This is a genomic window from Salinimicrobium sp. CAU 1759 (assembly GCF_054482715.1).
The window spans coordinates 1-57,671 of the sequence record NZ_JBTLRK010000001.1 but is presented as its reverse complement, the minus strand read 5'-3'; the positions used below and the strand labels follow the sequence as shown (position 1 = coordinate 57,671).

General features: G+C 42.1%; 41 protein-coding genes and 1 rRNA gene (1 of these 42 running past the window's edge). 23 read left to right on the top strand and 19 right to left on the bottom strand.

Annotation, left to right across the window (positions count from 1 at the left end):
• Positions 1 to 1,717 carry the 3' portion of a peptide MFS transporter gene (locus ACXYMT_RS00210; protein ID WP_459057083.1) on the top strand. The gene continues 71 nt to the left of window position 1, outside the view, so only the last 1,717 of its 1,788 coding nucleotides appear in the window; its start codon lies off the left edge, out of view; its stop codon occupies positions 1,715 to 1,717.
• A 90-nt stretch (positions 1,718 to 1,807) separates the two neighbouring features.
• Positions 1,808 to 2,359, top strand: coding sequence for a thioredoxin family protein (locus ACXYMT_RS00205; protein ID WP_459057082.1), 552 nt, complete (start codon positions 1,808 to 1,810; stop codon positions 2,357 to 2,359).
• A 54-nt stretch (positions 2,360 to 2,413) separates the two neighbouring features.
• Here the strand turns inward: ACXYMT_RS00205 and ACXYMT_RS00200 are convergent, their stop codons facing one another.
• Genes ACXYMT_RS00200 through surE form a run of 5 tightly spaced genes read right to left on the bottom strand, consistent with a single transcriptional unit; the run spans position 2,414 to position 7,192 of the window.
• Positions 2,414 to 4,429: a ComEC/Rec2 family competence protein gene (locus ACXYMT_RS00200; protein WP_459057081.1), complete on the bottom strand. Its 2,016-nt coding sequence runs from the start codon at positions 4,427 to 4,429 to the stop codon at positions 2,414 to 2,416.
• 38 nt (positions 4,430 to 4,467) lie between these two features.
• Positions 4,468 to 5,019, bottom strand: coding sequence for a C40 family peptidase (locus ACXYMT_RS00195; RefSeq protein ID WP_459057080.1), 552 nt, complete (start codon positions 5,017 to 5,019; stop codon positions 4,468 to 4,470).
• On the bottom strand, positions 5,016 to 6,134 hold the full coding sequence (gene lpxB / locus ACXYMT_RS00190; protein WP_459057079.1) for a lipid-A-disaccharide synthase: 1,119 nt from the start codon (positions 6,132 to 6,134) through the stop codon (positions 5,016 to 5,018). Before lpxB ends, ACXYMT_RS00195 begins: the two co-directional genes overlap by 4 nt.
• A gap of 1 nt (position 6,135) precedes the next feature.
• Complete coding sequence (locus ACXYMT_RS00185) at positions 6,136 to 6,357, bottom strand: hypothetical protein (RefSeq protein ID WP_459057078.1); 222 nt, start codon at positions 6,355 to 6,357, stop codon at positions 6,136 to 6,138.
• A gap of 52 nt (positions 6,358 to 6,409) precedes the next feature.
• The gene (gene surE, locus ACXYMT_RS00180; RefSeq protein WP_459057077.1) at positions 6,410 to 7,192 is read right to left on the bottom strand and encodes a 5'/3'-nucleotidase SurE; all 783 of its coding nucleotides are present in this window, start codon (positions 7,190 to 7,192) and stop codon (positions 6,410 to 6,412) included.
• 146 nt (positions 7,193 to 7,338) lie between these two features.
• Between surE and ACXYMT_RS00175 the strand changes: the two genes are divergently transcribed.
• The gene (locus ACXYMT_RS00175; RefSeq protein WP_459057076.1) at positions 7,339 to 9,471 is read left to right on the top strand and encodes a carboxy terminal-processing peptidase; all 2,133 of its coding nucleotides are present in this window, start codon (positions 7,339 to 7,341) and stop codon (positions 9,469 to 9,471) included.
• A gap of 494 nt (positions 9,472 to 9,965) precedes the next feature.
• Here ACXYMT_RS00175 and rodA read toward each other — a convergent pair whose 3' ends face one another.
• The 6 genes from rodA to purH are packed head-to-tail and all read right to left on the bottom strand — an operon-like array spanning position 9,966 to position 17,063.
• Complete coding sequence (gene rodA, locus ACXYMT_RS00170) at positions 9,966 to 11,216, bottom strand: rod shape-determining protein RodA (RefSeq protein WP_459057075.1); 1,251 nt, start codon at positions 11,214 to 11,216, stop codon at positions 9,966 to 9,968.
• 9 nt (positions 11,217 to 11,225) lie between these two features.
• The gene (gene mrdA / locus ACXYMT_RS00165) at positions 11,226 to 13,136 is read right to left on the bottom strand and encodes a penicillin-binding protein 2 (RefSeq protein ID WP_459057074.1); all 1,911 of its coding nucleotides are present in this window, start codon (positions 13,134 to 13,136) and stop codon (positions 11,226 to 11,228) included.
• Positions 13,133 to 13,639, bottom strand: a complete 507-nt coding sequence (locus ACXYMT_RS00160; RefSeq protein WP_459057073.1) for a rod shape-determining protein MreD — start codon at positions 13,637 to 13,639, stop codon at positions 13,133 to 13,135. Before ACXYMT_RS00160 ends, mrdA begins: the two co-directional genes overlap by 4 nt.
• Positions 13,632 to 14,459 (bottom strand): rod shape-determining protein MreC, encoded by an 828-nt coding sequence (mreC, locus tag ACXYMT_RS00155; RefSeq protein WP_459057072.1) that lies wholly within the window; start codon positions 14,457 to 14,459, stop codon positions 13,632 to 13,634. Before mreC ends, ACXYMT_RS00160 begins: the two co-directional genes overlap by 8 nt.
• 9 nt (positions 14,460 to 14,468) lie before the next feature.
• Positions 14,469 to 15,497: a rod shape-determining protein gene (locus ACXYMT_RS00150; protein ID WP_097055686.1), complete on the bottom strand. Its 1,029-nt coding sequence runs from the start codon at positions 15,495 to 15,497 to the stop codon at positions 14,469 to 14,471.
• Positions 15,498 to 15,536: 39 nt separating this feature from the next.
• On the bottom strand, positions 15,537 to 17,063 hold the full coding sequence (purH, locus tag ACXYMT_RS00145; protein WP_459057071.1) for a bifunctional phosphoribosylaminoimidazolecarboxamide formyltransferase/IMP cyclohydrolase: 1,527 nt from the start codon (positions 17,061 to 17,063) through the stop codon (positions 15,537 to 15,539).
• Positions 17,064 to 17,210: 147 nt separating this feature from the next.
• Here purH and ACXYMT_RS00140 point away from each other — a divergent pair, with 147 nt between their 5' ends.
• Complete coding sequence (locus tag ACXYMT_RS00140) at positions 17,211 to 18,464, top strand: ABC transporter permease (protein ID WP_459057070.1); 1,254 nt, start codon at positions 17,211 to 17,213, stop codon at positions 18,462 to 18,464.
• A 198-nt stretch (positions 18,465 to 18,662) separates the two neighbouring features.
• On the opposite strand, the gene ACXYMT_RS00135 is transcribed toward ACXYMT_RS00140, so the two are convergent.
• Positions 18,663 to 19,118: a GAF domain-containing protein gene (locus ACXYMT_RS00135; protein WP_459057069.1), complete on the bottom strand. Its 456-nt coding sequence runs from the start codon at positions 19,116 to 19,118 to the stop codon at positions 18,663 to 18,665.
• 39 nt (positions 19,119 to 19,157) lie between these two features.
• Here ACXYMT_RS00135 and xrtF point away from each other — a divergent pair, with 39 nt between their 5' ends.
• On the top strand, positions 19,158 to 19,763 hold the full coding sequence (gene xrtF, locus ACXYMT_RS00130) for an exosortase family protein XrtF (protein WP_459057068.1): 606 nt from the start codon (positions 19,158 to 19,160) through the stop codon (positions 19,761 to 19,763).
• Entirely contained in the window at positions 19,747 to 20,187 is a 441-nt protein-coding gene (locus ACXYMT_RS00125) for an exosortase F system-associated membrane protein (RefSeq protein WP_459057067.1), read from the top strand. Before xrtF ends, ACXYMT_RS00125 begins: the two co-directional genes overlap by 17 nt.
• A gap of 4 nt (positions 20,188 to 20,191) precedes the next feature.
• Here ACXYMT_RS00125 and ACXYMT_RS00120 read toward each other — a convergent pair whose 3' ends face one another.
• Positions 20,192 to 21,139, bottom strand: a complete 948-nt coding sequence (locus ACXYMT_RS00120; protein ID WP_459057066.1) for an NmrA/HSCARG family protein — start codon at positions 21,137 to 21,139, stop codon at positions 20,192 to 20,194.
• A gap of 170 nt (positions 21,140 to 21,309) precedes the next feature.
• Between ACXYMT_RS00120 and ACXYMT_RS00115 the strand changes: the two genes are divergently transcribed.
• From ACXYMT_RS00115 to ACXYMT_RS00085, 7 genes are all read left to right on the top strand, one after another.
• Entirely contained in the window at positions 21,310 to 21,708 is a 399-nt protein-coding gene (locus ACXYMT_RS00115) for an HYC_CC_PP family protein (RefSeq protein WP_459057065.1), read from the top strand.
• 77 nt (positions 21,709 to 21,785) lie between these two features.
• Positions 21,786 to 25,616, top strand: a complete 3,831-nt coding sequence (locus ACXYMT_RS00110) for an efflux RND transporter permease subunit (RefSeq protein WP_459057064.1) — start codon at positions 21,786 to 21,788, stop codon at positions 25,614 to 25,616.
• On the top strand, positions 25,613 to 26,866 hold the full coding sequence (locus tag ACXYMT_RS00105) for a TolC family protein (RefSeq protein WP_459057063.1): 1,254 nt from the start codon (positions 25,613 to 25,615) through the stop codon (positions 26,864 to 26,866). Before ACXYMT_RS00110 ends, ACXYMT_RS00105 begins: the two co-directional genes overlap by 4 nt.
• Positions 26,850 to 28,607, top strand: a complete 1,758-nt coding sequence (locus ACXYMT_RS00100) for an efflux RND transporter periplasmic adaptor subunit (RefSeq protein WP_459057062.1) — start codon at positions 26,850 to 26,852, stop codon at positions 28,605 to 28,607. The genes ACXYMT_RS00105 and ACXYMT_RS00100 overlap by 17 nt, the downstream gene beginning before the upstream one ends.
• A 23-nt stretch (positions 28,608 to 28,630) precedes the next feature.
• The gene (locus tag ACXYMT_RS00095) at positions 28,631 to 29,233 is read left to right on the top strand and encodes a DUF3347 domain-containing protein (RefSeq protein ID WP_459057061.1); all 603 of its coding nucleotides are present in this window, start codon (positions 28,631 to 28,633) and stop codon (positions 29,231 to 29,233) included.
• 44 nt (positions 29,234 to 29,277) lie between these two features.
• Positions 29,278 to 29,796: a helix-turn-helix domain-containing protein gene (locus ACXYMT_RS00090; RefSeq protein WP_459057060.1), complete on the top strand. Its 519-nt coding sequence runs from the start codon at positions 29,278 to 29,280 to the stop codon at positions 29,794 to 29,796.
• Between the two features lie 79 nt (positions 29,797 to 29,875).
• Complete coding sequence (locus ACXYMT_RS00085) at positions 29,876 to 33,748, top strand: heavy metal translocating P-type ATPase (protein ID WP_459057059.1); 3,873 nt, start codon at positions 29,876 to 29,878, stop codon at positions 33,746 to 33,748.
• Positions 33,749 to 33,829: 81 nt separating this feature from the next.
• Here the strand turns inward: ACXYMT_RS00085 and ACXYMT_RS00080 are convergent, their stop codons facing one another.
• The 3 genes from ACXYMT_RS00080 to ACXYMT_RS00070 form a co-directional block, all read right to left on the bottom strand.
• Positions 33,830 to 34,438: a lipocalin-like domain-containing protein gene (locus tag ACXYMT_RS00080; protein ID WP_459057058.1), complete on the bottom strand. Its 609-nt coding sequence runs from the start codon at positions 34,436 to 34,438 to the stop codon at positions 33,830 to 33,832.
• A gap of 65 nt (positions 34,439 to 34,503) precedes the next feature.
• On the bottom strand, positions 34,504 to 35,343 hold the full coding sequence (locus ACXYMT_RS00075; RefSeq protein ID WP_459057057.1) for a DUF7282 domain-containing protein: 840 nt from the start codon (positions 35,341 to 35,343) through the stop codon (positions 34,504 to 34,506).
• Positions 35,344 to 35,555: 212 nt separating this feature from the next.
• Positions 35,556 to 38,048, bottom strand: a complete 2,493-nt coding sequence (locus ACXYMT_RS00070; RefSeq protein WP_459057056.1) for a zinc-dependent metalloprotease — start codon at positions 38,046 to 38,048, stop codon at positions 35,556 to 35,558.
• A 231-nt stretch (positions 38,049 to 38,279) separates the two neighbouring features.
• On the opposite strand from ACXYMT_RS00070, the gene ACXYMT_RS00065 reads away from it, so the two are divergent.
• Together ACXYMT_RS00065 and ACXYMT_RS00060 are read left to right on the top strand one after the other, a co-directional pair.
• A complete protein-coding gene (locus ACXYMT_RS00065) occupies positions 38,280 to 40,151 on the top strand; it encodes a T9SS type B sorting domain-containing protein (RefSeq protein WP_459057055.1) in 1,872 nt (623 codons plus the stop codon).
• Position 40,152: 1 nt separating this feature from the next.
• Positions 40,153 to 41,160 (top strand): PorP/SprF family type IX secretion system membrane protein, encoded by a 1,008-nt coding sequence (locus ACXYMT_RS00060; protein WP_459057054.1) that lies wholly within the window; start codon positions 40,153 to 40,155, stop codon positions 41,158 to 41,160.
• A 47-nt stretch (positions 41,161 to 41,207) separates the two neighbouring features.
• Here the strand turns inward: ACXYMT_RS00060 and lysS are convergent, their stop codons facing one another.
• A complete protein-coding gene (lysS, locus tag ACXYMT_RS00055) occupies positions 41,208 to 42,905 on the bottom strand; it encodes a lysine--tRNA ligase (RefSeq protein ID WP_459057053.1) in 1,698 nt (565 codons plus the stop codon).
• A 120-nt stretch (positions 42,906 to 43,025) separates the two neighbouring features.
• Here lysS and ACXYMT_RS00050 point away from each other — a divergent pair, with 120 nt between their 5' ends.
• Positions 43,026 to 43,187 (top strand): YqaE/Pmp3 family membrane protein, encoded by a 162-nt coding sequence (locus ACXYMT_RS00050; RefSeq protein WP_168138260.1) that lies wholly within the window; start codon positions 43,026 to 43,028, stop codon positions 43,185 to 43,187.
• An 11-nt stretch (positions 43,188 to 43,198) separates the two neighbouring features.
• Positions 43,199 to 43,897, top strand: coding sequence for a lipoyl(octanoyl) transferase LipB (gene lipB / locus ACXYMT_RS00045; protein WP_459057052.1), 699 nt, complete (start codon positions 43,199 to 43,201; stop codon positions 43,895 to 43,897).
• 92 nt (positions 43,898 to 43,989) lie between these two features.
• On the opposite strand, the gene ACXYMT_RS00040 is transcribed toward lipB, so the two are convergent.
• Both ACXYMT_RS00040 and ACXYMT_RS00035 read right to left on the bottom strand, forming a co-directional pair.
• Positions 43,990 to 46,407: a hypothetical protein gene (locus tag ACXYMT_RS00040; protein ID WP_459057051.1), complete on the bottom strand. Its 2,418-nt coding sequence runs from the start codon at positions 46,405 to 46,407 to the stop codon at positions 43,990 to 43,992.
• A 16-nt stretch (positions 46,408 to 46,423) separates the two neighbouring features.
• Complete coding sequence (locus ACXYMT_RS00035) at positions 46,424 to 47,023, bottom strand: ribonuclease HII (RefSeq protein ID WP_459057050.1); 600 nt, start codon at positions 47,021 to 47,023, stop codon at positions 46,424 to 46,426.
• A 337-nt stretch (positions 47,024 to 47,360) separates the two neighbouring features.
• Here ACXYMT_RS00035 and ACXYMT_RS00030 point away from each other — a divergent pair, with 337 nt between their 5' ends.
• The 6 genes from ACXYMT_RS00030 to ACXYMT_RS00005 all read left to right on the top strand — a co-directional run.
• The gene (locus tag ACXYMT_RS00030; protein WP_459057049.1) at positions 47,361 to 50,594 is read left to right on the top strand and encodes a SusC/RagA family TonB-linked outer membrane protein; all 3,234 of its coding nucleotides are present in this window, start codon (positions 47,361 to 47,363) and stop codon (positions 50,592 to 50,594) included.
• Between the two features lie 14 nt (positions 50,595 to 50,608).
• Positions 50,609 to 52,129, top strand: coding sequence for a RagB/SusD family nutrient uptake outer membrane protein (locus ACXYMT_RS00025; RefSeq protein WP_459057048.1), 1,521 nt, complete (start codon positions 50,609 to 50,611; stop codon positions 52,127 to 52,129).
• A gap of 31 nt (positions 52,130 to 52,160) precedes the next feature.
• Positions 52,161 to 52,889 carry a hypothetical protein gene (locus ACXYMT_RS00020; RefSeq protein ID WP_459057047.1) on the top strand — a complete coding sequence of 243 codons (729 nt, stop codon included), beginning with the start codon at positions 52,161 to 52,163 and terminating at the stop codon, positions 52,887 to 52,889.
• Between the two features lie 141 nt (positions 52,890 to 53,030).
• Positions 53,031 to 54,341 (top strand): aryl-sulfate sulfotransferase, encoded by a 1,311-nt coding sequence (locus ACXYMT_RS00015; protein WP_459057046.1) that lies wholly within the window; start codon positions 53,031 to 53,033, stop codon positions 54,339 to 54,341.
• A 144-nt stretch (positions 54,342 to 54,485) separates the two neighbouring features.
• Entirely contained in the window at positions 54,486 to 56,441 is a 1,956-nt protein-coding gene (locus ACXYMT_RS00010; RefSeq protein WP_459057045.1) for a putative porin, read from the top strand.
• A gap of 1,152 nt (positions 56,442 to 57,593) precedes the next feature.
• Positions 57,594 to 57,671 (top strand): 16S ribosomal RNA (locus ACXYMT_RS00005); the annotation flags it as partial.

Here is a 57,671-nt window from a genome sequence, read left to right as displayed (position 1 = left end):
TTTTGTTCTTTTCTTTACCGAAATGTGGGAGCGATTCTCGTTCTACGGAATGAGAGTACTGCTAATCAACTTCCTCACCATGGCAGTTGTAGGGGTTGACAACCCCGGCTGGGGTTGGAGCGCAGAGAACGCAGGAGCTCTTTTTGGGACCTATGCCGGATTATTATATTTAACACCAATAGCAGGGGGTATTATTGCAGATAAGATCACCGGCTATCGGTGGGCCGTGGTTATAGGTGCGGCAATAATGACCCTCGGGCACGCTTCCATGGCATTGGAAACAGAGTTTTCCCTTTACTTCGGTCTTGCCTTACTGGTAATAGGTACAGGTTTTTTTAAACCGAACATTACTTCTATTATTTCTGAAATGTATGACGGTAAACCCGATAAGAAGGATGGGGCTTATACTATTTTCTATATGGGTGTTAATGCCGGAGCCTTTTTTGGGATGATGCTTTGCGGCTATCTTGCCGAAAGAGTAGGATGGAGCTGGGGCTTTGGACTTGCCGGAATCTTCATGTTCCTTGGGACGCTGCAATTCTGGTTGGCAAAACCTCTTTTTGGAAATATAGGTGGAGTGCCCGATAAGGCTAAACTTGCTGAAGAAAAGGCCAGGGAAGAAGCAACAGGTGTAAAAGATCACTCCCATAACCCATTTACGCTTTTTGATAAGATCCTGGTTGTCGCAACTTCGGTCATAGGATTGCTCTATTTAATTAATGATCCGTCTTCAAAGATTGGTAATTTAAATCTCCTTCCGGCGGTAATGCCTTTTGATTTTCAGGGAGAACCGTTTTCGGGGCCTTTGGCTTTTGCATTAATTGGTCTTGTGCTATTTCTAATTTTAGTGATTAGCAGAATTGCGCGTTACACTAAGATTGTCCGTGATCGATTAATTGCTGTGATCATCTTTGCATTTTTCACAGTATTCTTTTGGATGTCTTTTGAGCAGGGAGCAACTTCTCTTATCATCTTTGCCCGTGACTCTGTAGACAGGATGCTGGTAGGAACCGGTGCGACTGTTTTTAATGTCTTCAACACGCTGCTTACGGTAGTGCCGCTCATGATCATCACCTGGGTGCTTTATCTATTATGGAAACAGACTTACAAGAGAGTTCTTGGCTCCAACATTGTTCTTGTTGTTTGCTTCGGAATTATCTGGGCTATTGTAATATGGATGTTGGTAAGAGAATTCCAGGGAAATGCTACCGAAATTACCGTTTCGTGGTTCAGTATCCTCAACTCGTTCTTTATAATCGTGTTTGCCTCCTTCTTTTCCAAATGGTGGGAGAGCAAGTATAATCCTTCTGCAGCATGGAAATATAGTTTCGGTTTGATCCTTCTTGGAGTTGGTTTTGGTTTATTGGCTTTTGGTTCCAGTGGTGTTGCCGAGGGCGCAAAAGTTAGTATGATCTGGCTCATCTTAGCATATCTCTTCCATACACTGGGAGAATTGTGTCTTTCTCCTTTAGGGCTGTCTTACGTTAGTAAACTAGTTCCTGCAAGGATGATCGCCTTCATGTTTGGAATGTGGTATCTCGCCATTGCAATTGGAAATAAGCTGGCAGGTTCGTTTGGAGGAATGATCGATGAAATCACGGAACAATACAGCCTTTCTACATTCTTCTTAATATTCACTGTAATACCAATTGGCGCCGGAGTACTGGTAGCTCTATTGAATCCGCTGCTTAAGAAGTTGATGCATGGAGTTAAATAATTAACTTTCAAAAATGTAATTTTACGCCCTCTTTTGAGGGCGTAATTTTTTTATATTAGGAACGACTATTGCGAAGGAGAAAGAAAAGACATGAAAAAACTCATACTTAGCCTTATAATCTTGTTGTTCGCGGCTCCCACTGTTATATCTCAGGAGATCAAGTGGATGAGCATGAATGAAGCACTTGAAGCTCAAAAGAAGCAGCCGAAAAAAATTTTTATGGATGCTTATACTACCTGGTGTGGCCCATGCAAATTACTTGATAAGAACACTTTTTCTAATGAAGATGTGAGAGAGTATATCAATAAGAACTATTATCCTGTCAAATTCAATGCTGAAGGTACAGAGGAGATAACTTATCGCGGAACAACATTTAAGAACCCGAATTTCGATCCTAACCGAAGAGGTCGAAACAGTCAGCATGACTTTGCACGGGCCATGAAGATCACCGGATACCCAAGCCTGGTGTTTTTTGATGAGAAAGGAAATCTCATAGGACCAATTCCGGGTTACAGAACGCCGCATCAGCTTGAATTATTTCTGAAGATGTTCGTAGGTGAAGATTATAAAGAGATCAATTCCCCTGAAGCCTTTAAAGCTTATTCTGAAACTTTTGAGAACGAATTTGTAGTCTCCAACTGACATTGGCTAATCCAAAAGTAGATCTCAACGGTTTTTAGGATTTTTGAGATCTTTTCAATCTAAATAGTATGCTCCATCTTCCCCTGTAAAGTGGAAAGGAATACTCTTTTCTACAGCAGTTTCTCGCCATCTTTTAACAGCTGAAGGATAATTACTGCCATCTGCAATTATTGCTGAAGGGTTCATCTGTTGTAAAACCCGGTCCAAATTCATTCGGGGAGAGCCGGTAATTAGCAATTGTGAGCCTTCTGGTAAGTGAGGTGGTAAAATACTGCTGCTGTCAATGAGTATCAAAAAATGCCCTTTTTGAGAGTAGACGTTTTTCATTGGTTGCTCTTTCAGTCTTGTTACATTTTTCCCAATTTTGAAGTTCCTGATCATTTTCAGCTCTTCTGCCGGAGGAGAAAGATTGTGGTAAAGCTGAAGCTTATTTTCTTGTAATTTTCCAATAATGCTGTTTCGGCTTTTGTGAAAAACTATTAGTTGTTCTTCATTTTGTGTCTTCTGAAAAATATAGACCAGCTGTAAAATTGCCACCGAAAAGAATACAGTCCTAAGTTTTTTGTAACTAAAATTCCTTGCCAACAGGAAGAGGAGGAATAACAGAATATACCATGCCCAAACTTCCGGAAGGGTGAACGGAATATCCTGAAAAAGAAACTGCTCTTTCCCGGCAATGAATTTAACCGTTCCATTTAGCAATTCTATTGAGCTCTCGTAAGCTCTGGCCAGGAATCGGGGCAGTATATCCAAAACGGCTAAAAAGATCAACAAAACTCCTCCAATGAGGATGACACCAAGGAAAGGAAGAATGAGCAGGTTTGTGAGGAAGAACAAACCGGGAAATTGATGAAAGTAATAGAGACTAAGGGGCAAAATACCGGCCTGGGCGGCAATGGTTACCGTTAGCAGATCCCAAAAATATTTGATGATCCTGTTGGAAGGAAGGTAGAGACCAGATAAGAGGGGCTGAAAAAAGACAATTGAAAGTACGGCCAGATAACTTAACTGGAATCCTACCTCAAAGACCCACTGCGGCCTTATGAGCAGCAGGAGTAGTAGTGAAAGGAAAATTGAATTGAGCGTACTAGTTCGCCTGTTGATCTCCAAACCAACTGCTATAAAGCTGAACATGGTAACAGCCCGCACTACAGATGGTGAGAGTCCCGCAAGAAATGCAAAGCCCCAGAGGAAAACTATGATTAAAAATGTCTTGATGAATTTGCCTTTTTTGAACCTCTTTAGAGGCTTGAGGAGCCAGTGAAGAAAAAGCAGAATTACCCCCACATGAAGCCCCGAAACAGCAAGGATATGGATAGCGCCGGCCGCTGCAAAGTTGTTATAGGTTTCGGTAGAGATATCCTGTTTCTGACCCAGCAGCAAAGCCTGCACCACAGCAAGTTCATCCTTGTCGAATCCGTTTGTTCTTAAAGATGAGGTGATCTGTCTTCGAATGTCGGCGGCTGCGGCTTGTATAGTATTATGTGGAGAGGATAGTTTGTAGAAAGCTGCATTTCTCAGATCCACCTGCCGCATTATGCCTTTTCGAGCCATAAATTCTTTATAGTCGAACTGGTGAGGATTTAACGGGCCTGAAAGCGCAAGAGGATGTCCTGCAATGATGAATTCCTCACCTTCCAAAAAGGGCTTTTCAAGGCTGTCTTTAGGAGAAAGGAGCAGGAGCTTTCCATTAGAAGCACTTTCGTTGACCCACTTTACTTCAGCTATGTATTTGTTGCTGTAAAGATCGGGCTTCAGGCTTTCTTTGATGCTGAGCTTCAGGAGTGGAATTTCTTCCGAAGAGATTCGTTTTATATAATGCTGCGGCTGATTTTGCGGAAGATGGAGACTTACAACGAAAATCCCAAGGCAAAAAAAGAGAAGAAAGGCACTGCTTCCAAAGATTTTGTCGGGGAAGAGCAATCTTCTTGCCCGAAAGTAAGACAGTAGAAAAAGCAATAGAATTGGAAGGAGGACGAAAAATGACATTTTTGGCGACCATTCCAGATAGAATCCGCTGCAAATACCCAGCAGGAGCACAAGTGTGAGTCTAATGATCGCTGTATTCAAACCGCTTCTTGTTCAGGAGTTTACCCGAAGATAGGGATTTATAGAATGCGCCGGGCCATCACAAAATGTTCGCGCCAGTAATTCTCATTTAGCGCCGAGATAATGACTCCGCGGGAGGTGCTGGAGTGAATAAAATAGATATTCTCTGCATCGAGTTCCACAACAAGGCCCACGTGATTGATGTTCTTCTTGCGCCTGTCGGTAATAAAGAATAGGAGATCTCCTGTTCTTACATTCGTAAGATCAAGTTCCTCTCCTAATTGGGCCATGTCTTTTGAAGAACGAGGCAGTGAGATATCATTTTGAAGAAAGCAGGTGTAGACCAGACCCGAACAATCCATACCGTCAGGCGTCATGCCGCCGTATTTATATTTGGTGCCAAGAAACTGGAGTGCGTGGTCAATGATGTTGTTAGTTCCCACTTCAAGATCTTCAATGTCTTCATCGATGAGATCTATGAAATCTGGTAGTTCGGCATAACCGGCCGAATTTTCCTGAGCTCTTTCTTTAGGAGATTCAACTCTTTTACTGGCGCCACAGGAAGTCAATGAGATTGACAGGAGGAGGAGAGCAAAGTATTTGATCTTCATGAAGCTGAAATCTTTTGATAGATAAGCTGAGCAGTTTTTTCACTGGCACCTTTACCACCCAGTTTTTGCTCCAGCTCATAATAATCTGAAAAGATCTTCTTCCTGTTTTCCTTGTCTAGGATCTTTGAAAGTTCTTTTATCAGATTTTGTCGGTTAAAATTACTTTGGATAAGTTCTTTTACCACCTCTCTTTGCATGATAAGATTTACCAGTGAAATATAGTCAAGGTTAATAACCCTTTTTGCGATTTGATAGGAGATGAAATTACCTTTATAACAAACTACTTCAGGTACTTTAAGTAAAGCAGTTTCCAGGGTTGCAGTGCCGGAGGTAACGAGAGCCGCCGTTGATATTTCCAGGAGGTCATAAGTTCGGTTCATCACCAGATGAACATTACTTTTCTTGATAAACCGCCGGTAAAAATCTTCTTCCTGACTAGGTGCACCGGCGATCACGAATTGATAATCTTTAAAATCTTTGGTCACGCTTAACATGATCTCCAGCATTTTGGAGATTTCCTGTTTTCGGCTTCCGGGCAGAAGTGCAATTACGGGGCGGTCGTCCAGCCCATTTTCTGCTTTTAATCTATTTATGTTGGCAGGTGGCCTTTTCGCAATCTCATCCAGAAGCGGATGTCCCACAAAATTGACCTTAAAATTGTGCTTTTGCTCATAGAAATCCTTTTCAAAAGGCAGGATCACATACATTTCATCAATATCCCGCTGAATATCTTTAATGCGATTTTCTTTCCAGGCCCAAATTTGTGGTGAAATATAAAAGTGAGTTTTGTAGCCTTCCTTACGTGCCCATTTTGCAATTCGCAGGTTGAACCCCGGATAATCTACAAAAATGATCACGTGAGGCTCCCATTTTTTAATGTCTTCTTTGCAGAAAGAGATATTCTGCAAAATCGTACGCAGGTTCATGATCACTTCAGCAAAGCCCATAAAGGCCAGATCGCGATAATGTTTTACGGGTGTACCACCTTCCTGCTCCATAAGGTCTCCCCCCCAAAACCTGAATTCTGCATTGGGATCGGTGTTTTTAAGGGCTTTCATGAGGTTTGCCGCATGAAGGTCACCAGAAGCCTCACCTGCAATAATGTAATATTTCATATTAGCTAAGCTTAATAATGGCAATCACGAGGGCTGCTAAAATTGATGCCATTAAAACACCTCGTGCCCTATAGTTCTTCTCCTTCTTTAAAAAGTAGAAGAAAGGAATGAAATTTAAAATGGCTCCGGCTGTAATAAGAGTTCCTATAAAACCTCCACGCATTGACTCTTTAAGAGTATCCAGGATAGATAATTCAGAAAAAATCAGAATGTAAATCAGCATTCCAGTGAGGTTTGCTGCTATACCTGTCAAAAAGCCGATAAATATCTCTTTTTTAATCATTCAAATCCCAGGTGTTTAGATCTCTAAGGAATTGGTGGGCGGTAAGGTCAAACTGCACAGGTACTACAGAAACATAGCCTTGAGAAAGGGCAAATTCGTCACTGTCTTCCCCTTCATCTTCATTTATGAATTTCCCCGAAAGCCAGTAATAATCCCGGCCCTGCGGATTGGTTCTTTTGTCAAATTCCTCTTCCCATCGTGCATTTGCCTGCCTGCACACTTTTATACCTTTTATCTCCGACTCCTTCAACTTTGGAAGGTTCACATTAAGCACCACTCCTTTTGGTAGTCCATGCTTTAATACCTGCCGGGTTATGCGTTTCACGAATTTTTTGCAAGGCTCGAAATCTGCATTCAGGGAATAGTCCAGTAAGGAAAAGCCAATTGCAGGGATCCCCTCAATTCCGGCTTCCACTGCGGCGCTCATAGTACCCGAATAGATCACGTTAATAGAAGAATTAGAGCCGTGATTTATGCCACTCACACAAAGATCGGGCTTGCGGTGCAGGATCTCCTGTGTTGCAATTTTCACACAGTCGGCCGGAGTTCCCGAGCAGCTAAATTCCTTATGTTTATAGGTTTCCTTTACGGTGATTTGGTCGCAAAAAAGGGTGTCACTAATAGTAATGGCATGTCCCATTCCGCTTTGAGGACTATCGGGTGCAACCACGATAACATCTCCCAGCTGTTTCATGACATCAATAAGTGCTCGAATTCCCGGGGCGGTTATTCCGTCATCATTTGTTACTAAGATCAGCGGTTTTTCCTGAGGCATTTATGAAAATTTTATGGCTGCTAAATTAAATTAATTTCCTGAGGAAAGACTTATATTCGTAATTTAACAAAAACCCGTAAAACTATAGAAGTTGGCATAGTTTTTACTGTAGTAGAGGTATACAAATGATGAAAATTCAAACTATAATGAAAAGGAATTATAAACTACTGGTGCTGGTATTGCTTTTTGCTGCTGCCTCCTGCAGCTTTACCACCAAGACCTTTAACGACCCCAATAAAGATAAGACCTTAATTGAGCTGATCTCTTATGTTCTTAAAAACGGGCATTATGATGCCAAGGAGGTGGACGATTCCTTTTCTTCTGAAGTATATAAGGATTATCTGGAAGCCCTTGATCCTTTGAAGAGATATTTTTATGCTAGTGATATAGAGGAATTCAAGCAATATGAAACTTTGCTGGATGACCAGATCAAAAATTCTGAGATCAGTTTCTTTGATCTTACTCATACAAGATTGATGCAGCGTATGAATGAAGCTGAAGGAATGTACAGGGAAATCCTGGATAAGCCTTTTGACTTTAGTAAGAAAGAGAAATTGGATACAGATTATAGCAAACGTGGTTATGTAAACTCTGAAGCAGAGATGAAGCAGAGATGGAGAAAACAACTTAAATTCTCTGCCATTTCTAATTTCTACGACAAGAAAAAGGAGCAGGAGAGAGAACTAGAAAATAATCCGGATTATGTTGCCAAAACAGATGCTGAGCTGGAGGTGGAAGCCCGTGAGTTGACCAGGAACTCTCTCGAAGAGTACTTTGATTTTAGTGATGATCTCGAAAGAAAAGACTGGTTTTCGGTTTATGTAAATGCAATAGTGGAAGAATTTGATCCACACACTTTCTATTTTGCCCCACAGGATAAAGATCGTTTTGATATGGCAATGAGCGGGAAGCTAGAAGGTATTGGTGCCCGGCTTCAGAAGAAAAATGATAATGTGAAGATCGTCGAAGTTATCTCTGGAGGACCTGCATGGAGAGGAGAAGAGGTAGAAGTAGGTGATGAGATCATCAAGGTTAAACAAGAAGATGAAAAAGAGCCGGTAAGTGTGGTAGGGATGCGTTTGGATGATGCAGTTAATCTTATCAAAGGGCCAAAAGGTTCTAAAGTAACGCTCACTCTTAAAAAAGTTGACGGAACAATTGAGGAAGTAGATATAATTCGTGATGTTGTAGAAATTGAGGAAACTTACGCAAAGGCCGCTAAAGTAGAAAAGGATGGCAGGATTTACGGGGTTATTAACCTTCCGAAGTTTTATTTCGACATGGAAGATTATTCCGAAAGAAATGCAGCTTCCGATGTGAAGAAGGAGATAATCAGACTTAAGAAAGAAGGAATGGACGGTTTGGTGCTCGACCTTAGAAACAATGGGGGAGGATCTCTTAAAACTGTTGTAGATATTGCCGGATTGTTCATAAAAGAAGGGCCCATCGTACAGGTGAAATCAAAACTTGAAGGCCAGGAAGTATTAAAAGACAATGATCCATCGATCCTTTGGGATGGACCGCTCGTGATCCTGGTAAATGAACTTTCTGCCTCAGCTTCCGAAATTCTTGCAGCCGCAATGCAGGATTACAAAAGAGCGGTAATTATAGGTAGTAAACAAACCTATGGAAAGGGTACTGTGCAGAACGTACTTGACCTTAACCGTTGGGTAAGGAATAGTGACCTCGGAGACCTGGGAGCTTTAAAGATCACTACCCAGAAGTTCTACAGGGTAAATGGTGGTTCTACACAACTTGAAGGAGTTAAAAGTGATGTAGTGGTACCAGATCGTTATTCTTTCATTGATATTGGAGAAAAGGATCAAAAGAACCCACTGCCATGGGACCAGATTGAGGCAGCGTCTTTTAAAGAATGGGATGGATATATTGACTTTGAAGAAACCTTGGCAAATAGCCAAAAAAGAATGGCAAAGAACGAACATATCGATCTTATTAAAGAAAATGCAGAATGGATTAGAGATCAACGTAACAGCACCACATTCCCCCTTAACTATGAAGACTACAGCAGGGAAATGGAGCTTAACGAGGAGCAGGCAAAAAGGTTTGATAAGATCTCCGAATATCAATCGAACCTTAGCTTTGAATCTCTTCCATATGAGAAAGAATTATTCAGTGTAGACACCGTACTTGCTGAAAAGCGACAAAGATGGCATAAGAACCTGAGCAGCGATATTTATATGGAAGAGGCTGTGCATGTACTGGAAGACATGAAGATGAACAACATCAAAAAATCAGGTCTTGCTGATATTAAGAAATAAGAAAAAGAAAAATAGGTTACCAAAAAGGGCTTTTTAAGGCCCTTTTTTTTGTACTTGTATTCGAGTAGTGAGTTTGATGGAATTAAGTATTGAGTACAGTGTATTTAGAAAGTTAAGAGTGAATTCTGTAGGTTGATTGAGAGGCTCATTTCACCCCCGGCCCTCCCGGAGGGAGGGAGTTTCTTGGAAGAAATAGAACGATAGAGAAGCGAAATATTTGCAGGATAATGTTGTTATCAGGAAAGGAGTTTCAGCGGTCTGGTTTTTAGTGGTTCCTTTAGAAGAGAGGTAACAGATTTTAAGAAAGTTCTTTATGGGGAAGCATTTTTAGATGTGTTCACTCGCCCAACCCGGAAAGGTATCCCGTTCATGCCTTCCAATTGGAAAAAGGAATAAAAGCTGTTCAAAACGAGAGCTCCAAAGAAGCGGCATATATCCTTTCGGTAAATTTTTTGCGATCAGAGATCTCACATCTCATATCCCAATTTTTCTCCCTACCAGAAAGACATTCTATCTGAATCCAGCTTAACAAAAATAAACAGGAGAATAGTGAATCCCCATAGCCCTGAACCTCCATAGCTAAAGAAAGGCAGTGGGATCCCTACGGTTGGAAAAATACCAATAACCATCCCTATATTCACAAAGAAGTGGACGAAGAGAATTCCTGCCACACTATAGCCGTAAACGCGGTTGAACTGCGACTTCTGCCGCTCGGCAAGGTGAATGATACGCAGCATTAGGAAAATAAAGAGAAATACAACTACGGAACTTCCCACAAAGCCCCATTCCTCACCCACAGTGCTAAAAATGTAATCTGTATGCTGCTCGGGAACAAAATTCCCTTTGGTTTGGGTGCCTTCGGTCCAGCCCTTTCCAAACCAGCTTCCGCTTCCAATAGCAATTTCACTCTGGTTGGTATTATAACCAATTCCGCGATTGTCCACTTCCTTTCCTAAAACAATATTGAATCTATCGCGATGACGTTGCTCAAAAACATTCTCAAAAATGTAATCCACGGAAAAGGAAAGGGCTACTGCTAGTATTAAAATGCTGAGGTAGGCAATGGCGCCAGGCCTTTTCTTCTTGCGGAAGAAATAGAAAAAGATCACCAGTATAGTTGCCCCAATCGAAACCCATACGGGGCTCCAAACCAATGTAAGTACGAACACAAGAACTCCTACCGTGGCGGCTATAAGATAAACCCCCGATAATCCTTCCCTGTAAAGTGGAAAGAAAAAAGCAGCATAGACCATCGCACTACCTGCATCTGGTTGGGGCAAAATGATCAAGGCCGGAAGCGCAATAATTATAAAGGCCTTGAATTGGTCGGCCAGATTGCGCATGTTGGTTTGTATGTCACTAATGTACTTTGCCAGGGCCAGGGCTGTGGCAACTTTTGCAAATTCGGCAGGTTGAATTGAGAAACTTCCAAAGGCATACCAGGAAGTAGCGCCGTTTATTGTTTTTCCAAAAAAGAATAACCCCAGAATGGAGAGTAGGGAAATGATGTAAATAATACTGGAAAAACGTTCATAGAACTTGGCCTCAAGAGAAAGTAAGATCGTGATGAGGAAGACGCTGAGCAGGATCCACAACAATTGCTTTCCGTAGATCTGGCTGAAATCAAACATTGATGTTGATGTATCATCCAGGGATGCAGAATAAATATTCACCCACCCAATCATAACCAGTAAGAAGTACACAAGAATTGTAATCCAGTCAAACTGGGAAATAGTTTTGGGCATAATTACTTCTTAGTTCTTTAGTGGCTTTTTTTCTGTCCAGCCGTATTTTTTGTTGTCGTTGATCATGAACGGCTTTCCACTATATGGCTTTTCATATTCTTCTTCCAGGCTATTGTTAAGAACCCAGGTCTCCATGTCTTTCCTGGTGATCTCCCCTTTGATGTATTTCTCGATCATTAATCCTGCTATACGTCCTGCATAACGACCTCCCCAGTATCCATTTTCTACAAAAACCGCTAACGCGATCTTTGGGTCATCTACGGGAGCAAAGGCGACAAAAATCGAGTGATCTGTAAGCTGCATTCTCTTGCCATCTACCTTGGTGAAATTTTCGGCTGTTCCGGTCTTTCCTGCTATCTCTATTCCCGGCACCTGTAGAGCAGAAGCCGTTCCTGCTTTATATACCTGGTGCATTCCTTCTACTACAGGTCCAAAATGTTTTGGGTCGATAGTGGTAATTTTCTTTTCAGTAAATTCTTTTTCCTTAATAGGTCTTCCTTCGATCTCTTTGAGGATATGTGGAGTATAGAACCAGCCACGATTGGCAATAGCAGCAGTCATATTTGCCAGCTGGATAGGGGTCATTAAAACTTCTCCCTGTCCAATTGCATTAGAAAGCGTTGCCGTTGAGAACCACTTGTATGTGGGGTAATCATAGATCTTGTTGTAGTATTCTGCAGTGGGGATCTTTCCGGGTCTACCTGTAGAAAGGTCAGATCCTAAATAGTCACCAAGTCCAAAACTTCGTAAATGGTTCGCCCAGGCATCTACTCCTTCCTGCGGAGTAGGATACTTTTCAATTACTCTTCGGTAGACATTAGCAAAATAAGCGTTACATGACTGCGCAATTCCCGGGATCATATCCAGCGGGCTCGAGTGCGGGTGACAACCCATTTTGCGACCTCTTCCGTAGAAATAGCCGCCGTGACATGAAAATCGATCTTGTGTTGTAACTACTCCCTCCTGCAAGGCGATCAGGGCATTGATAGTCTTGAAAGGAGATCCTGGAGGATATTCAGCTAAAAGTCCGCGGTCGAACAGGGGTTTGGCGATGGAGTCCAGCCATAGCTCAGTAAAGTTTTGGGACCTTTTGCGTCCCACAAGGTCTGCGGGATCATAATTCGGGGCTGTCACCAATGCAAGTATCTCTCCTGTAGAAGGTTCAAGGGCAACGATTCCTCCTCTTTTGTTTTTCATGAGGAGTTCGCCGTATTTTTGTAACTCGGCATCAATTGTAATAGTAATATCTTTTCCCTTTTTTGGGAGGGTATCATAAATACCGCCTTTGTAGGCTCCAATGTCCCGGTTGAACCTGTCCTTCTGAATGTATTTAACTCCTTTAACTCCTCGCAGCAACTCTTCGTAATATCCTTCAACTCCCTGGCGGCCTATGAGGTCTCCGGAAAGGTAGTAAGGATTTTCATTCACTATTCGCTGATTTACTTCAGTAATATAGCCAAGAACATTTGCGCCATGCTCGGTATAATAATCTCTCAGGGAACGCTTCTGAATATAGAAACCTTCGTATTTCCGCATCTTTTCAGCCAAATAGGCATATTCACTTTTGGTGAGCTGCGGTATGACCACCGATGGTAGTCTGGGAGAATAAATTTTAGCTTTATCAAGCCTTTCTACCAGCTGCTTGGGTGTAATGCTGAGAATATTACAAAGCTCTGTGGTGTCAAAAGGCTTCAGGTTTCTTGGGATCACCATTACATCATAGGAAGGCTGGTTCGAGACCAGAAGTTCTCCATTCCTGTCAAAAATAAAACCCCGCTGAGGGTAGTCGTAAACTACCTTTATTGCATTGTTTTCAGAAAGCCCTACAAAAGAGTCATCCATGATTTGCAGGTAAAATAACCTGGCAAGGAAAATTACTCCTGAAGTGATAACAATTATGTAGAGTAGGATTTTTCTCATCTGGATCGTCTGTTAAATAAGGCAAGCGTCAAAAACACCAGAATTATTGTAAATAATGCTGAAAAAAATGTTTTTTTAAGAAGTAGCAAGAAGTGTGCAAAATTGAAGAATTCCAGCAAAAACAGAACAAAATGATGAACCAGCACCAGGATAAAGACATAACTAATTCTTGAACCGGGCTGGGTACTTGAAAATTTTATAGTCTGATAATCGTAGCTCACTCCAAAGGAGAAACGCAAAATAGCAGGACGAATATAAGCAGCTACAAGGCAGGCTGCAGCATTGATCCCACCACTATCTTCAAAAATGTCAACTCCCCATCCAAGGAGGAAACTTAGAAATATGAACAGTGTTTGATTTCCATTGAATGGATAAAGTATAAGGAATAACACATACAGGTAGGGATTTATGTAACCCAGAAAATTAATGTTGTTCAATAACAGTACCTGTAGCAAAAGCAGCACTACGAACCTGAGAGTATTGGAAAATATAACACTATTCATCCTTGGATAGATTTTGCAGGGCTCTTATCTCGTCTTGCTGTGTATTTTCGATGATATAGACATAACCGATGTTTGTCATATCATTAAATAAACTGATGTCAATATTGTAGTAGCTCTCGCTTTGATCAAGAGAAAAGTTCTTTACAGCCCCAATAGGCAGCCCTTTTGGAAAAATAAGTGAGCGCCCTCCCGTAATAATCGTATCTCCTTCGGCTATTGGAGCAATAGAAGGAACATCGATAAGTTGTACCACATTAGGATCATCTCCATTCCACACAAGGGTACCAAAATGATTCGATCTTTTTAGCTGGGCGTTGATGCGGGAGTTTGAATTGAGAATGGAAATGACCGTAGAGTAGTTTGGCGAAACATTCTCGACTATACCAACGATCCCTCTGCTGGTAACTACCCCCATGTCCCTTTCAATTCCATCACGGGTACCGCTTTTTAGAGTAAGATAATTATCGACCTTGGCGTAATTGTTATTGATAACCTCAGAAGCTCTAAAAAGGTAATCGGCATCAAAACTGCTGGTATCCTTGTAGGATCTTACTTCCAGGGAATCTTCATAGCTGGCCAACCTTGTGCGCAGCCTTTCATTTTCTTCCAGTAGCCTAAGGTTATATTGCTCGAGATTAAAGTAACTGTTGATATTGCTCGTCCAGCTATAAATTCCGCCACTTAGAAAGTTGGCAGAACTTATGAATTTACTCTTTTGATAAGAGTGGGACTGAATAGTTAAAAACAGGGAAAAGGTAAGCAGCAATAAGAATAGTATATTGTTCTTATTGCGAATAAGAAAATTTATTATTTGCTGCATAAACTACTCCTACTTTATCAAGATCCCCTTGTAACGGTGAAGGGTTTTCAGGCATATTCCTGTTCCGCGTACAACTGCACGTAATGGATCTTCGGCGATGTAGACCGGAAGATCGGTCTTCTGTGATAACCTCTTATCAAGGCCACGTAGCATTGACCCACCACCGGCAAGGTATATTCCGGTGTTGTAGATATCGGCTGCAAGTTCCGGAGGAGTTTGTGAGAGAGTTTCCATCACAGCATCCTCAATTCTCAAAATAGACTTATCCAGGGCCTTAGCGATCTCGCGATAGGAAATATTCACCTGTTTTGGTTTTCCTGTTAGCAAATCACGTCCCTGAACATTCATTTCATCTGGTGGCACCTCAAGATCTTCGGTAGCGGCACCTATTTGAATTTTTATTTTTTCCGCAGTACGTTCTCCAACATAAAGGTTGTGCTGCGTGCGCATGTAATAAACAATGTCGTTAGTGAACACATCCCCGGCGATCTTCACCGATTTATCACAAACAATTCCGCCAAGGGCGATCACTGCGATCTCTGTAGTACCCCCTCCAATATCAACGATCATGTTCCCTTTTGGTTGCATGATATCGACACCAATTCCAATAGCTGCTGCCATTGGCTCGTGGATAAGATAAACCTCTTTTCCATTCACCCTTTCGGCGCTTTCCTTAACAGCACGCATTTCTACTTCAGTAATACCTGAAGGGATACAAATGACCATCCTCAAGGCCGGGGTGAACATTTTTTTCTTAAGTGCGGGAATCTCCTTGATGAACATAGTGAGCATCTTTTCAGACGCATCAAAATCGGCAATTACCCCATCTTTTAAAGGCCGTATGGTTTTAATATTCTCATGGGTTTTTCCCTGCATCATCGCAGCTTCTTTCCCTACAGCTATGATTTTACCGGTGGTGCGGTGCCGGGCTACAATAGACGGACTGTCAACCACAACCTTATCATTATGTATTATGAGCGTATTTGCAGTTCCTAAATCTATAGCTATTTCTTCAGTGAGAAAATCGAAAAATCCCATGTTAAGTCAATTAGTTGAGGTTCGGTAAATGTAATAAAATTAATGTTTAAAATGTCTCGTGCCGGTCATTACCATAGCAAGATTATTTTCATTGCAATAATCTATACTCAGCTGGTCTTTAATGGATCCACCCGGTTGAATTACAGCAGTGATTCCGGCTTTATCGGCAATTTCTACACAATCTGGGAAAGGAAAAAAAGCATCACTTGCCATTACAGCGCCTGTAAGGTCAAAGTTAAAAGACTTTGCCTTGTCTATGCTCTGTCTCAGGGCGTCCACTCTTGAGGTTTGGCCTGTGCCGCTTGCCAATAGCTGGTTGTTCTTTACGAGGACGATAGTATTTGATTTTGTGTGTTTGCAAATTCTGGAGGCAAACAACAGGTCATTTAACTCCTGCTCTGATGGTTTATTGTTGGTAGCAAAAGTTAAATCTTCCTTCGAATCCGTCTTACTGTCCTTGTCCTGAACTAAAATTCCATTAAGGCAGGTACGAACATTCTTTTGGGGAAGGTCTGTTTCTTTTTGAATGAGTATCACCCTGTTCTTTTTACCCTTCAGGGTCTCCAAAGCTTCTTCGGAATAAGAAGGAGCAATCACTACTTCACAAAAAAGTTGGTGGATCTCTTCGGCAGTAGCATTATCAATTTCAGTATTACTGATCAAAATTCCTCCAAAAGCCGAAACGGGATCTCCGGCCAAAGCATCTGTGTAGGCCTGCAGCAAAGTTTCTCTTTGCGCCAATCCACAAGCGTTATTGTGCTTCAAAATGGCAAAAGTTGGTGCTTCATTCTGGAATTCGTTCATCAAATTCACCGCGGCGTCTACGTCCAGCAAATTATTATAGGAGAGTTCCTTGCCGTGAAGTTTATCGAACATAGCCAAAAAGTCTCCGTAAAAATGCCCTTTTTGATGGGGGTTCTCTCCGTATCTTAATTCAAGTCCGCCGTTATAGCTTTGCTTATAGGAAAGTTCGTCATTGTTCAGGTAATTAAAAATGGCAGTGTCATAATGTGATGAAACATTAAAAGCCTTTGCCGCAAATCTCTTTCTATCGGCCAAAATTGTTTTTCCGTTTCCTTCAGAAATGATGTCAAGGAAATCGGAGTAATCTTCTACTGAAGAAACACAGATAACGTCATTATAATTTTTAGCAGCTGCCCTGATGAGGGAAATTCCACCAATGTCTATTTTTTCAATAATATCGCCTTCTGAAGCACCTGATGCTACAGTTTTCTCAAAGGGATAAAGATCTACGATCACTATGTCGATCTGCGGAATTTCGTATTGCTCAAGTTCGGCTTTATCATCTTCATTCTGGCTGCGGTTCAAAATTCCGCCAAACACTTTTGGATGTAGAGTCTTCACTCTCCCGCCAAGGATGGAGGGATATGAAGTAACATCCTCAACCGGCACCACATCAATGCCCAGATTCTTAATGAATTTTTCGGTTCCTCCTGTAGAGTAAATGGTGATCCCCAGCTCATTAAGCTTTTTTACTATAGGTTCCAGCCCATCTTTGCTAAAGACAGAAATAAGTGCAGATTTAGCCGATTTTAAGTCGCTCATTGTGTTGGTTTTGTTGAGGTTGCAAAAGTAATTATTTCGATAGAAAATAATGAGGCTGTTGGCTTTATTTCTATATTTATTTTGTAACGAATTTTTAAAGCTCGCGTCTTATGATATACAGGTCATAAATAACAGAGGAAAGCAGGAATGTTAATATATCTAAGGGTTTTAAAAGAGAGTTTTTTATTCGCTATCAATGCTCTCAAAAATAATAAACTGCGAACCATGTTATCTCTGCTGGGAGTTACCATTGGGATCTTTTCAATTATCGCAGTTTTGGCTGCAGTAGATTCTCTGGAAAAAGAGATCAAAGGAAGCCTTAGCTCCCTTGATAACCGTACAATGTTCCTTACCCGTTTTTCCTTTGGGCCAACAGAGATCCCACAGTGGAAAAGACAACAATTTCCAGATGTTACTTACGAAGAGTATGAATATTTAAGCCGCACAGTGCCGCAGGCTTCTGCCATAGCCTATGTTCTGAATGTACCTTCAGAGAACATAAAGTATAGCGATAAAACTGCTTCAAATGTTGGTATAGGTGCCGTCTCTGCCGAATATTATGACATTGAGGCGTTGCAAATAGGGGAAGGCAGGTTTTTTAATATGGCCGAGGCTGTAAGTGGAACTCCGGTCATTGTACTGGGGCACGATGTTTATGAAAATCTCTTTGGGAGTAGAAATGCTCTTGGAGAACAGGTTCGGTTATACGGAAGGAAATTTACGGTTATAGGGGTGCTGGAGAAAATGGGCGCAAGTCTTATGGGTGGAAGTCATGACACAAATGCTTTTGTGCCGGTAAATCTTGTAAGAAGAATATATGGAGGGAGCAATCGCGGTACTTTTCCGCAAATCGTGATTAAGCCAAACCCGGATGTTGACAGTAATGAGCTAATTGCCTACATTTCACAACAGCTGCGCAATATGAGAGGCTTGAGAAGGGAGGATATCAACAATTTTTTTGTTAACCAACTAGAGGGCTTTACAGATCTAATCGACAACATGACCGGTCAACTTAATTTCTTTGGTCTTATCATTAGCGGATTTTCCCTTTTGGTAGGAGGCTTTGGAATCGCCAATATTATGTTCGTAAGCGTTAAGGAACGTACCAATCTCATTGGGATACAGAAATCCTTGGGTGCCAAAAACCGGTTTATTCTTTTCCAGTTCCTCTTTGAAGCAGTGATTTTATCAGTTATTGGAGGATTGATCGGTTTATTTATGGTGTGGCTGGCGTCCCTTATAGTTTCTCAGTTTACGGGAGATTTTCAGTTTATTTTATCTCCCTGGAACATGTTCATTGGTACTGCTGTATCTGCTGTTATAGGGTTGATATCGGGAATCGTGCCCGCAATTTCTGCTTCAAAACTTGACCCTGTTGAGGCGATAAGGACAGGAATGTAAAATATGTGAGATGTATTTCCGGCTATAATTATTAATATCATCTTGCTTCTGGGAAATAGCGCCAGCAAGCTCTTCTGGAAAGAGGTTTATAGAACAAAAAACAATGGGTGCCAAAAATGTCATTTTTAGCACCCACTGTTTTTTTATATGCACGTCATCCTGATCCTTTTCTCAGGATTGATCCGCTGGAACAGCGGCTTAGATTATTTCCGCGACTTTTTCATTTACGAATTCCAGGAAACGCTCGTCTTCTTCTGTAAAAGGATCGGGTACATTGGAGTCGATATCGATCTGGCCGATGTTTTCCCCGTTCTTGAACAAAGGCACCACAATTTCAGCCTTTACGTGAATACTGCAGGCAATGTAATTATCCTGGGCGCTAACATCCGGGACCACAAAATTCTTGTTGGAGACGGCAACCTGTCCGCATATACCTTTTCCGAAGGGAATGATGGTGTGATCTGTAGGTTCTCCTGCATAAGGGCCTAATTTCAACTCATTTTTGTCACCGTTCTTAAAGTAGAAGCCAACCCAGGTGTAATAATCTATTTCAGCTTTAAGAAGCTCGCAAACTTCGGCTAGTCTGGCTTCTACAGGATTGTTATTATTCGAGAGGATCTCGGAGACCTCAGTTCTTAATTTTTCAAAAGACATTGTTCATATTTTAGGCAAAAGTATTTAAAAATTCATCTCTTGGCCACGCGAGAAATAAATACTTTTGATAAAACCATTAGTAAAAGTTTGCGGCAGCTTCTAAAGAAATATTCTACGGTAATCAGGTTCATTTTTACCTTTTTAGGCACCTATCTTCTGCTGGCGCTTTTGTATAACATCTATCTTCAAAATTATAGCTCGGCTGTGTACTACCCCGATTACCTGACCCACCTGGTTGCGGTGCAAAGTGAAGCTGTGGTTTCTGCACTGGGCTATGAGTCTCATCTTAGATCTGGATTTCCCGAGGCTACCATGCACCTGTATATTGGAGAAAAATTCGTCGCCAGGATAATAGAAGGTTGTAATGCCGCAAGCATAATTATTCTCTTTGTCTCATTTATGCTTGCATTTTCGGGAAGATTAAAGACCACTCTTTTCTTTACCCTGGCGGGGGCTGTAGTTATTTATGTGACAAATATTCTAAGGATCGCATTGATGGCCATTGGGATCTATGAATATCCGTGGCACGCACATTTCTTACATTCTATAGCCTTTCCTCTGGTGATATACGGGGTGGTTTTCCTGCTGTGGGTTTTGTGGATAGCTATCTATTCTAAAAATATAAGATATGAAAGCAGTCACTAAGATCTTGATCATTTTGGTCTTGGTAGGAGTGTTAGCTCTGGTGAGGCTGTATGAATACGAATTCTTCTATGATCCCTTTATGTATTTTTTTGAAAAGCAATTCATGGCAGGAGAACGTATTGTCTTTCCCAATTACATGTTTTGGAATGTGCTATGGAGGTTTTTAATAAATACACTTATCTCTCTTCTTATTCTTTATGTTGCCTTTCGAAGCTGGAGTATTCTAAAATTTTCTGCACTCATTTACGCAGGCTTCTTCATAATACTATTTCCACTATTCGTCTATTTGATGCACCACGTGCAGCCAAAGGATTATCTGGCTGCGTTCTATGTACGGCGTTTCTTAGCCCATCCGGTTCTGATCCTGCTGTTGCTTCCGGCTTTTTATTATTACCGACTCCAGCGAGGACCTTCTAAGGATTGATGCTTCACACCTGAATTCTTTCCTTGTTCTTCTCCAACCAGGGCTGAAAACCTAGTAGTTCAGGATCTAATTCCCTGGTATTCTCTACGTTTCTTGCCTTGCAATAGTCCTCTTCAAAATCTGCTTTGAACTGGAACATGTTTCCGAGATCATCCGCTCCGGGGAAATCAAAACTTCGGTATACTTCAGGTTTCACAGCATTATAACGCACTTTCTTTCCGTAGACGTTTGTAAAAGTTTCGGCCATTTGTTCTCCTGTTAGATGCTCGCCTGCAATTCCCACACTTTTGTTTTGATATTTATCACCGGCCTTGAAAATTCCGTAGGCACTCTTTCCGATATCTTCTGCTGCGATCCCCGGCAGTTTTTTATCGGCCATAGGGAAGGTGATATAAAGCTCTCCATCTTCGCCTTTTTGAGGGCCCATTCCAAAAGTGATAAAATTGTCCCAGTAAAAGGAAGTGTGAAGAAGGGTATAGGGCACTCCGCTATTCTCAAAATACTTATTGGATTCTCCCTTGGCATCAAGATGTGGAACTTTGTAGTGATCCATAAGAGTAGGCATGCGATCATCGTCCAATGGCACCCAGTTTCTGGTATCTTCAAGCTTAGACCATATCACGTGCTTTACGCCGGCCTCTTTTGCTGCTCCAGCCAGGTTTTTTGCATGCTGCTTTTCTTTTTCAGGAGAAAAATGTTCCCAGAAGAAAGTAACACAAAAGGCACCGTATGCCCCTTTAAAAGCCTTCACAAGACTTGCTTTATCATCGACATCTGCCTCTACCACTTCAGCACCTTTCTCCTTTAGCCGTATAGCTTTTTCTGAATTTGCATTCCTGGTAATGGCTCTAACTTTGAAGTTGCTGTTAGGATCATTAAGAATGGCATCTGCCAAACTTCCACCCTGGGCTCCGGTTGCGCCGACTACCGCAATAATCTTTTGATCATCCATTTTTATTACTTTTAAGTAATTAATAATCATAAAGTTAGCGTTTGTAGTTGTGAAATATTTGCCAAATTTTTTCAAGTAGAGGTAAGAGAAGAAATGGAAATTTTTTAGACTTATGGCTGTTTTTAAGACCTAAGCAGCAGTTATTTAAAAAATAATTACCTTTGTCTTCTGTGAAAACTTTTTTCCAACAATCGGGATCTTTGTTAATGGCACTTTTGGTGCTGTTCTCTACTATGTCCTTTACTGTGGATAAACACTTCTGCGGAGAGATCCTGGTGGATCAGGCGGTTTTTTCTGAAGCCAAGACCTGCGGAATGCATTCCGAGATGCCTGCTTCGGCTGAAGATGAATGCTGTGACGAAGAAAAAGTTTCCGTGGAAGGACAAAAGGAGCTAAAGATATCATTTGATGATCTGGACCTTGAAAAACAGGTTTTTCTCACTTCTTTTACCTTATCCTACGCTGATTTATTTGAAGGAGAAGCCCAGGCTAAAACTCCTTTCTTTCACTATAAACCTCCTTTGCTCGTCTACGACATACATTTGCTCGACGAGACTTTTATTATTTGATAATTAAATTGATTTTTTGAACCCTGCATGCCGGGGTTGCTGTGTTTGTTCACATTTAATCAATTTAATATCAAAGAATGCTTACCAAAATAATTCATTATTTTCTTTATAACCGGCTGGTCACCGCGCTCTTGCTGATCTTTATGATTGGTTGGGGAATAGTTACATCCCCTTTTGACTGGAATTTTGATCTCCTGCCACGAGATCCCGTCCCTGTAGATGCGATCCCCGATCTTGGAGAAAATCAGCAGATCGTCTTTACCGAATGGCCGGGGCGTTCGCCTCAGGATATCGAAGACCAGATCACTTACCCACTTACTACAGCTTTACTCGGAATTCCCGGAGTGGAGTCCATTAGAAGTACTTCCATGTTCGGGTTCTCCAGTATCAACATCATTTTTGATGAAGATGTGGAATTCTACTGGTCCCGTACACGAATTCTGGAAAAGATCAATTCCCTTTCCCCCGGACTCCTACCCGAAGATGCTCAACCTACTTTAGGACCCGATGCTACAGCCCTGGGCCAGGTTTTCTGGTATACACTTGAAGGAAGGGATTCTGCTGGAAATGTGACAGGAGGCTGGGATCTGCATGAAATAAGGTCTGTGCAGGATTACTACGTGAAGCTCGGCTTAAGCGGAGTGGAAGGAGTCTCGGAAGTTGCTTCTGTGGGTGGTTTTGTTCGGGAATATCAGGTGGATGTTGATCCTGATGCGCTCAAAGCTTTCAATGTAGGGATTGACGAGGTAATGATGGCGGTGAAGAACTCCAACCGTGATATTGGAGCCAAGACCATTGAGGTGAATAAAGTGGAATATCTCGTTCGCGGACTCGGCTACATCGAATCTTTGGAGGATATTGAAAATACTGTAGTTGCCGTGAACGACAATACACCAATCTTGATTTCTGACATTGGGGTTGTTACTTTAGGTCCGGCAGAAAGACGCGGAATTCTTGACAAAGCGGGAGCTGAGGTTGCAGGCGGAGTTGTAGTTGCGCGGTATGGATCTAATCCGCTGGCGGTGATCAACAATGTTAAAGACAAAATTGAGGAGATCGCTCCCGGAATGCCGACAAAAGTACTGCAGGATGGAACAGTGAGTAAGCTGACCATTGTTCCTTTCTATGACCGCACGCAGTTGATACATGAAACATTAGGAACCCTGGAAAATGCCCTTTCTGACGAGATACTTATCAGCATCATCGTCGTGATCATTCTGGTGCTTAATCTAAGGGCTTCTATCTTAATTTCGAGTCTGCTACCAATCGCGGTGCTCATGACTTTCATTGCCATGCGTTATTTCGGGGTGGATGCGAATGTAGTTGCGCTTTCCGGTATTGCGATTGCCATTGGGGTTATGGTCGATGTGGGAATTGTCTTTGTCGAAAACACGTTGCGGCACCTCGAATTTCCGGAAAATAGGGATGCACGGGGATCAAAGCTTTTAAAAGTTATTCGCGATGCAACTATAGAAGTTGGTCCGGCCGTGACAACTGCACTTGCAACCACCGTTGTAAGTTTCCTGCCGGTTTTTTTCATGGAAAATGCCGAAGGTAAACTTTTCATTCCGCTTGCTTTTACCAAAACATTTGCTTTAGTAGCAGCCTTTTTGCTGGGAATAATGGTCCTGCCAATGTTGTCTTATTACTTCTTCTCTTTTAAGCTGAAAAAGGAGAGGGTGAACCGCATCTGGAACTACAGTCTTATTGGCGGCGGAATTGTCCTTGCTCTCCTCTTCGGAATGTGGTTGCCACTGGCGCTGACGGTTATCGGAATTTTGAGATTACTTGAGCCGAAAAGCCGCGGTTTTCTCGGAAAATATTCAAAAGAAATCTCACTTTTCATCATCCTGGCGGTAACCATATTCTTCCTCACCAGGCATTGGATGCCTTTGGGAGTTAGAAATTCTATTATTGAAAATTACCTGTTCGTAATTGTGCTGTTAGCGCTTACTCTGGCTGCGCTTTTGACAGTCGTAAGGTTCTATGAGAGCATATTGACCTGGTGCCTGGAGAACAAGAAAACTTTTTTAATGCTTCCGGTGGTCACCATTTTGATCGGACTTTTGATCTGGCAGGGATTCCCGAAGATCTTCGGATTTTTAGGTGACGGGGCGGAGGAAATAGGCTGGGAGCTCAGGGAAACTACAGCCTGGGAAGGTGCTTCTGAAGTTTTTCCGGGAGTTGGAAAGGAATTTATGCCAACGCTTAATGAGGGAAGCTTTCTGCTCATGCCGACTTCAATGCCGCATCTTGGGATCGAAGGCAGTAAAGAAGTATTGCAAAAACTCGATATGGCGGTGACAAATATTCCGGAAGTTGAAGTGGCTGTCGGAAAACTTGGAAGAGCAGAGACGGCTATTGATCCCGCTCCAATTTCCATGTACGAAAATGTGATCAATTATAAGCCCGAATACTTGCTGAATGAGGAAGGTGAGATGCAACGCTTCAGGGTAGATGATGACGGAAATTTCATTCTGAAATCGGGAGAAGCTTTTCCAAATGAAGAAGCTGTTCTTGGAAATATTACTGCTAATGATCTCATTCCCGACGAGGATGGAGAGTATTTCAGGAACTGGAGAGATCATATCAACAGCCCCGATGATATTTGGGACGAGATCGTGAAAGCAACCCGTTTCCCGGGAATAACTTCCGCTCCCAAACTTCAGCCTATCGAAACCCGACTGGTAATGCTGCAAACAGGAATGCGGGCTCCAATGGGGATCAAAGTTTACGGACCCGATCTGGAAACCATTCAAGCCTTCGGATTTAAACTGGAAGAGATCCTGAAACAGGTGCCAACGGTAAAGGAAGAAGCAGTTTTTGCCGACCGAATTGTCGGAAAGCCTTATCTCGAACTTGATATCAACCGGCAAAACATTGCCCGATACGGTCTCAGTATTGAGAAAGTGCAGCAAACCATTGAGACTGCCATCGGCGGAATGGAGATCACCACTACCGTTGAGGGCCGGGAACGTTATCCCGTGCGGGTGCGTTATCCAAGGGAGCTTCGAAATTCGCCGGAAGAGATAGAACAGATCCTTGTGCCAACTCCTACAGGGGCTCAGATTCCTCTGGGCCAGCTGGTCGATGTGCGCTATGTTAAAGGTCCGCAGATGATCAAGAGTGAAGACACCTTTTTAGTGGGTTACGTGCTATTTGACAAGAAGCAGGATTTTGCTGAAGTAGATGTTGTCAACGATGCGCAGGATCTAATTGCTGAAAAAATTGCCCTTGGCGAACTGATAGTTCCGCCGGGAGTGAGTTTTGAGTTTTCAGGGAATTATGAGAATCAGGTGCGGGCAGTGAAAAGACTGGCAATCGTGATCCCTATTTCGCTGATCATCATTTTCCTTTTGCTCTATTTTCAGTTTAAAACCGTGATCGCCTCTACGATCCATTTTTCGGGAGTATTTGTAGCTTTTGCCGGAGGATTCATCATGATCTGGCTTTACGGGCAGCCGTGGTTCATGGACTTCAGCATTTCGGGAATGAACATGCGGGACCTGTTCCAAATGGGCACGATCAATTTAAGTGTCGCGGTTTGGGTAGGATTTATTGCCCTTTTTGGAATCGCGACAGATGACGGAGTGCTTATGGGAACTTACATTCACCAGGTTTTTGAGAAGCGGGATCCACAAACAGTGCCGGCGGTAAGAGCTGCAGTGCTGGAAGCAGGTAAAAAGAGGGTGAGGCCGGCAATGATGACCACAGCTGTTACGATAATTGCTCTTTTCCCCGTACTTACCTCTACCGGAAAAGGAGCCGATATCATGGTGCCAATGGCAATTCCAATTGTGGGCGGGATGGTAATACAGATCATGACAATATTCGTCGTGCCGGTGCTGCAGGCTATCTGGAGGGAAACAGTGGTTACAAGAGATTCTAACAAAATTACAACAGAATGAAAGACGCACTAAAAATACCTTTTTTGACAGGTCTGTTTTTTCTTCTTTCGGGAAGCTTAAATGCACAGACTTTACAGGATTACCTGTTGATAGCTGCGGAAAATAATCCGAAAGTCAAGGCTGCTTATTCTGAATTTGAAGCCGCTCTGCAGGAGGCACCGCAGGTGAAAAGCCTGCCCGACCCCACTCTTACGGTTTCCGCTTTTGGACAAATGGTGGAAACACGATTAGGCCCACAGGAAGCCCGTTTCTCGCTGATGCAGATGTTTCCCTGGTTTGGGACACTTGAAGCACGGGAAAACGTCGCAAATCTAATGGCTGAAGCTAAATTTCAGGCCTTTTTGGAAACACGGAATGAAATCCTGTTGCAGGTGAGTACCAAATACTACGAGCTCTATGAACTTGAGCAGCAGCTTCAGTTTCAACAGGAGAACCTGGAGATCCTACAGAATTATAAAGATCTCGCTCTTTCAAGGGTGAGCGCCGGGAGCGGAGCTTTATCTGATGTTTTACAGGCCGACCTGCTTAGGAATGAATCTGTGACCGGACTGGAAATTATACGACTGAAGCAAGATGCTTTGCGGGCGCAGTTCAACGCTTTACTGAATCGGGAAAAATCTGAAGCAGTTGTGGTGCAAACGCAAATAGAAATAGTTCCCGAAAATGCCATTTTTGACACCTTAGTGGAAGATAATCCTCAGCTGGAGGAACTGGAGAATATGGCAGCTTCGGCAAGGGCGAGAGAAGTACTGGCGAAGAAAGAAGGAATGCCGAATGTCGGAATCGGACTGGATTACGTGATCGTTGGGGAGAGAATGGACATGGCGGTAGAAGATAACGGTCGTGACGCGATTATGCCGATGCTTTCTGTGAGTCTGCCCATCTTCCGCGGAAAATATAAAGCAGCGCGCAAACAGGCCGCTTTCCTGGCCGAAAGCTATGAACAGCGAAAAGAAGGAGTGAAAAATCAGCTTTTAGCCGACCTTGAGACAGCTCTTTTTGAAGTCAGGGAGGCAAGGGCAATGCTTGTACTTTATGAGCGGCAGGTTGAAAGCTCGAAACAGGTGCTAAATCTTCTGCTTTCTTCTTATCGCAACGCAGCATCAGATTTTGAAGAGGTGCTACGGGTGCGACAGGAACTATTAAAATATCAATTGGCGGTTGCCGGGGCAGAAGCCGGATATCTTACCGCATTGGCAAAAATCGATTATTTATCGGGTAATACTTTGGATTATGAAAGGCAGAAATAAAAATATACTCATTATCGCAGGTACTCTTGTCGTGGGAATCTTACTGGGCTGGCTCTTTTTTGGCGGCAGTGAAGAAGTTGCGCATGAGCACGAAATGGTGGAAGAAGGACAGGAAACCGTCTGGACCTGCTCTATGCACCCACAAATAAGGGCGACAGAACCGGGAAAATGTCCTATTTGCGGAATGGACCTTATTCCGCTGGAAGGATCAGATGTGATTGAAAATCCCAATGCGGTTCAAATGACCGAATACGCTATGAAACTGGCGAACATTCAGACGCAGGAGGTTGGAGAAACTTCCGCAGAAAGAGAAATTGAGCTCAGTGGAAAAGTTGATGTAGACGAAAGGATCTCCTATACACAGAGCACTCATGTGCCGGGAAGGATCGAACGGTTGATGGTGAACTTTACCGGGGAAGAAGTGAACCGCGGGCAGGCTTTGGCCGTGGTTTATTCTCCTGAGCTTGTCACAGCACAGGAAGAATTGCTGCAGGCTTACGCCATTCGGAATTCACAACCCGAACTTTTTGAAGCTTCAAAACAGAAGCTCCGCAACTGGCGGATCGGCGAAAACCAGATCAACCGCATCCTCGAAAGCGGAAAAGCCACCGATCGTTTTACCATTACCGCCGATGTTGGTGGCGTGGTGACTGAAAAATTGGTAGAACTCGGAGATTATGTGGAAAGAGGAATGCCGCTTTACCAAATTGCTGACCTTTCAAAAATGTGGATTTTATTTGACATTTATGAGAGGAATATGGGCATGGTGGAGGTTGGAGATACTGTGGATTTTACTGTGGCTTCAATTCCGGGAGAGACTTTTACCGGAACCATAGATTTTATAGACCCGATCATTAACAGGCAAACCCGTGTGGCTACCGCGAGAGTTGAAGTGCCAAATACTAATAACCGGCTTAAGCCCGGAATGTTTGTTTCGGGAGTGGTCACAGGTGGCGGCGAGAAAGTCACTTCAGGATTGACTATTCCGCGGTCGGCAGTATTGTGGACCGGGAAACGCAGTGTGGTGTATATCAATGAAGGTACTGCGACAAATCCGCTTTTCGTGATGCGGGAAGTTGTGCTGGGACCTCTTTTGGGAACTGCCTATGTGGTTGAGGAAGGCTTGAGGGCAGGAGAAGAGATCGTGGTGAATGGAACATTCACTGTTGATGCCGCAGCACAACTTGCGGGAAAACCGAGTATGATGAATCCCGCAACGGCAACTACGGCCGGTGCGCCGATGGATGTGAGGCAGTATTTGAAGCAGGGAGGGAATGATTTTAGAGCTCAGACTTCAAAAGAATTTCAGCAGCAACTGGGAGATCTTGTAGAGGTATATCTCGAACAGAAAGATGCGCTGGTTGAAGGGAAAGAAAAAGAAAGTTTAACTTTGACAAAGGAATTTGCACAAAGGCTTCTGAAGTTAGAAGCAGCAGGATTGGCAGGGGATGCAGAGGAATTTTGGGAAGAGAAAAAGCGGTTCCTGTTACAACATTCCGAAGAAGGACTTAACACGGCTAATCTTGAAAAGCAAAGGGAGAATTTTATATATCTTTCTGAAGCACTGATCAAAACAGTGGCTGCTTTTGGTTTACAGAACAAGACGATTTACGTGGATTATTGTCCAATGGCGAATTCAGATAAAGGCGCTTACTGGCTAAGTGATGTGGCCGAAATAAGAAACCCGTATTACGGTGATGCGATGCTCACCTGCGGGGAAATAGTAGAACAAATACAATAGAAAAACAATTAAACAACAGAAAAATGAAAAGAACAAAATTGACAATGATGGCTTTGGCAGGAGCTTTTTTACTGGCTTCCTGTGGAGAGACAAAAAAGGAAAATGAAACTGAAGACGGCGCGATGCCAATGCAGAACGAAATGCATATGGAAGAAACCGATGACCACGCCATGGAGATGGAGATGGGCGGCAATCTTGATGATGGGCAATCTGGGGCCGTTGGCTTTAGAGATGAGAATATGGGTGCGGCATATCAACATTATATGCACATCAAAACTGCACTTGTAAACACAGATGCAGAAGAAGCTCAAAGCGGCGGTAAAATGCTTGCTGAAGTATTAAATAAAGTTGAGAATAATTCAGAGGCTCTTCAGGCAGCTCAGACCATTGGCAATTCTCAGGACATCAAGGAGCAAAGAACGGCTTTTGAAGATCTTTCTATGGCAATGGAAGAAATGTTGAGAGGTTCTCTTAGGTCTGGAGAAGTTTATAAGCAGTTTTGCCCTATGGCCTTTGACGGAAAAGGAGCTTACTGGCTATCAGCTTCTCAGGAGATCAGAAATCCTTACTACGGTGATAAGATGCTGAAGTGCGGAAGAGTGGAAGACACAATTAGTGGGAGCTAAGCGTGAAGCTATTCATCAAAAATATGGTTTGTAACCGCTGTAATATGATGGTGAAGTCTGAGCTGGAACAGTTCGGGCTTTATCCTCTTACAGTAGAACTCGGGATGGCCGAAGTAGAGCGCGATCTCTCTGCTGAAGAAAAAAAGCTGCTGAATGAGCGGCTGGAAAAACTGGGTTTCGAACTTATTGATGATAAAAAGACCCGGCTCATTGAGAGCATAAAAACTACGGTGGTCGAACTGGTTCGAACTTCGGAAGACCTCCCAAAAGTGACATTTTCGGAACATCTTTCCGGTAAATTTCACCAGGATTATTCATCCCTGAGCAAACTTTTTTCTGAGGTGCAGGGCATGACCATTGAACAATATCTTATTAACCAAAAGATCGAAAGGGTTAAGGAACTGCTGGTTTACGACGAACTTTCCCTTAGTGAGATCGCCCATCAACTGCATTATTCAAGTGTCTCCCATCTTAGCAAGCAGTTCAAAAAAGTTACGGGCCTTACGCCCACCCATTTTAAGCAGGTAAAGGAAAACAAACGCATTCCTCTGGACAAGCTTTAAAATCTTACCACAAATTTCCAGAATTGTATAACATTTCCACTTTTAATCCTGCGAACTTTGGGATGTAAAAGTGTGAGAAATGAAACATACCTATAAAATTACCGGAATGACCTGCAACGGCTGCCGTTCGCATGTTGAGGAAACTCTCAAGGAGGTGGACGGTGTGAAAAATGCTTCCGTGGATCTTCAAAAAGAGGAGGCCTTGATCGAGATGGAGCAGCATATCCCGTGGGATATATTTGAATCGGCTCTTCAAAAAGGTGGTGGAAATTATCACATTCTGGCTCCCGGGACTTCGGAAGAAGGTTCAAACTTTGCCAAAGTTCCTAAAAATGAGAATCCGAGTCATGATGATACAACTGCCGCTGATAATGAAAACTTTAACAAAGTTGAGTCAACTATGACCCACACCTATAAAATTACCGGCATGACCTGCAATGGTTGTCGGGCACATGTTGAGGAAACTCTGCGGAAGGTAGCCGGAGTGAAAAATGCTTCCGTGGATCTTCAAAAAGGAGAGGCTGAGATCGAAATGGGAAAGCATATTCCCGTTGAGGTTTTTGAGGATGCACTTCAGAAAGATGGCGGTAAATATCACATTTTTGAGAGGGAAGAACGAGCAGAATCAAACTTTGCCAAAGTTCCACAAGATGAGAAAACGGATTCTGAAAATAATTCCGCTGCTGATGATCAAAACTTTGGCAAAGTTGAAAAAAATCCAGGAGTAGGTTCAAACTTTGCCAAAGTTCCTGAAAATGAGAATTCGATTCATGATGATACAACTGCCGCTGATGATAAAAACTTTGGCAAAGTTGAGTCAACTATGACCCACACCTATAAAATTACCGGCATGACCTGCAACGGGTGTCGGGCACATGTTGAGGAAACTCTGCGGAAGGTGGACGGAGTGAAAAATGCTTCCGTGAATCTTGAAAATGCTGAAGCTGAGGTGGAAATGGGAAAACACATTCCGGTTGAGATTTTTGAGGATGTACTTCAGAAAGATGGCGGTAAATATCACATTTTTGAGAGGGAAGAACGAGCAGAATCAAACTTTGCCAAAGTTCCACAAGATGAGAAAACGGATTCTGAAAATAATTCCGCTGCTGATGATCAAAACTTTGGCAAAGTTGAAACAAATCCAGGAGTAGGTTCAAACTTTACCAAAGTTCCTGAAAAGGAGAATTCGATTCATGATGATACAACTGCCGCTGATAATGAAAATTTTGGCAAAGTTGAGTCAACCATGATCCACACCTACAAGATCACCGGCATGACCTGCAACGGGTGTCGGGCGCATGTTGAGGAAACTCTGCGGAAGGTAGACGGGGTGACAAATGCTTCCGTAGATCTTGAAAATGCTGAAGCTAAGGTGCAAATGCAAAAGCACATTCAGATTGGCGTTTTTGAAGATGCGCTACAAAAAGACGGCGGTAAGTACCACATCCATTCAACAGGATCAAAGGAAAAATACCAGGTGACAGGCATGACCTGTAGCGGATGTCAGGCACATGTTGAAGAAACGCTACAAAAAGTAGAAGGTGTTAAGGAGGTGAGGGTTGACCTGGAAAAGGCAGAGGCGGTTATTTCTTCAGAAAACCCGATTGCTGGAAATGTTTTTCAGGAAGCACTAAGAAAGGATGGCAGCACGTACAATATTTATTTACCGGGTCAAGACATAACAGCACCACCAAAGCCTAAGAAACCGAAAGGACAAGGCACGGGAACCTTTTACTGTCCCATGCACTGTGAAGGTGACAAGACATATAATAAGCCAGGAGACTGCCCCGTCTGCGGAATGGATTTGGTGGAGGAAGTCAGCTTAAAAGCTGAGCAGCCAATGTATACCTGCCCGATGCACCCTGAAATTAAGGAGGATGAGCCGGGTAGTTGCCCTATTTGCGGAATGGACCTGGTACGCATAGAACCTGAACTTTCGGCTGAAAAAAAGTCTTATAACAAACTGCTCAAAAAGTTTAAAATAGCCGTGGCTTTTACCATCCCGATCTTTTTGATCGCCATGGGTGAAATGATCCCCGGAAATCCTATTTATGACTGGATGAGCATGGAAGCGTGGAACTGGGTGCAGCTCGGCCTTTCCATTCCCGTGGTTTTCTATGCCACCTGGATGTTCTTTGAAAGAGCTTATAGATCGGTCATGACCTGGAACCTGAATATGTTCACACTCATTGGGATTGGCGCCGGAGTAGCATGGTTGTTCAGTGTTTTTGGAATGCTGTTCCCGGGCTGGTTTCCGGAACAGTTTCTAAGCCACCATGGTACTGTTCATGTTTACTTTGAAGCCGCAACTGTTATTCTTACTCTCGTTTTGCTGGGGCAATTACTGGAAGCAAGAGCACATAGCCGAACGAATTCTGCCATAAAAGAACTGCTGAAATTGGCGCCAAACAAGGCTATTTTGGTGGTAAACGGAGAGGAACGCGAGATCCATACCGATGAAATTGAAGTAGGGAATATCCTAAGGGTAAAACCCGGAGATAAGATCCCTGTTGACGGAAGTATAGAGAAGGGGCAGACCAATATTGATGAATCCATGATCACAGGAGAGCCTGTGCCGGTAGAAAAGGCTGAAGGTGATAAAGTTACTTCAGGAACCATAAACGGCAACAGGAGTTTCACCATGAAAGCCGAAAAAGTAGGGGATGAGACCTTGCTGGCGCAGATCATTAAAATGGTAAATGACGCGAGTAGATCGCAGGCACCAATTCAGAAGCTGGCAGATAAAATTTCAGGATATTTTGTTCCGGTCGTGGTGATCATTTCCATCATCACTTTCTTTGTTTGGGCAGTATTTGGCCCTGAGCCCAGCTATGTATACGCACTAATCAATGCCATTGCAGTTTTGATCATTGCGTGTCCCTGTGCTTTGGGATTGGCAACGCCAATGTCGGTCATGGTAGGAGTAGGGAAAGGAGCTCAGAATGGAGTGCTTATAAAGAACGCCCAGTCCCTGGAGCAAATGGACAAGATCGATGTGCTTATAATTGATAAGACAGGTACAATTACCGAAGGAAAGCCTTCAGTTGAAAAGGTTGTGGCTTCCGGAGATACTTCTGAAGAAGAGCTGGTGCGAATAATAGCTTCAGTTAATGCACAGAGTGAACATCCCCTTGCAGAAGCTACAGTGCGATATGCAAAGGATAAGAAATTGAAATTTTCGGAAGCATCAGACTTTAATTCTGTAACCGGAAAGGGAGTTACAGGAACTTCAGAAGGAAGGTCGGTTGCCATAGGTAATGATAAGCTCATGCAGGAGATCAATGCTGAGGTTAGTGCAGATCTTCAGCAACAGGTAAAAGCTGAGCAGGAACAGGGGAAAACTGTTTCCTACGTGGCTGTGAATGGAAAGGTGGCCGGTTATCTCACTATCACCGACCCAATTAAAAAGACAAGCCAACAAGCTATATCAAATCTCATTGACGCCGGAGTTGAGGTGGTGATGTTAACGGGAGATAATGAAGTTACAGCTGCCGCAGTGGCAAAAGAATTACATTTATCGGGTTTTAAGGCCGGAATGCTGCCACAGGATAAGATGGAAGAAGTTGCGAAACTTCAGCAGCAGGGGAAAAAAGTGGCTATGGCCGGGGACGGGATCAATGATGCGCCCGCGCTTGCAAAAGCCAACATTGGAATCGCAATGGGAACAGGAACCGATGTTGCCATTGAAAGTGCTGAAATTACTCTCGTAAAAGGGGATCTGCACGGAGTTGTAAAGGCAAAGAATTTGAGCAAAAAAGTGATGAAGAACATAAAGCAAAATCTTTTCTTCGCTCTTATTTACAATACCCTGGGAGTTCCAATTGCGGCCGGGGTGCTATTCCCGTTCTTCGGAATTCTCCTCTCTCCAATGATCGCAGCGCTGGCTATGAGCTTTAGTTCTGTTTCGGTAATTGCAAATGCGTTGAGGTTGAGAGGTGTTCAGCTCGATTAACAAATATGATCTCAAAAGAAGCTGTTCAAAGATTTAGAGGACAGCTTCTTTATGTTTTAAGCTCAGTTTCAAAGTGAGCTTTTAAGGTTCCTGGAAATTCGTGTAATGATAGTAGACTTGCATTGGTCCCCATAGAGAATTTTCAAAGGCCCAGTCGTATTTCAAGATCAGTTCTGATTCGGTCAGCTTGATCACATAAATGTTTTCATAGACGTAAATTTTAAGCCTTTGTGCCTCGAGGAATTCATAATGATCAATTTCGGAATATAGAATACACGTTCCGCTATCTTTATAGTAGCTGTTTTCGAAGACTACTCCATTGTTGTTGAATTGCAAAAAGCTAAATCCGCAATCCTCGTGATGATAGTCCTGATACTCATAGTACTTAATTTTTCCATCATTGTTTTCATCTATTCCGAGTTTGTCGATTTGCCATCGTCCTACTAATAAGTTTGAAGGAGAACTTTCAACAGGCATATCTATATAGGTAGTTGAACTACCATCGCCATCCAGGAATCCAAAGAAAATATTGGGTTCATCGTCTACAGCTGCTGTATCACCATCATTGTTCCCACCCGGATTACCACCAGAAAATACCGGTGGCTTCGCTTCAGGAGGATAATCTGGTGAACATGAAACCGGGACCATTAAATACATTAATAGTGTCGGTAGTATAAAAAGTTTTTTCATTACCCTGTTTGATTTGTTTAAAAGTTGGGGAGCAAGATGGCTTGAAAGCCTAATTGAAGAATTAACTAATCGGTCTCCAATTTCATCCAGATGGTATTATCTTCTTCAAAACCAAAGAATTCCGGAGAGTCTGTTTGATGGGTCCAAACAACTTCGGGATAGGAGAACTGCCTGTTTCCTTCAGTTTCTGCATGGAGTCTTGCAAAAAGCTGATCACCTGCTCTATAGCTCTCGTTTAGTTCTACCACCACATTATTTTCACTTTCTTCAACCATAGTATAACCTATGATACCGGAACTTGAAATATTTGGATTTCCATTGTAAAGGACAATCCAGCCTCTTTCTGCAACGGTGACATTATCAAAGATGATGGTATTCTCAACTACAGCGGCATCGGAAATTGTGAATCCCGGACTTCTTACCACTAATGTTTTTGACACACCGGTAATAGGAAGATCATCTGTTCCTTCTTCAAAAATACCATCTCCCATACCAACTGCATCATCTGCATACAGCATCAAATGAATTGCGTCACCGTCCATAAGCTCGGTTCCCTGCAATAACAAGGGAATTTCATGTCTGTTACCTGCCGCTAATAACTTTTGCCCCAGGATCTCTCCTGAAGCATCGGTGTGACGTGCTACTAACCACACATCTGTATTGGCATTAACAAGATCAATGACAGGAGTGTTTTGGGAGATTACTTGTTCTTCCTCAGTTATTGTTATAGTGCCCTGGGGTTCAGGTTCACCTTGAGCGTCACTATCATCATCACTACAGCTATTCAAAGCAGTAGCTAAAAAGAACACTCCTGCCAGGAGCATAATTTTTTTTAAGAAATGTGCCATTTTGATAGGAATAAGTGAAAGCAATGTGGTAAAGTTATGATTTTTAGATGGTTGCATGTTCCTACATTTGTAAGACTCAAACGGAAATTGCATATAGTTTAACTTTGGTGGTTAAACTGGAATTAACTGATTAAACCAAAAGAGTTAAAATCGCTAAAATTTTAGCTTTATTACGGTTTCAGGAAAAAAGCCCGGTACCCACTTAAAATTTTGAATAAAAAAAGCCGGACGAATTTCGTCCGGCTCCATTATACGCTAAAAACTTTAAATTAGCTATTTGGGTCAAGAATGAGGTTGACTCTTTCCAAAGCGTCCTCAAGATGGTAACGGGTAAGGGTGTCTCTGCTTCTACCTATGCTGTTGCGAAGGTCGCGTTGAAGCTTCTTAAGCTCCCCTCTTACTACCGGACGGATATCACTCTGTGCCACATCAATGTTAGATCTGGTGATCCAGGATCTGTAACGTGCAGGAATAGATTCCTGTTCTTCGTTCATCAAATATTCCATCCTGTCGATATATGCCCGCTGAAGGTTCCTGCGATAAGTATCAACGTTCTGTCCTCTTCTCAATTCACTCCAGATACCGGTTCTAAGGTCCTGCATCATTTCAAGCAGTCCGTAAGCATTGCTTCCGTTCATTTCACGGTTCTCGATCAATCTTGCCATTCTTCCGAAGTCAAGCAGGTTGTTCAGAGTTCTTTCCTGCGTGTTTCTTATTCTTTCAACACTACCGTCAAATTCGATCCTGTTAAAGATCTCCTGATCGATCAACCACTCCGGAGTTGAGAACAACTCATCCTGAAGGAAATTCATCGCATTTTTCTGCTTTTCGGGGGTTACGTGGAAATACACGGCACCTTCCTGGTCGTAGGTCTTGGTTTCTTTAATTACACCTCCTACATTGGCAGCCACGTGGCCCATGTAACGGTTGTACTGGCCAAGGACCTGCTCATACATGGTCTCAAGATCATCGTAATCTTTACCTTTTTCAGCAGTCCATTCGATGAGGTTAGGAACAATCCTTTTCAGGTTCTTGATACCGTACTGGCTGGCCAGAACAGAATCATCACCCAGATCTTCAGTCTGAGAAGTTGGATCAATTACGCTGCTTTGTTGAGCACCAAATCTATAAACCGGATCTCCTGCTTTCTCCAGGATCCATGTATCCAGGATCTCTTTTTCCTCTTTTCCTATTTTTTCAGGAATTGGCTTGTAACCCCACATTACTGCATACTTATCGTACGGTCCAATATTAGGCATTAAGGCTACATCTCCATCTTCCGGCTGAGCCACATAATTAAAACGGGCATAATCCATAATAGAAGGAGCTGTTCCATATTTTTTAGTGAATTCAGGATCTCTAAGAGACTCAACAGAATAAGCAACACTACTTCCCATGTTGTGTGGAAGTCCAATAGTGTGTCCCACCTCGTGAGCAGATACAAACCTGATCAAACGACCCATGATCTCATCCTTAAATTCTACTCCGCGTGCTTCTTCATTAATTGCCGCGGTTTGAACGAAATACCAGTTTCTCAAAAGAGTCATTACGTTGTGATACCAGTTGATATCAGACTCCAGGATCTCTCCTGAACGGGGGTCACTAACATGCGGCCCATTTGCATTGGGGATTGGAGAAGCTAGATAGCGCACTACAGAATAACGCACATCTTCAGGGCTCCAGTCAGGGTCTTCCTCTTTTGATGGAGGATCCTTAGCTATAATTGCATTTTTGAAACCTGCAGCTTCAAAAGCAACCTGCCAGTCTTCAATTCCCTGCTTAATGTATGGTATCCACTTCTTTGGAGTAGCACGGTCTACGTAATAAACTATAGGTTCTTTAGGTTCCACCAGTTCCCCACGCTTGAATTTCTCCATATCTTCTTCCTTCACCTCAAGTCTCCAGCGGTCAAGGTAGCGTACAGTTTCACTTTTTTGAGCATCAAGACCGTAATCGGTTTGTCCGGTTGTAAACCAGCCAACGCGCTCATCATAATACCTTCTTTCCATAGGTACTTTTGGAAGCAGGATCATGGAGTTGCTCATTTTTACCGAAATAGATCCTGTGCTTGAATTTGAAGGTGGTTCCCCTGCATTGTAAGTCTTTACGTGACGAACTTCAATGTTTTTGGGGTAACTTCTGATAGTGTCGATGTATGATCTGCTATCGTCAAGGCGGCTTATCTTGTAGTTCTTTCGGTTTCTCTCAGGAAAACCAAGAGCCTGTACATCTTTTTTGAAAAGATCTGTCACCTTGATCACAGTTGCATTATTCACAGAATCTTTGTGATAAGCTTCAATGTCAAAGGAGAAAAGAATAGGCTCAAAGTTGGAATTCACCACGGCTTCATGAACAGGAAGTGAATCTGCAGCATAGACATCATGAGACACTACCCGAAGTAGAACGTTCTTGTTCTTTTTTTCCCAGCGAAGCACCTGTTCATTTTGTTTTCCTCCACCAAAACCAATACCCGAAGCGGTTTGGGCGATCCTGGTAACCATAAGCATTTCCCGGTTAAAAAGGCTGTCCGGGATCTCGTAATAATAATCATCATCAATTTGATGTACTGTAAATAATCCGGTGTCCGATTTTGCTTTTTTGGTGATCACCTTGTCGTAAGGTTTGATCCCGTTCTTATCTTTTTCGGAGGGTTTGGCTGTAGCGGTCGCTTTTTTGTCCTTTTCAGGTTGGAAGACGGCGCAGCTTGTTATTGAAAAAGAGAAAAAAACAATAACCAGCCGGAACAATAGTCGGTTGTTCATTAATTGTAAATTTTTAGTTAAGAATTGCCCAATTTAGAAAAACAGATGTCGGCTACCTAGCCGAAGCTTGTTAAAATAAACGGAAATGCACTTTGCTGATTCTTTGACAGTAGAAGCAGTAAAAGGTTTAAAATGAAATTTAAGAAGCTGAAAATTTCTGATAAAGATCATAAAAACAAGATGCCAAAGTTATCTTAAAATCCATTTGCTTTCCCGTACCTTTGAGGTAAGATGAGAACTCCCTTCATTCTTATTTTTTTACTTCTTTCCGGAAATGCTTTTTCCCAACTGGGATTTTGTCCGGGTAGTAAAGGGGACCCTATCTTTGATCAAACTTTTGGCGCGGGATCGGGGATTGGTTCTCCTCTGCCTGCAGATGTTATTAATTATAACTATGTGGCAGGGATTCCGTACTCTGATGGGGAATACACGATAATTAGTAGTACCGGGCAAAACAATGGAAATTGGCATAATTTGCCTTCCACCACCATATCAGGAGGGAAAGCACTTCTCGTAAATGCAGCTTTCACTCCCGGAATTTTTTATGAAACTGTAGTTTCGGGATTATGTGAAGCGACAACATATGAGTTTTCGGCGTTTTTGATGAATGTTTTTAATCCTTCCAACGGGGCTTGTGTTGATAATGAAGTGCCAATAAATGTGAAGTTTCAAATTTTGGATGAAACAGGAAGTATAGTATTGGCTGAAGGAAGTACGGGAGATATTTATTCGAGCGTTAATCCGCAATGGTCTCAAAAAGCATTAACATTCCGATCTGCACCCGGACAGGATAAGGTTATTTTGAAGATGTTCAATAATGGTATTGGTGGCTGCGGAAATGACCTCGCTATAGACGATATTATCTTCAGGTCCTGCGGGGATCTCACAGAGATCAGTACACCGGTCGTAGAAGGAAACTCTTTAGAGATCTGTGAACCCGATGCTCCTGTGACCGTAGATCTTACTGCCTCGCCAGACGGTTCTGTCTACAACACTTATGCCTTTCAATGGCAGGAAAGTACCAATGAACAGAACTGGCAGGATATTCCGGGAGAAAACGGAAACACTTTTTCTTCTCCCCCTATTAGTTCCACCCGTTTATATAGGGTGAAGGTGGCTGAAGATGCCGTAAATCTAGCTGATAATCTGTGCAGTTCCGCATCTGAGTCTTTTGCGGTTATTGTTGTAGAAACTCCCGAAGCACCGGTGAGCGAAGGGGATGTGGAGGTTTGTGAGGTGGAAAACATCCCGCCCTTGGTTGTGAGCGTAGAAGATGATGAATCGGTTTTGTGGTATGAGTCTGCTTCAGGCGGTGAGGTTATCGCAACCGGCCGGTCATTTGTTCCCGCTGCCGAAGGAACTTATTATGCTGAAGCTGTAAAAACCGGGTTCGATTGTGGAGCCGGTCCCAGAACACCTGTTACTTTAATCATCTTTTCAAATCCTGTAGTCGAAGATGAATTCCGGCAACTGTGTTCAGGCAGTGAGATCCAACTTGATGGAGGAGCAGGGAATTTTAGTTACAGGTGGAATAACGGCACGACAACGAGGCATATTGACATTAGTGAGCCGGGAAGTTATTCAGTGATCCTCACCAATGCTAATGGATGTAGTGCAACAAAGAGATTTGAAATTGAGGCGGTTGATGTTGCCGGAATAGAAAATATTACCTCCGGAGGTTCTACTGTGATCGTTGAACCTTCTAATTCCGGGCAGTTCGAATATTCTCTTGACGGCAGCAATTTTCAGCAGTCAAATATCTTTCAAAATGTTCCCGGCGGAATCTATACGGCCTATGTTCGGGATCTTGAAGGTTGTAGTACAGTTTCCGAAGAATTTCCTCATATTGTGCTGCCAAAATTTTTCACTCCCAATGGTGACGGAATTAACGACCGTTTCGTGCTGAAGGGGGTGGAATTCTTCAGCAGCTCAGAGATCAGGATCTTTGACAGATATGGAAAATTACTGGCGATGGGCGAGGGTGCAGGATTTGCATGGGACGGAACTTATAACGGAAAAGATCTTCCTGCAGAAGATTACTGGTATCACATTTTTATTGAAGGATTTGAGCCTCAAAAAGGCCATTTTACCTTAAAGCGTTAATATGTTACAACACACAAGAAATATATTCCTTCTAAAATGCCTTTTTTGGGTCCTCAGTTTGGGAATCCTTATCAGCAGTGACCGCTCTGCTGCCCAGGAGATCATTCCTACATACTCAGACTACCTTACCGACAATCTTTACCTGTTACATCCATCTCTTGCAGGGGCTGCGGGCAGAAACCAACTGCGTATCACGGCGCGGCAGCAGTGGTTTGAAGTCGATGATGCCCCGGGAATGCAAACGCTTACTGTTAATGGCAGACTGGGAAACAGAGAAGGGATTGGTGCCATAATTTTTAATGATCACAACGGGAACTTTTCTAAATCGGGTGCTTATGGTACTTTCGCTTATCATTTAAGATTGCCTTCCGGAGATCTGGAGTTGCACAGGCTGAGCTTTGGGATTAGTGCGGGGATTATTCAGCACCGGTTGGATCAGAGTGGATTTGATCAACCAGATCCAATCTTAGGGCAGGACAAAACTTCAGTAAGTTACACAAATATGGACGTGGGAATGTCCTATTTTAGAAAGGATCTGTACATGCATTTTGCAGCAAAGAATCTGCTTCCGGTAACCAGAGAACTATTCAATTCTGATAATATTGCGGTAAACCAACGCCGGTATTTTCTCACGGCCGGATACATTATTTCACCATCTTATGACTGGTTCCTGGAGCCATCGGTTATGCTCCAATTTGTTGAAGATACTTCGGAAAAAATCGCAGATGTCAACTTGAAAGCTTATCGAAATTTTGGTTTTGGACAGGTATGGGCAGGTCTTTCTTACCGGCAGGGATTGGATAAGATCGAAGAGGACGATCTTGAAAACATCAGGTATGTCACTCCTTTTGCGGGAGTAGAATTTCGAAGTTTTTTAATTGGTTATACTTATTCCCAGCAGTTCAATGAAACGGTTCTCAGCAACAGCGGATTTCATCAGCTCACTCTGGGTTATAACTTTGGTGCGCCACGTAAGCGTTACCACTGCGGCTGTCCTGCTATAAATTAAAAAAGGAACCCGAAGGTTCCTTTTAGTATGGTGTCAAAAATGGCATTTTAGAACCACTTTTCTACCTCGTCCAGCTGCAATGCAGCTATGGGCAATTTATTCTTTTTACGAAGCCCGTTCAGCTTTTGGTGTACCTGTGTTGGTTTGTTTTCCTGAAGCCTGGCAACAGTTCCATATTCATGCATCACAGTATCCACCCACTCCTGCGGCACCCCGATCTTGATAAAATCTTCCGGTTTTGGAGTAGCGGCTTTCTTTTCGGGCTTCATTTGTGGGAAGAATAATACTTCCTGAATAGATTGTTTATTAGTAAGGAACATGATCAAACGATCCATTCCAATTCCAAGTCCGCTGGTTGGCGGCATTCCATATTCCAGGGCACGAAGAAAATCGTGATCAATGAACATGGCCTCATCATCCCCTTTTTCAGAAAGCGTCAACTGCTCTTCAAACCTATTTCGCTGATCAATTGGATCATTAAGTTCTGAATAGGCGTTGGCGATCTCTTTTCCGCAGACCATTAATTCAAACCTCTCTGTCAATTCCGGATTCTCACGGTGCTCCTTACAAAGCGGACTCATCTCCTTCGGATAATCTGTAATGAAAGTCGGCTGAATGAAATTCCCTTCACACTTTTCTCCAAAGATCTCGTCGATGAGCTTTCCTTTCCCCATAGTGTCATCTACTTCGATGCCCATTCCCTTGGCAGCTTCAAAAAGTTCTTTTTCAGACTTGCCTGTAATATCAAATCCCGTGAACTTCTTGATTGCATCGGTCATGGTTACGCGGGCGTAGGGAGCTTTGAAATCAACCTTATGTGGTCCAAAGGTAGCTTCGGTAGTACCGTTTACAGCGATCGCGCAATGCTCCAGGAGATTTTCTGTGAATTCCATCATCCAGTTGTAGTCCTTGTAGGCTACATAGATCTCCATGGCAGTGAATTCCGGATTGTGCGTACGATCCATTCCTTCATTTCTGAAGTTCTTTGAAAACTCATAAACCCCGTCAAAACCACCAACTATAAGCCTTTTTAAGTAAAGTTCATTGGCAATTCTCAGGTATAGCGGGATATCAAGTGCATTGTGATGTGTTATGAATGGACGCGCCGCAGCTCCCCCGGGAATGGATTGTAGAATTGGAGTTTCAACTTCAAAGTAGCCTTTCTCATTGAAAAAATTCCGCATCGCATTGAAGAGCTTGGTTCTCTTTACAAAGATCTCCTTCACTTTTGGATTCACAACAAGATCGGCATAACGCTGGCGATAACGAAGTTCGGGATCATTAAATTCATCGAAGGTCTTGCCCTCTTTGTCGGTCTTTGGAAGGGGAAGAGGTTTTAGAGATTTACTCAAAAGGGTAAAATTCTCAACCATTACGGTTTTTTCTCCTACCTGGGTTTTGAAAAGTTTCCCTTCAATCCCAATAAAGTCTCCAATGTCAAGAAGTTTCTTGTATACGTCGTTGTATTTGCTTTTATCGTCTCCCGGACAAATCTCATCGCGGTTGAAATACACCTGGATCCTTCCGGTGGAATCCTGAATTTCGGCAAAAGAAGCTTTTCCCTGAATCCTTCTCGACATCAACCTACCGGCGATCACTACCTTTTTGTCTTCCTCAAATTCAGCTTTAATTTCAGAAGTAGTGTGATCAACGGGGTAAAGCGCTGCGGGATAAGGATCTATATTTAGTTTTCGCAGGGAATCCAGTTTCTCCCGGCGAATTTGTTCCTGTTCAGATAAATGCATTTTATAAAGTTCAAAATTTGACTGGCAAAGATACAGACATTAGGAGAACCAATCAATTGTTTTTTAGAAGTGATGAGGGGCTAAATCGTTGCCCCGGAATTTAATATCTTTGTGCTTGTTATGAGTATTTGGAGAGTAATATTGTCGGTCCTTTTTCCACCCCTCGCAGTTATTGACAGAGGTTGTGGTTCTATCCTTATTGTGCTTATCCTTACCCTGCTGGGCTGGGTACCGGGAGTGATAGCGGCTTTGATCATATTGAATAATAACAAAGGCAGGTAAAGAAGAAGGATTTGAATAGGATTATTGAGTTTCAGGAGTTGGGGCTGCGGGATTATAAGGATACCTGGGAATATCAGGAAATGCTTTTTAAAAGTATCCTTGATCAAAAAATAAGGAACCGGAGAGAAGGAACGGCAGAAGCTACAAAAAATCATCTTTTATTTGTTGAGCACCCACATGTCTATACCCTCGGAAAGAGCGGAGATATTTCTAATCTTTTGATCAACGAGGAGGAGTTGAGGCAAAAGAATGCTACTTTTTACAAGATCAATAGAGGAGGGGATATCACCTATCACGGTCCCGGGCAAATCGTTGGATATCCAATTCTGGACCTGGAAAATTTCTTCTCGGACATCCACAAATATTTAAGACTTCTGGAGGAAACAATTATTCTCACCTTGGAAGAGTATGGTGTAAGAGCAGGACGTAGTGAGGGGGAAACAGGGGTGTGGCTGGATCCAGGAACTCCATTTACCAGGAAGATCTGTGCAATGGGCGTTCGCGCAAGCCGCTGGGTGACCATGCATGGTTTTGCCTTTAATGTGAATGCAGATCTTGGCTACTTCGATAACATCATTCCCTGCGGAATTGAAGGTAAGGCAGTGACTTCTCTAAATGTAGAATTAGGAGTCAAGGAAGTGCCGGTAGAAGAAGTCAAGGAAAAAATAAAGAAGCACTTTTCTGCCCTTTTTGAAGCGGAATTAGTCTAAAAATTTAAAGTTCAAGATTCAAGGTTCAAAAATTGTTTAGCCTGTTCTTCTTAATTTTTACTGACCACTAATCACTGACCACTGACCACTAATCACTGAACCTCATATACCAACAACTCATCATCTTCTCCTTTCACAACTAGTTCAAGGGCTGCATCTTTATCGGCGTTAGCCAGGTCAATAACTGAATTGCCATACACAGGAAAACCTTCTAATAAGCTGGCGTTGCTGTCAAACAGATACACCTTATTTGCCTGTAGGTCTGTTAGGCTTACGTAGATCTTATTGTTGAGAAAAAAGATCTGTGGTTCAGTATATAATCCGAAGTCAAGAGTGGCAGAGTTGCCTTTAATCGTAAGTTTGTTGTCGGAGAGTGAGACCAGTGTCCTTTCTGTAGCTGTTATGCGATGATTATCAGCCAGGTTCATATCTTCCCTGCTTATTCTTCCGTTTTCAGTGATCTTAATGAGTTGGCCCAGGTTGTTGGTGGATACGAAATTACCATTGTACTCGTACCACCTATTTTCTGTGAGGTCAAGATTCTCTGTTACAGCTACTCTTACCTCTCCCGTACGGCTTAAGATATTCAATTTTCCAGATTCTTCAGGAATTACAATGTAATCTTTGCGTCCAATTCTAATGTGCTTTGGAGACTGGATAATTTTTGATGATGTTTTTGAAAAATTAAAACCTTTTACACTTCTTCCTTTTCGGTCATACATAAAGACTTCGTTTCCCAGTGTGATCACAAATCGATAGTCCTTCTTTCCGTCATAATCAAAGACAGATAACGGCTGAGAAATATTATCCTTAAACTTTAATGGAAAAGGTTTTACGGGATTCCCGTCCCTGTCAATGATGTGGAGTTCATTTTGAGTAGCAAAGGCGAGCTGGTACCTGCCGTTTCTTAAAATATCTACTGTCTGTATCTCTCCTAAAATGCGGGAATCCATTCTTTTTTTCCAGTAGATCTTGCCTTCAGGAGAAATGAGGTAAAGGGTATTTTCAACATCCTGCACTGCAATATCCATCCCGTTACTACGGTGGTTTTTAAAAAATACAGGTTTTGAAGCAAGAGCCGCGCCTAGTTTTACTGCGGCGGACTGAGAAATAGCTCCTGTAGTTTTTATTGAAGTATTTTTAGCGAGTACGCTGTGGACGTGTGCAAAATCATCCTGATAGATCACCTGTAATGCGGTGATTGGGTGATTTGTAAAGTCGAGATCATTCTCCACCTTTTTAGCCTGGTTGTTTCTTACCATTAATAGCGATGCTTCTGAACTAAGATTCTCAGAAGAATTTTTATAAGCTTCAGTATTTGCCAATACAAGATCATTCTGTACAGCCGAAATTACTTCCTTGAGTGATTCCACATTTGAAGAGAACAGAATATAGCTGTTCAAAAAGGTGAAAAAATGAAGGTCTTTTGGATTGAGAAGTGGCTGAAGCAAATTTTGAAATGCATCAGGTTCAGGGTATTCAAAAATGACATTTCCACGGAATTCTTCAATGGATTCCGGTTTAAAAGCCATTGAGTTCATAGCAATTTCCGGATCCAGGACCTGGATGGCCAGAACTAGCCCTTTAGAGAGCGTGATGATTCCGGCTTCATTTGCATTTTTGAGGATATCAGCTTCTGCTGTGTGGAGGCTGTCCCGGGTATTCCCTCTCAAAAAAGTGATATTCTCTTCTAGTTTTTCAAAATCCCTAAACGTGATCGAAGTAAAGTCATAGGCATTTACCGGAGTAATACCTGAAATTGAATTTTGGGCTGGTCTAATATCCTTAAAGACATTTACGACTCGCGGTAGACTATCTGTAGCAACAGTGATTCCATTAAGAAGTATTTTATCCTGAGAAATATCGGTATCTAAAACAGTCCATTTACTAAAACCGGGGAATTGCGGAGGTAATATTTCCTTTAGAAAGGCAGGAATATTATGGTGGTTTAGGAATATGGAAGTTTTCTTTTTTGATGCGGCTTTAAAGGCAGTTCTTAAGTCATTGTCATCAATCGTTTGTCCGGAAATAATCTCTTCAAGAAGAGGTCTGGAGCTACTTAATATACTTATACTGTCAATTTTTGCTGAAAAGGCTTTTTTGCCTTCTAAGATAAATCTTTGGATCTCTCCACTAGTTGACTGGATGGATTCTATCTGTTTATTAGGAATAGAGTCTAAATTTTTTGGAGTAAGACTGTTATTACTTACAAAGGTAAAATCAAAGGAATCATCTCCTTTCGCACTTATGACAAGCAGAGCATCTTTATTATGTGGAAAATAATTGAGAATGGACAACTGTTCCTTCAGCTCTTTAAAGCTCCTGTTCTCTGAATTAGAATTGATGAACTCATTATTCTTAAGATTATTGAAGAAAAGGTCGGGGTTTTGCATTTTTACGATCACTCCGGCATTTGCCGGAATAAAATCGGTCAGTTCCCTCGATTTGGTCAGGTCATCGCTACATGAAATTAAGAGGGTACTAAAAAGGAAGAGTAAGACTTTTTTCATGGGAGAATTTTGTTCTTTAAAAAGACAACTCTAGTTGCTCTGGAAGGAGTTTAAAGCTCTTTCTGTGATATTTGGTTATCCCGTATTTTTTTATGGCCTCACGGTGTTCAACAGTAGGATAGCCTTTATTCTGTTTCCAATTGTACATTGGATATTCTTCGTGTATCCTCATCATGAATTCATCGCGGTAGGTCTTGGCCAGGATAGAAGCTGCTGCAATGGTCAAATATTTCCCATCACCTTTAATTATACATTCGTGAGGCACATTTTTAAAATTTTTAAACCTGTTTCCGTCAACGATAATAAATTCGGGTATTGGGTTTAGATCATCTATGCATTTATGCATTGCAAGAATAGAAGCATTTAAAATATTGATCTCATCGATCTCCTCCATATATATATGTTGTACGGAATAACAGACAGCTTTTTCTTCTATTACTTTTCTAAGGCTTGCTCTGGAAACTGAGTTTATTTTTTTAGAGTCGTTGATAAGTTTGTTTCGAAAGTTCTTAGGTAGTATAACAGCAGCAGCAGTCACGGGGCCTGCTAGACATCCTCTCCCGGCTTCGTCGGTGCCGCACTCCATAGGTGATTTCGAAAAACTTCTTGTCAGCATTTTGTTAAAGTCTTCATAAATAATAAGTTAATTGGAATAATGACGGTTCTGAGGTCGATGCAAAAGTAGAAAATATGTCATTGCCTGGAAATAATAGCCTCCTGAAATGTATGTGCAAAATTACACACTTTAATACTTTCTGTTTAATTCCAGGTCAAGAAAAGTATAATGAGTGGTTGTGACAGGTTTTCAAACCAAAAAATATGAACATGCATAGTAACTTCAAATAGAAACAAGAAAGTTCTTAAAGAATTAACAGACAACTTTCTTTGCTCGGCTTGTTTTATTAAGAAATTATTATCATTTTTGGCCTTGGCTAATTCAAATAATTCATAAAATGAAAAGAAAATTAAGTGGAATTCTAACACTATTACTGGTGTTAGTCGTGCAAATTGCCTTTGCACAAGAAACGAAAACAGTTACCGGGACGGTGGTTGACGATCAAGGTCTTCCTCTTCCAGGGGTAAATGTTTTACTTAAAGGTACCTCGACAGGTACGCAAACAGATTTTGGTGGTAACTATAGTATTACTGCCAGTCCACAAGACGTCCTTGTTTTCTCCTATGTTGGTTTTCAAACGACCGACAGATTAGTAGGAGCTCAGGATGTGATCAATGTGACCCTTCAAACGGATGCTGCCGAACTGGAAGAGGTGGTTGTTGTAGGGTATGGTACAGCTACCAGGCAGTCATTTGCCGGTACAGCCACCACTATTGATGCCGAAAATCTTGAGGTGAAAGCATACTCCAACGTTTCTCAGGCTCTTGCCGGGGAAGTTGCCGGGGTGAATGTTATCAATACTTCTGGACAGCCGGGAACAACTTCTACTATCCGTATTAGAGGTTTTGGTTCTGTTAATGGTAACAGGGCTCCTCTATATGTTGTTGATGGTGTGCCTTTCTCGGGAAGTATTAACTCTATTAACCCTTCAGATATTAAAACTACTACCATTCTCAAGGATGCAACTGCAACCGCTATTTATGGTTCAAGGGGTGCGAACGGGGTTATTTTGATCACTACCAAAAAAGGAAGTGCTTACGGAGACGATTTCATCGAAGTTGACGTAAAAACCGGGGTTAACTCTCAAATGATCCCTCGTTATGATGTTATCACTTCTCCCGAGGCTTACATCCCTCTTGTTTGGGAAGGTCTTTATAATAGAGGTGTGATCGAAAATCGTGCTGATCCTATTGCTTATGCAAACTCTACTTTGTTTACAGATAACGTAGTTCCTGCTGGTTACAACCTGTGGAATGCTACTGCTGCTGAGCTTATCGATCCTGAGACCAGAATGGTTCGTGACGGCGTTACTCGTAGATACGATCCAGAAAGATATGAAGATCTTGCTTTTGATTCAGCTATTAGAACTGAAGCTAACGTAAGATTTGGTGGAGGAGACGACAAGACTTCTTACTATACTTCTTTTGGTTACTTAAATGATGATGGATACTCTCTAAACACAGGGTATGACAGATATACTACTCGTATCAATGTTTCTTCCCAGGTTAAGGAGTGGATCGAAGTAGGTGGTGCTAACGTTGGTTATGCATATTCTGAAGCTCTTGCTAATGGGCAGATCGTTGGTTCAGAGAACGTATTTGAATTTGCAGACAAAATGGCTCCAATTTTCCCTGTATTCCTTAGAGATGATGAGGGTAACCTGGTTCCAGATCCAATTTTTGGAGGATTCCAGTATGATTACGGTGGAGCTTCTGGTTTCCGTGCGCGTCCAAACGCTAACAACCTGAACCCGATTGGTTCTGCATTGTACGATTTCAACGGTACTAACAGACATGAATTGAATGGTAACTTCCGTTTTGATATTACTATCACAGAGGAGCTTACTTTTGAGTCTACTTACGGTGCTCAGTTCTTTACAAGTCGTAACAAGAACTTCACGAACCCATTCTACGGTGGAGGTACTTCAACAGGAGGTGACCTTTTTGAGAGTGAGAACGAAGCTCTTATTCAGAACTTCCTTCAGTTGTTGAGATACAAAGATCAGTATGGAGATCACTCTCTTGAAGTTCTTGTGGCTCACGAATCGAATGAGATCGAAGTTTCTCAATCTACTGTTTGGAAAGGTTTGGCTGTAAGTCCATTCATTTATGAGTTGAACAACTTTGTAGAAAACCTTCAGCCGCCAACAGGTCTTACAGAAGGTCGTTCTCTAGAGTCTTTCTTTGGGCAAATTAACTATGACTACTTAGATAAGTACTACTTAACTGGTTCTGTGCGTCGTGACGGATCTTCAAGATTCGTAAATGAAAAATGGGGTACATTTGGATCTGTAGGTGGTGCATGGGTAGTTTCTAACGAAGATTTCCTTATCAACAATGAATTGGCTACTTTCCTTAAACTGAAAGCTTCTTACGGTATTACCGGAGATGAGGCAGGTGTTGGTTACTATGATGGATGGGATACCTTTAACCTTGGTCTTTTGGCAGGAGGAATTTCTATCTCTCCTAGAGATAACGGTAACCCAGACCTAACATGGGAAACTTCTAAAATGTTCCAGACTGGTGTTGAATTCAGTTTAGGTACATTCCTTGATGGTACTGTTGATTACTACATTAAGAATACAGACAACCTGATCTTTAACAGAAGGGTAGGTCCATCTCAGGGTATTGCGATCATCACCGTAAACGATGGTGAGCTTCGTAATACAGGTTTGGAATTTAACCTGACCGGTCATATCTTTAATACTCCAGATTTTAAATTGGATATTAACGTGAATGGCGAGATTCTTGATAATGAAATCGTTACTATGCCTATTGAGCCATCAACTGGTGAGCCTAGAATTCTAGATACTTCTAACTCTCCATACGCATACTCAAAAGGAAGCTCTATTTTTGACTTCTATACAAGAGAATGGGCTGGTGTAGATCCTGCAACAGGAGCTCCACTTTGGTATCAGTATTTCGATGATATGAATGACAACGGAATTTTTGATAACGGTGATACTGCTATTGGAGAAATGACGCCATACCTTACAGATAATCCTGAGGCTAACGTAGAGAGAAGAGTTACTTCTACTTACGCAAGTGCTACTAACAAGTACATCGGAAAATCTGCTATTCCAGATGTTCGTGGAGGTATTCGTATTGGTGGTTCCTGGAAGAACCTTAACTTCTCTACTCAGTGGATCTATAGTTTAGGAGGTTATGCAATTGATTATCAATATGGAGAACTTATGAGTGACCGTTTTGGTGCTGCAGGTAACAACTTCCATACTGATATTTTTGACAGATGGCAGAGACCTGGAGACATCACTAACGTACCACGTTTGGCTGATGGATTCGATCAAACTGCAACTTCTGGATCTACAAGGTTCCTGACTAGCACAGATTACCTTTCATTGAACAACGCTCTTATTGGGTACACAGTTTCTGAAAGTGTACTTGGTAACACAGGCCTTGATTATGTGAATATCTTTGTTTCTGGAGATAACCTGTTTGTGAAAACAGCGAGAGACGGTTTCTTACCTAACACTAGTGAAACAGGAAACTCTGGACGTCGACTTTATGCCCCGCTAACCACCATTACCGCAGGTGTAAGAGTTAAATTTTAATACAAAAAAATAATATGAAAAATCTTTTAAAATTAACAGGTGCTGCAGCCCTTCTCTTTCTGGGAACTAGCTGTAGTGAAGAGTTCCTTGAGAAGGAGCCGACCGAATTTTTGACGACCGATCAGATTGCGGAGGCGGCTGAGCTAAATCCGGCGGTTGTTCGTGGAACTTTGACAGGGATCTATTCCCTAATGATTGAATCAGGTACTGGTGGTACTGGTAACCATGATGACTTTGGACAAAAGGGGTATGACATCTATGGAGATATGCTTTCCGGAGATATGGCTCTTTCTGTAAGTACTTATGGATGGTACCGTGCTGATATTACTGAATTTGTTGCAACAACAGATTTTACAAGAACGCGTAACTATATGCCATGGAGATATTACTACAGGATCATTCGTTCTACGAATACTGTAATTGATGCTCTTGGTGGTAATGATGCTGTGCCGGAACTTGAAGAGAACAAGTATATCATGGGACAGGCGAAAGCGATCCGTGCTCATTCGTACTTCTATCTTACTCAGTATTTTACTGAGGATTATGACCCGGCTGCAGAGATCCTTCCTATTTACGATGATCTTCAGGATCAAAACGGTCCTAAAGTAGCCACATCAGAGATCTTTAACTTGATCGAGAGTGATCTTAATGATGCTATTACCCTGCTTGACGGATTCAACCGTACAGGTAAGAATGAGGTTAACAAATATGTAGCTCAGGGTATCCTTGCCTATGTTAAAGCATACAAAGGAGAGTGGCAGGCAGTTTATGATCTTACGCAGAATGTGATCACAGAAGGAGGATTCCAGATCATGAGTGCAGAGGAAGTTGTAAGAATGCGCCACGATGGTCCAGACTCTACTCCTTACGGTGGAGGTTTCAACGATCTTGGAACTGCTGGATGGATGTGGGGTATTGATCTTACTACAGATACCGGTTTAGGCCTGGTTTCATGGTGGGGTCAGATTGACTACTTTAGCTATAGCTACGCCGCTGTTGGAGATTCTAAAGCTATTGATTCCGGATTGTATGCCGAAATTCCTGAGGATGACGTAAGAAAGAACCAGTTTAGAGTGGCTCCGGGTACTTCAACTCACCTAATGCCAATCAACAAGTTCTTTGCTCCTGAAAGAGTTCCTTTTGGACAGAACCCAATGGTTACAGACTATGTATTCATGAGAGTTGCTGAAATGTACTTGTTACATGCAGAAGCAGCTGCACATCTTGGTATGGATGGGGAAGCTGTAGATGCACTTGAAGCGTTGTTAGAAAAACGTATTCCTGATACTTCTTACTTAAGTGATCTTTCTAATGATGAATTACTTGATGAGATCTATCTTCAGACTCGTATTGAGCTTTGGGGAGAAGGAAAGAGTTACTTAGCTCTTAAGAGGTTCAAAGAAACTGTTGTTAGAGGAGATAACCACCTGTCATTTGTAGGGGTGCCAATTCCTTATAACGATGATAGATTGACCTTTGAAATTCCTGAGTCTGAAATTCAGAACAACCCATTCATTGATAGTCAAAACGATTAACGTCGTCTAACAACCAAAATTTACAATAACTATGAAGAAATATCTTTTATTATTAGTAGCGACGTTTAGCATGTCCATGTTTGTTGGATGTGATTATGACGAAGATCTAGAACCACTTAACTATGCGACCTTCGAAAGAGGGCCGCTTAGTGTAGGTGTTGATATTGACGGGAGCAGAACATATGATGTAACTGTTTTTACTGGTAACGTAGTAGGTTCTGACAGAACTATCGACGTAACAGTAGGTGCAAGTTCAACCCTTGATGCAGCTGCATACTCTGTTCCTGCAACTGTGACCATTCCTGCCAATTCTAACGAAGGAACACTTACTATTGATGTTGCAGATGTGAACATTGGTGCTACTGGAGAAACTCTTGTGCTTAACCTGGTTCCTACATCAGAATTATCTGTAGGAAGTGGAATTACACTTAACGTTAGAACTGTTTGTCCTGAAGGGACTACAGAAGTTATGCTATCTTTCATTTTTGATGGATATGCAAGTGAAACTACCTGGGAGATTACAGATACCGATGGTACTGTAGTTTACGAAGGAGGAGGTTTCGCCGACGGTGATGAAACTTTCATGATGCCGGTATGTCTTTCTTCTGGGGATTACACTTTTACCATCTATGATTCATATGGAGACGGATTATCTTATCCTGATAATGGATCTGTTACTCTTTCTGCAAATGGAGCAGAACTTGGTAGCGTGTCTGGTAACTTTGGTGATTCAGGTTCTTTCGACTTCACTATTGACTAACTATTGGTCTAAAGTTTATTTTAAAGCTGCCCGAAGAGGGCAGCTTTTTTTTGTTTATCTCCCTGGTAAGATTCTTCACTAGTAGAAAGCTTTTTGCTATCTTGCTTTCTCTTTCCTTTTAACAGATAAAATCATAGTAACTTGAAGAGATTATTTTATTTATTTACCCTGTTGAGCTTTTTTTTCTCTTGTTCTTCAGATGATGTGGTGGAGAACGAGATAGAAGAGCTGCCTCCGGAGGAAGAAACGCCAGTTGAGAAGAATCTGGCTGGGAATGTTACTGTTTTTGAATCTGCTAAAGTAGAAGACGCTTATGTTCTGGTTAATGATGCCGGGAATAACAGAGTGTATTTAATGGAAAAGGAAGAATCTGAGATCCTATTCGAATGGAAGTTGCCTTCCGGAATTGGAAATGATGCGGTCCTCCTGGAAGACGGTAATCTACTGGTTGCGCTCACAGATCCCGAACCCTCTTACCAATTTGGTGGTTTTGGTGGCAGGATCGCTATAATTTCACCTGCTGGAGATTTGTTGTGGGATCACGAACTTTCTGACGATGTTAATTTAGCTCACCATGACATTGAAATGCTTCCAAATGGTAACATTTTGATCCTGGTATGGGAGAAAAAAGATAAAGATGAGCTCATTGGAAGTGGATATGTTGGTGAAGACGAAGTTGTTTATTCTGAAAAACTTCTTGAATTAGATCCTGATAGTAGAGAAGTGGTTTGGGAATGGAAACTTTGGGATCATTTGATTCAGGATCAGGTTCCCCAAGCCGGTAATTACGGTTCTGTAAAAGACTCTCCCGAACGTATAAATGTTAATTATACCGATCCCTTAAAGGAGGGATCATATGACGGCGATATATTTCACGCTAATGCATTGGAATACGACAGTGTAAATGATCTGATCTTTCTCAGCGTGAATTATTTCAGTGAAGTTTGGATAATTGACCATAGTACCACAACTGAAGAGGCCGCGGGAAGAACAGGTGGGAATTATGGAAAGGGCGGAGATCTCGTTTATAGAATTGGTAATCCAGGGGCATACAATAATTCTGAGGGTGACAGAATGTTCTATCACAATCACCACCCCAATTTGGTTCCAGGTAAAAATAATTTACTTGTCTTTTCAAATGGAATTCCTTCTGTTGATGCACATTCAATTGTATACGAACTCGAGCTGCCAAAAGTGTATGATCTACAAAGCTCGAAGAATAATGAGCTCATCATTGCCTGGAGTTTTGCTCATCAAGATCTTTTCTCTGCCAAAGTTTCGGGGGCAATCAGGCTACCAAATGGTAATACCTTAATTACTGAAGGAAGTGCAGGATATTGGGAAGTCACAGGTGCAGGTGAGGTTGTATGGAGGTTTGAAGGAGATGGCTTTTTTTGGAGAGGATATCATTATGATAAGAATGATAGCGCTTTAGTACCTTTAGGACTATAAAAGCAGTACTTAGATGAGTGGTGAAAGAACGGGTTTCTCAAAATGCCTTTTTTAGCACCTTATATTTATAAGGTAGATCTCTTTTCAAAGTTGAGCAGGAACTTATTCTATCATTTATCATACTTTTGTGGCAGTATTGGTTCTATGAAGAAAAAGAAATTTGTCGTTGTTTTTTCATTGTTGTTCTGTGTGTCTGTAAATGCACAGGAAAGAAAACTTAACCGTGGTAGTGCAGAAGTTCAGGACAGAGAGGCTTTCGAACAACCTGATGAGCGGCAAACGAAAGAATCAACTGTCGAAAAAGCACCTATTTTCCTGTATAAGATCATTTCCGTAGAAAATGATACTACTGTTGTAGATACTTCGCTGCACATTTACAAAGATTACAGGTTTAACTACCTTAGGAAAGATAATTTTGGATTACTTCCTTTTTCTAATGTTGGACGAACGTATAATCGGCTGACATATGATTTTCTAGAGGAGCGGGAAATAATGCCACAATTTGGGGCACGAGCCAGGCACTATAATTTCATGGAAGTAGAGGATATCTTCTACTACAATGTACCAACTCCCTTCACAGAATTATTTTTCAAAACAGTATTTGAGCAGGGACAGGCTGTAGATGCGCTTTTTACAGTAAATACCAGTCCAAATTTGAATTTGTCCATAGGTTATAAAGGTCTGCGTTCCCTGGGACGATATAAACATCTGTTAACCAGTACGGGGAATTTTAGAGCCGCTGCAAGTTATACTTCAACGAATGGACGTTATGATCTAAAAACACATTTTGTTTCCCAGGATCTACTCAATGAAGAGAACGGCGGATTAACAGCGGCCTCGTTGGAGCAATATCTCGCTATAAATCCCGAATTTGAAGATAGGTCGCGGCTTGATGTGAATTTTGAAGATGCACAATCCACATTATTTGGAAAGAGATTCTATCTTGACCACTCCTTTGCGTTATACAGGAAAAGCGATTCATTAGTAACAAGAGATCTTACTATAGGACATATTTTCAATCACACGTATAAGAAATATCAGTACCAGCAATCTAATGCAAATGAGTTTTTCGGTCCTTCTTTCGAAGAGGTGGGAATAAAAGATGAGACCAGGCTTACCTCGACCTCCAATGAAGTATATGTAGGTTTTAATGCGGGGGATCTTGCAAAAATAGTGGCAAAAGGGAAGATCACCCAGTATGACTATGGTTATAATACTGTGTTGGATCTTCAGGAGGGTTTTATCACTAATCGTCTTCAGGGAGATATCGTTTCTGCCGGAGGGGAATACACGGGAACTCTCGCCGGATTTTACTTTAAAGCTGATGGAATGCTCAACCTTGCCGGAGATTTTTCAGGGTATGATCTTGGAGCAACACTTTCCTATGCTCCTTCCTTGAATTTTATGGTTGCTGCTACGGCCAATGTAAATAGTAGAGCTCCTAATTATAATTTCCTTTTGTATCAGAGTGATTATATCAACTATAACTGGCAAACCTCTTTTTCGAATGAGAGCAGGCAATCACTTGGTTTTGATCTTAGGGCTCCAAGGCTTCTTAATGCCAGTGTAGAATTCTCTACCATTAATGATATGGCTTATTTTGGTCTTGATGAGAGCGAGTTGGTTCAGCCTTTTCAGCATGATGGACAGGTGACCTTTTTTAAGGCTAAGCTTCAAAGGGAGTTTGTAGTAGGTGTTTTTGCACTCAACAACACTGTCCTCTACCAAAATGTCCTGGATGGAACTCAGGTGCTTAATGTGCCCGATTTTATTACCAGAAACACCCTTTACTATCGGGATCATTGGTTTCGGCGGGCCCTTTATCTGGAAACGGGCTTTACGCTTAACTACTTTACCGGTTATGCAATGAATGGCTATGATCCTGTTTTGACTGAATTCTACGTGCAGAATGAACAGGAATTCGACGGATTCCCGACTGTTGATTTTTTCTTCAATGGAAAAATAAGACAAGCCAGGATCTTTTTTAAGCTTGAGCATTTAAATGAATTGATCCAGGGCAACAATAACTTTTCAGCACCCCTTTACCCTTACCGTGACTTCGGTGTAAGATTTGGCCTGGTCTGGAATATGTTTATGTAAATATTTGGGCGTTCCCCACCGTCGCTACCGCTAGGTGGGGCCGGGCTTTCCGCTTTAGTTTTAAAGCGCCATTTATGGCAGCGCTTTAAAAGCTGCCGCTGCTACCTGCCTGCCGGCAGGCAGGTCCCTAACGCACCGGAGGTACGAAGTACGAAGGGCGATATTAGAAGTTAGTTGACTGGGGCGTGGTCAAAGAACCTTGGTGCAACTTCTAACTTCGTAACTCTAACTTTTTTATTTCCTTCCAAAAATGTCGTTTTATAAAGGTATTCTGAATTTGCTTGCAGAAGTTTATGTGCTCATATCGAGTAATAAGACCCAGGCGTAACAGCTCTAACTTCTAACTTCTAAAATCTAACTTTTTTTATAGCTTTCAAAAATGTCATTTTGAGCACCTTATCGGGTAGGGTTCCAAAAATGTCAAAAAAAGCTTAAAATATTTTTTCAGAAAACTTGTGGAAGTGGAATTCGGTTGTATATTTGCAGCCGCTTTGAGAGAGAGGCGCGGTAGAGGGGAAGCAACGGCTGAGCCTTTATGTAGCAAGACTTCGAAGCAAATAAGTTCTCTGAAAATTTTTTGAATTTTAACTTGGATTGTAAAGGAAATAGATTTTATCTTTGCATCCGCTTTCAGAAACAGCTTTTGGGTTGTGAAGGAAGTAAAAAAAGTTCTCTGAAAAAGTTTTGAGGTTGACTGGAATAGGTTGTAAGTTTGCATCCCTGTTTTCGACAAAACAATTTCCGAAGCATTTGAAAAAAATTATTTTTTTTCTTGCGGGGTTGAAAAAAGGTTGTACATTTGCAGCCGCTTTGAGACAGAGCAAAAGCCCGCCTGACGGCCGGCAAGTTCACTAAAACATACTGAAAAGAAATCCCGGGTAGGGCATAGGTAGAAAAGGTTCAACTCCTTTTATTTCGCAAGAAACGCCTCCTGTAAAACGGAAGTTTTTCTCCTCTTTTTTAGGGGGAGATCTCCGGAAGGACAGAGGGGTTTGAGTTCATTGACATATTGAATTGACAGCGCGTATTATATTAGCAATAATATGATAAGCAAAATAAGAATTAAGACTAGAAAACGTCTCTGAGCTTTTTGGATCAGCAATGGTCTAAGAAAGGAATTCCTTTAGTAGTTGTAAAATTATTTAAGATTTAACGATGAAGAGTTTGATCCTGGCTCAGGATGAACGCTAGCGGCAGGCTTAACACATGCAAGTCGAGGGGCAGCACGTC

Bases quoted from the DNA above. Each gene is read 5' to 3' on its own strand.
- ACXYMT_RS00035 (WP_459057050.1), bottom strand. From the start codon at position 47,023: ATGCTGACAAGAAGTTTTTCGAAATCACCTATGGAGTGCGGCACCGAC.
- ACXYMT_RS00105 (WP_459057063.1), top strand. From the start codon at position 25,613: ATGAAAGACGCACTAAAAATACCTTTTTTGACAGGTCTGTTTTTTCTT.
- ACXYMT_RS00140 (WP_459057070.1), top strand. From the start codon at position 17,211: ATGTTAATATATCTAAGGGTTTTAAAAGAGAGTTTTTTATTCGCTATC.
- ACXYMT_RS00010 (WP_459057045.1), top strand. From the start codon at position 54,486: ATGAAGAAAAAGAAATTTGTCGTTGTTTTTTCATTGTTGTTCTGTGTG.
- purH (WP_459057071.1), bottom strand. From the start codon at position 17,063: ATGAGCGACTTAAAATCGGCTAAATCTGCACTTATTTCTGTCTTTAGC.
- ACXYMT_RS00085 (WP_459057059.1), top strand. From the start codon at position 29,876: ATGAAACATACCTATAAAATTACCGGAATGACCTGCAACGGCTGCCGT.
- ACXYMT_RS00020 (WP_459057047.1), top strand. From the start codon at position 52,161: ATGAAGAAATATCTTTTATTATTAGTAGCGACGTTTAGCATGTCCATG.
- ACXYMT_RS00050 (WP_168138260.1), top strand. From the start codon at position 43,026: ATGAGTATTTGGAGAGTAATATTGTCGGTCCTTTTTCCACCCCTCGCA.
- lysS (WP_459057053.1), bottom strand. From the start codon at position 42,905: ATGCATTTATCTGAACAGGAACAAATTCGCCGGGAGAAACTGGATTCC.
- ACXYMT_RS00030 (WP_459057049.1), top strand. From the start codon at position 47,361: ATGAAAAGAAAATTAAGTGGAATTCTAACACTATTACTGGTGTTAGTC.
- ACXYMT_RS00120 (WP_459057066.1), bottom strand. From the start codon at position 21,139: ATGGATGATCAAAAGATTATTGCGGTAGTCGGCGCAACCGGAGCCCAG.
- ACXYMT_RS00185 (WP_459057078.1), bottom strand. From the start codon at position 6,357: ATGCTGATTTACATTCTGATTTTTTCTGAATTATCTATCCTGGATACT.
- ACXYMT_RS00135 (WP_459057069.1), bottom strand. From the start codon at position 19,118: ATGTCTTTTGAAAAATTAAGAACTGAGGTCTCCGAGATCCTCTCGAAT.
- surE (WP_459057077.1), bottom strand. From the start codon at position 7,192: ATGCCTCAGGAAAAACCGCTGATCTTAGTAACAAATGATGACGGAATA.
- ACXYMT_RS00075 (WP_459057057.1), bottom strand. From the start codon at position 35,343: ATGCAACCATCTAAAAATCATAACTTTACCACATTGCTTTCACTTATT.
- mreC (WP_459057072.1), bottom strand. From the start codon at position 14,459: ATGCAGCAAATAATAAATTTTCTTATTCGCAATAAGAACAATATACTA.
- ACXYMT_RS00150 (WP_097055686.1), bottom strand. From the start codon at position 15,497: ATGGGATTTTTCGATTTTCTCACTGAAGAAATAGCTATAGATTTAGGA.
- ACXYMT_RS00160 (WP_459057073.1), bottom strand. From the start codon at position 13,639: ATGAATAGTGTTATATTTTCCAATACTCTCAGGTTCGTAGTGCTGCTT.
- ACXYMT_RS00175 (WP_459057076.1), top strand. From the start codon at position 7,339: ATGAAAAGGAATTATAAACTACTGGTGCTGGTATTGCTTTTTGCTGCT.
- ACXYMT_RS00070 (WP_459057056.1), bottom strand. From the start codon at position 38,048: ATGAACAACCGACTATTGTTCCGGCTGGTTATTGTTTTTTTCTCTTTT.
- lpxB (WP_459057079.1), bottom strand. From the start codon at position 6,134: ATGAAATATTACATTATTGCAGGTGAGGCTTCTGGTGACCTTCATGCG.
- ACXYMT_RS00090 (WP_459057060.1), top strand. From the start codon at position 29,278: ATGATGGTGAAGTCTGAGCTGGAACAGTTCGGGCTTTATCCTCTTACA.
- ACXYMT_RS00110 (WP_459057064.1), top strand. From the start codon at position 21,786: ATGCTTACCAAAATAATTCATTATTTTCTTTATAACCGGCTGGTCACC.
- ACXYMT_RS00125 (WP_459057067.1), top strand. From the start codon at position 19,747: ATGAAAGCAGTCACTAAGATCTTGATCATTTTGGTCTTGGTAGGAGTG.
- ACXYMT_RS00065 (WP_459057055.1), top strand. From the start codon at position 38,280: ATGAGAACTCCCTTCATTCTTATTTTTTTACTTCTTTCCGGAAATGCT.
- ACXYMT_RS00040 (WP_459057051.1), bottom strand. From the start codon at position 46,407: ATGAAAAAAGTCTTACTCTTCCTTTTTAGTACCCTCTTAATTTCATGT.
- ACXYMT_RS00095 (WP_459057061.1), top strand. From the start codon at position 28,631: ATGAAAAGAACAAAATTGACAATGATGGCTTTGGCAGGAGCTTTTTTA.
- ACXYMT_RS00060 (WP_459057054.1), top strand. From the start codon at position 40,153: ATGTTACAACACACAAGAAATATATTCCTTCTAAAATGCCTTTTTTGG.
- ACXYMT_RS00195 (WP_459057080.1), bottom strand. From the start codon at position 5,019: ATGAAGATCAAATACTTTGCTCTCCTCCTCCTGTCAATCTCATTGACT.
- mrdA (WP_459057074.1), bottom strand. From the start codon at position 13,136: ATGAGAAAAATCCTACTCTACATAATTGTTATCACTTCAGGAGTAATT.
- ACXYMT_RS00205 (WP_459057082.1), top strand. From the start codon at position 1,808: ATGAAAAAACTCATACTTAGCCTTATAATCTTGTTGTTCGCGGCTCCC.
- ACXYMT_RS00100 (WP_459057062.1), top strand. From the start codon at position 26,850: ATGAAAGGCAGAAATAAAAATATACTCATTATCGCAGGTACTCTTGTC.
- ACXYMT_RS00080 (WP_459057058.1), bottom strand. From the start codon at position 34,438: ATGAAAAAACTTTTTATACTACCGACACTATTAATGTATTTAATGGTC.
- ACXYMT_RS00025 (WP_459057048.1), top strand. From the start codon at position 50,609: ATGAAAAATCTTTTAAAATTAACAGGTGCTGCAGCCCTTCTCTTTCTG.
- rodA (WP_459057075.1), bottom strand. From the start codon at position 11,216: ATGCCCAAAACTATTTCCCAGTTTGACTGGATTACAATTCTTGTGTAC.